The 57541-nt window shown below is 43.5% G+C and carries 64 protein-coding genes (2 of these 64 only partly in view); 34 read left to right on the top strand and 30 right to left on the bottom strand.

What is annotated here, in order from left to right; translation table 11 throughout:
• Both recN and nadK read right to left on the bottom strand, forming a co-directional pair.
• Positions 1-1462, bottom strand: partial view of a DNA repair protein RecN gene (recN, locus tag C5471_RS04895; RefSeq protein ID WP_133815395.1) — the 5' portion only. The gene continues 200 nt to the left of window position 1, outside the view; 1462 of the gene's 1662 nt are visible here — the first part of the coding sequence; the start codon lies at positions 1460-1462; its stop codon lies off the left edge, out of view.
• A gap of 88 nt (positions 1463-1550) precedes the next feature.
• Positions 1551-2429, bottom strand: a complete 879-nt coding sequence (gene nadK, locus C5471_RS04890) for an NAD(+) kinase (protein ID WP_133815356.1) — start codon at positions 2427-2429, stop codon at positions 1551-1553.
• Positions 2430-2552: 123 nt separating this feature from the next.
• On the opposite strand from nadK, the gene grpE reads away from it, so the two are divergent.
• Positions 2553-3134 (top strand): nucleotide exchange factor GrpE, encoded by a 582-nt coding sequence (grpE, locus tag C5471_RS04885; protein WP_133815355.1) that lies wholly within the window; start codon positions 2553-2555, stop codon positions 3132-3134.
• Between the two features lie 49 nt (positions 3135-3183).
• Here grpE and ung read toward each other — a convergent pair whose 3' ends face one another.
• Positions 3184-3864 (bottom strand): uracil-DNA glycosylase, encoded by a 681-nt coding sequence (ung, locus tag C5471_RS04880; RefSeq protein ID WP_133815354.1) that lies wholly within the window; start codon positions 3862-3864, stop codon positions 3184-3186.
• Between the two features lie 434 nt (positions 3865-4298).
• Between ung and C5471_RS04875 the strand changes: the two genes are divergently transcribed.
• Both C5471_RS04875 and C5471_RS04870 read left to right on the top strand, forming a co-directional pair.
• The gene (locus C5471_RS04875) at positions 4299-5312 is read left to right on the top strand and encodes a Tle-like phospholipase domain-containing protein (RefSeq protein WP_133815353.1); all 1014 of its coding nucleotides are present in this window, start codon (positions 4299-4301) and stop codon (positions 5310-5312) included.
• A 15-nt stretch (positions 5313-5327) separates the two neighbouring features.
• Complete coding sequence (locus C5471_RS04870; protein ID WP_133815352.1) at positions 5328-5915, top strand: ankyrin repeat domain-containing protein; 588 nt, start codon at positions 5328-5330, stop codon at positions 5913-5915.
• Positions 5916-5953: 38 nt separating this feature from the next.
• Here the strand turns inward: C5471_RS04870 and srmB are convergent, their stop codons facing one another.
• Positions 5954-7291 (bottom strand): ATP-dependent RNA helicase SrmB, encoded by a 1338-nt coding sequence (gene srmB / locus C5471_RS04865; protein ID WP_133815351.1) that lies wholly within the window; start codon positions 7289-7291, stop codon positions 5954-5956.
• A gap of 139 nt (positions 7292-7430) precedes the next feature.
• Here srmB and trmN point away from each other — a divergent pair, with 139 nt between their 5' ends.
• Positions 7431-8180 (top strand): tRNA(1)(Val) (adenine(37)-N(6))-methyltransferase TrmN, encoded by a 750-nt coding sequence (trmN, locus tag C5471_RS04860; RefSeq protein ID WP_133815394.1) that lies wholly within the window; start codon positions 7431-7433, stop codon positions 8178-8180.
• A 53-nt stretch (positions 8181-8233) separates the two neighbouring features.
• Here the strand turns inward: trmN and nadB are convergent, their stop codons facing one another.
• Positions 8234-9838 (bottom strand): L-aspartate oxidase, encoded by a 1605-nt coding sequence (nadB, locus tag C5471_RS04855; protein ID WP_133815350.1) that lies wholly within the window; start codon positions 9836-9838, stop codon positions 8234-8236.
• A gap of 203 nt (positions 9839-10041) precedes the next feature.
• Between nadB and rpoE the strand changes: the two genes are divergently transcribed.
• The 11 genes from rpoE (at position 10042) to acpS (ending at position 19396) form a co-directional block, all read left to right on the top strand.
• Positions 10042-10611, top strand: a complete 570-nt coding sequence (gene rpoE, locus C5471_RS04850; protein ID WP_133815349.1) for an RNA polymerase sigma factor RpoE — start codon at positions 10042-10044, stop codon at positions 10609-10611.
• A gap of 39 nt (positions 10612-10650) precedes the next feature.
• Positions 10651-11307, top strand: coding sequence for an anti-sigma-E factor RseA (gene rseA / locus C5471_RS04845; protein WP_133815348.1), 657 nt, complete (start codon positions 10651-10653; stop codon positions 11305-11307).
• Positions 11307-12263, top strand: coding sequence for a sigma-E factor regulatory protein RseB (gene rseB, locus C5471_RS04840; protein ID WP_133815347.1), 957 nt, complete (start codon positions 11307-11309; stop codon positions 12261-12263). The genes rseA and rseB overlap by 1 nt, the downstream gene beginning before the upstream one ends.
• Complete coding sequence (gene rseC / locus C5471_RS04835; RefSeq protein ID WP_133815346.1) at positions 12263-12727, top strand: SoxR-reducing system protein RseC; 465 nt, start codon at positions 12263-12265, stop codon at positions 12725-12727. Before rseB ends, rseC begins: the two co-directional genes overlap by 1 nt.
• 191 nt (positions 12728-12918) lie before the next feature.
• Positions 12919-14715, top strand: coding sequence for a translation elongation factor 4 (lepA, locus tag C5471_RS04830; protein ID WP_133815345.1), 1797 nt, complete (start codon positions 12919-12921; stop codon positions 14713-14715).
• 20 nt (positions 14716-14735) lie between these two features.
• On the top strand, positions 14736-15716 hold the full coding sequence (lepB, locus tag C5471_RS04825) for a signal peptidase I (RefSeq protein WP_133815344.1): 981 nt from the start codon (positions 14736-14738) through the stop codon (positions 15714-15716).
• Positions 15717-15893: 177 nt separating this feature from the next.
• Positions 15894-16574, top strand: a complete 681-nt coding sequence (gene rnc, locus C5471_RS04820; RefSeq protein WP_021324758.1) for a ribonuclease III — start codon at positions 15894-15896, stop codon at positions 16572-16574.
• A complete protein-coding gene (era, locus tag C5471_RS04815) occupies positions 16571-17479 on the top strand; it encodes a GTPase Era (protein ID WP_133815343.1) in 909 nt (302 codons plus the stop codon). Before rnc ends, era begins: the two co-directional genes overlap by 4 nt.
• A 10-nt stretch (positions 17480-17489) precedes the next feature.
• Positions 17490-18215 (top strand): DNA repair protein RecO, encoded by a 726-nt coding sequence (gene recO, locus C5471_RS04810; RefSeq protein ID WP_133815342.1) that lies wholly within the window; start codon positions 17490-17492, stop codon positions 18213-18215.
• 69 nt (positions 18216-18284) lie between these two features.
• Positions 18285-19016: a pyridoxine 5'-phosphate synthase gene (gene pdxJ / locus C5471_RS04805; RefSeq protein WP_133815341.1), complete on the top strand. Its 732-nt coding sequence runs from the start codon at positions 18285-18287 to the stop codon at positions 19014-19016.
• A complete protein-coding gene (gene acpS, locus C5471_RS04800; protein WP_133815340.1) occupies positions 19016-19396 on the top strand; it encodes a holo-ACP synthase in 381 nt (126 codons plus the stop codon). Before pdxJ ends, acpS begins: the two co-directional genes overlap by 1 nt.
• Before the next feature lie 2 nt (positions 19397-19398).
• Here the strand turns inward: acpS and C5471_RS04795 are convergent, their stop codons facing one another.
• Both C5471_RS04795 and C5471_RS04790 read right to left on the bottom strand, forming a co-directional pair.
• Entirely contained in the window at positions 19399-19659 is a 261-nt protein-coding gene (locus C5471_RS04795) for a YfhL family 4Fe-4S dicluster ferredoxin (RefSeq protein ID WP_133815339.1), read from the bottom strand.
• A 302-nt stretch (positions 19660-19961) separates the two neighbouring features.
• Entirely contained in the window at positions 19962-21329 is a 1368-nt protein-coding gene (locus C5471_RS04790) for an alanine/glycine:cation symporter family protein (RefSeq protein ID WP_133815338.1), read from the bottom strand.
• A gap of 620 nt (positions 21330-21949) precedes the next feature.
• Between C5471_RS04790 and C5471_RS04785 the strand changes: the two genes are divergently transcribed.
• On the top strand, positions 21950-23539 hold the full coding sequence (locus C5471_RS04785) for an FGGY-family carbohydrate kinase (RefSeq protein WP_133815393.1): 1590 nt from the start codon (positions 21950-21952) through the stop codon (positions 23537-23539).
• A gap of 120 nt (positions 23540-23659) precedes the next feature.
• Here the strand turns inward: C5471_RS04785 and tehB are convergent, their stop codons facing one another.
• The 4 genes from tehB to C5471_RS04765 all read right to left on the bottom strand — a co-directional run bounded on the left by tehB (position 23660) and on the right by C5471_RS04765 (position 28542).
• A complete protein-coding gene (tehB, locus tag C5471_RS04780) occupies positions 23660-24517 on the bottom strand; it encodes an SAM-dependent methyltransferase TehB (RefSeq protein WP_133815337.1) in 858 nt (285 codons plus the stop codon).
• Positions 24518-24755: 238 nt separating this feature from the next.
• Positions 24756-26897, bottom strand: a complete 2142-nt coding sequence (locus C5471_RS04775) for a polysaccharide biosynthesis tyrosine autokinase (RefSeq protein ID WP_133815336.1) — start codon at positions 26895-26897, stop codon at positions 24756-24758.
• 71 nt (positions 26898-26968) lie between these two features.
• Entirely contained in the window at positions 26969-27397 is a 429-nt protein-coding gene (locus tag C5471_RS04770) for an arsenate reductase/protein-tyrosine-phosphatase family protein (RefSeq protein ID WP_133815335.1), read from the bottom strand.
• Complete coding sequence (locus tag C5471_RS04765) at positions 27397-28542, bottom strand: polysaccharide export protein (RefSeq protein ID WP_133815334.1); 1146 nt, start codon at positions 28540-28542, stop codon at positions 27397-27399. The genes C5471_RS04770 and C5471_RS04765 overlap by 1 nt, the downstream gene beginning before the upstream one ends.
• Positions 28543-29265: 723 nt before the next feature.
• Between C5471_RS04765 and C5471_RS04760 the strand changes: the two genes are divergently transcribed.
• The gene (locus C5471_RS04760; RefSeq protein ID WP_133815333.1) at positions 29266-29661 is read left to right on the top strand and encodes a VOC family protein; all 396 of its coding nucleotides are present in this window, start codon (positions 29266-29268) and stop codon (positions 29659-29661) included.
• A 76-nt stretch (positions 29662-29737) separates the two neighbouring features.
• Here C5471_RS04760 and C5471_RS04755 read toward each other — a convergent pair whose 3' ends face one another.
• From C5471_RS04755 to sctW, 19 genes are all read right to left on the bottom strand, one after another.
• Positions 29738-30190 (bottom strand): lysis protein, encoded by a 453-nt coding sequence (locus tag C5471_RS04755; protein WP_242688567.1) that lies wholly within the window; start codon positions 30188-30190, stop codon positions 29738-29740.
• A 6-nt stretch (positions 30191-30196) separates the two neighbouring features.
• A complete protein-coding gene (locus C5471_RS04750) occupies positions 30197-30598 on the bottom strand; it encodes a structural protein (protein WP_133815332.1) in 402 nt (133 codons plus the stop codon).
• Between the two features lie 3 nt (positions 30599-30601).
• On the bottom strand, positions 30602-30934 hold the full coding sequence (locus tag C5471_RS04745; protein WP_046973759.1) for a phage holin, lambda family: 333 nt from the start codon (positions 30932-30934) through the stop codon (positions 30602-30604).
• A gap of 531 nt (positions 30935-31465) precedes the next feature.
• Positions 31466-32500, bottom strand: a complete 1035-nt coding sequence (locus C5471_RS04740) for a glycosyltransferase (RefSeq protein WP_166295669.1) — start codon at positions 32498-32500, stop codon at positions 31466-31468.
• A gap of 803 nt (positions 32501-33303) precedes the next feature.
• Positions 33304-33693: a YscW family type III secretion system pilotin gene (locus C5471_RS04735; protein ID WP_133815330.1), complete on the bottom strand. Its 390-nt coding sequence runs from the start codon at positions 33691-33693 to the stop codon at positions 33304-33306.
• Positions 33690-33923, bottom strand: coding sequence for a T3SS regulon translocated regulator ExsE family protein (locus C5471_RS04730; protein ID WP_133815329.1), 234 nt, complete (start codon positions 33921-33923; stop codon positions 33690-33692). Before C5471_RS04730 ends, C5471_RS04735 begins: the two co-directional genes overlap by 4 nt.
• Positions 33920-34363, bottom strand: coding sequence for a type III secretion system chaperone (locus C5471_RS04725; protein WP_133815328.1), 444 nt, complete (start codon positions 34361-34363; stop codon positions 33920-33922). The genes C5471_RS04730 and C5471_RS04725 overlap by 4 nt, the downstream gene beginning before the upstream one ends.
• Before the next feature lie 408 nt (positions 34364-34771).
• Complete coding sequence (locus tag C5471_RS04720) at positions 34772-35656, bottom strand: YopD family type III secretion system translocon subunit (RefSeq protein ID WP_133815327.1); 885 nt, start codon at positions 35654-35656, stop codon at positions 34772-34774.
• 11 nt (positions 35657-35667) lie between these two features.
• On the bottom strand, positions 35668-36852 hold the full coding sequence (gene sctE, locus C5471_RS04715; RefSeq protein ID WP_133815326.1) for a type III secretion system translocon subunit SseC family protein: 1185 nt from the start codon (positions 36850-36852) through the stop codon (positions 35668-35670).
• A complete protein-coding gene (locus C5471_RS04710; protein ID WP_133815325.1) occupies positions 36833-37342 on the bottom strand; it encodes a SycD/LcrH family type III secretion system chaperone in 510 nt (169 codons plus the stop codon). Before C5471_RS04710 ends, sctE begins: the two co-directional genes overlap by 20 nt.
• Before the next feature lie 9 nt (positions 37343-37351).
• Positions 37352-38290: a virulence-associated V antigen gene (locus C5471_RS04705; protein WP_133815324.1), complete on the bottom strand. Its 939-nt coding sequence runs from the start codon at positions 38288-38290 to the stop codon at positions 37352-37354.
• Between the two features lie 10 nt (positions 38291-38300).
• Entirely contained in the window at positions 38301-38579 is a 279-nt protein-coding gene (locus C5471_RS04700) for an LcrG family type III secretion system chaperone (protein ID WP_133815323.1), read from the bottom strand.
• 46 nt (positions 38580-38625) lie between these two features.
• Entirely contained in the window at positions 38626-39054 is a 429-nt protein-coding gene (locus C5471_RS04695) for an LcrR family type III secretion system chaperone (RefSeq protein ID WP_133815322.1), read from the bottom strand.
• Positions 39051-41168, bottom strand: coding sequence for a type III secretion system export apparatus subunit SctV (sctV, locus tag C5471_RS04690; RefSeq protein ID WP_133815321.1), 2118 nt, complete (start codon positions 41166-41168; stop codon positions 39051-39053). Before sctV ends, C5471_RS04695 begins: the two co-directional genes overlap by 4 nt.
• A complete protein-coding gene (sctY, locus tag C5471_RS04685) occupies positions 41165-41494 on the bottom strand; it encodes a type III secretion system chaperone SctY (RefSeq protein ID WP_133815320.1) in 330 nt (109 codons plus the stop codon). The genes sctV and sctY overlap by 4 nt, the downstream gene beginning before the upstream one ends.
• Positions 41495-41496: 2 nt before the next feature.
• The gene (gene sctX, locus C5471_RS04680; RefSeq protein ID WP_133815319.1) at positions 41497-41862 is read right to left on the bottom strand and encodes a YscX family type III secretion system protein SctX; all 366 of its coding nucleotides are present in this window, start codon (positions 41860-41862) and stop codon (positions 41497-41499) included.
• Positions 41859-42230 (bottom strand): type III secretion chaperone SycN, encoded by a 372-nt coding sequence (sycN, locus tag C5471_RS04675; protein ID WP_133815318.1) that lies wholly within the window; start codon positions 42228-42230, stop codon positions 41859-41861. The genes sctX and sycN overlap by 4 nt, the downstream gene beginning before the upstream one ends.
• Positions 42227-42514, bottom strand: coding sequence for a TyeA family type III secretion system gatekeeper subunit (locus C5471_RS04670; protein WP_133815317.1), 288 nt, complete (start codon positions 42512-42514; stop codon positions 42227-42229). Before C5471_RS04670 ends, sycN begins: the two co-directional genes overlap by 4 nt.
• Entirely contained in the window at positions 42495-43367 is an 873-nt protein-coding gene (gene sctW, locus C5471_RS04665; RefSeq protein WP_133815316.1) for a type III secretion system gatekeeper subunit SctW, read from the bottom strand. The genes C5471_RS04670 and sctW overlap by 20 nt, the downstream gene beginning before the upstream one ends.
• A 323-nt stretch (positions 43368-43690) precedes the next feature.
• On the opposite strand from sctW, the gene sctN reads away from it, so the two are divergent.
• The 17 genes from sctN to C5471_RS04580 all read left to right on the top strand — a co-directional run.
• Positions 43691-45016 carry a type III secretion system ATPase SctN gene (sctN, locus tag C5471_RS04660; RefSeq protein WP_133815315.1) on the top strand — a complete coding sequence of 442 codons (1326 nt, stop codon included), beginning with the start codon at positions 43691-43693 and terminating at the stop codon, positions 45014-45016.
• Positions 45013-45477, top strand: a complete 465-nt coding sequence (locus C5471_RS04655; protein ID WP_133815314.1) for a type III secretion protein — start codon at positions 45013-45015, stop codon at positions 45475-45477. The genes sctN and C5471_RS04655 overlap by 4 nt, the downstream gene beginning before the upstream one ends.
• An 11-nt stretch (positions 45478-45488) precedes the next feature.
• Positions 45489-46862, top strand: a complete 1374-nt coding sequence (locus C5471_RS04650; RefSeq protein ID WP_133815313.1) for a type III secretion system needle length determinant — start codon at positions 45489-45491, stop codon at positions 46860-46862.
• A complete protein-coding gene (sctQ, locus tag C5471_RS04645; protein WP_133815312.1) occupies positions 46859-47785 on the top strand; it encodes a type III secretion system cytoplasmic ring protein SctQ in 927 nt (308 codons plus the stop codon). The genes C5471_RS04650 and sctQ overlap by 4 nt, the downstream gene beginning before the upstream one ends.
• Positions 47782-48435: a type III secretion system export apparatus subunit SctR gene (gene sctR / locus C5471_RS04640; RefSeq protein WP_133815311.1), complete on the top strand. Its 654-nt coding sequence runs from the start codon at positions 47782-47784 to the stop codon at positions 48433-48435. The genes sctQ and sctR overlap by 4 nt, the downstream gene beginning before the upstream one ends.
• Positions 48436-48437: 2 nt before the next feature.
• The gene (gene sctS, locus C5471_RS04635; protein ID WP_021323784.1) at positions 48438-48704 is read left to right on the top strand and encodes a type III secretion system export apparatus subunit SctS; all 267 of its coding nucleotides are present in this window, start codon (positions 48438-48440) and stop codon (positions 48702-48704) included.
• A complete protein-coding gene (sctT, locus tag C5471_RS04630) occupies positions 48701-49489 on the top strand; it encodes a type III secretion system export apparatus subunit SctT (protein WP_133815310.1) in 789 nt (262 codons plus the stop codon). Before sctS ends, sctT begins: the two co-directional genes overlap by 4 nt.
• On the top strand, positions 49486-50541 hold the full coding sequence (gene sctU, locus C5471_RS04625; RefSeq protein WP_133815309.1) for a type III secretion system export apparatus subunit SctU: 1056 nt from the start codon (positions 49486-49488) through the stop codon (positions 50539-50541). Before sctT ends, sctU begins: the two co-directional genes overlap by 4 nt.
• Positions 50542-51321: 780 nt before the next feature.
• Complete coding sequence (locus C5471_RS04620; RefSeq protein WP_133815308.1) at positions 51322-52140, top strand: helix-turn-helix transcriptional regulator; 819 nt, start codon at positions 51322-51324, stop codon at positions 52138-52140.
• 114 nt (positions 52141-52254) lie between these two features.
• A complete protein-coding gene (locus tag C5471_RS04615; protein ID WP_133815307.1) occupies positions 52255-53091 on the top strand; it encodes a T3SS regulon anti-activator ExsD domain-containing protein in 837 nt (278 codons plus the stop codon).
• Between the two features lie 15 nt (positions 53092-53106).
• On the top strand, positions 53107-53529 hold the full coding sequence (locus C5471_RS04610; protein WP_133815306.1) for a YscB family type III secretion system chaperone: 423 nt from the start codon (positions 53107-53109) through the stop codon (positions 53527-53529).
• Positions 53517-55364, top strand: coding sequence for a type III secretion system outer membrane ring subunit SctC (sctC, locus tag C5471_RS04605; RefSeq protein WP_278250143.1), 1848 nt, complete (start codon positions 53517-53519; stop codon positions 55362-55364). The genes C5471_RS04610 and sctC overlap by 13 nt, the downstream gene beginning before the upstream one ends.
• Positions 55361-56632, top strand: a complete 1272-nt coding sequence (gene sctD, locus C5471_RS04600) for a type III secretion system inner membrane ring subunit SctD (RefSeq protein ID WP_133815305.1) — start codon at positions 55361-55363, stop codon at positions 56630-56632. Before sctC ends, sctD begins: the two co-directional genes overlap by 4 nt.
• Positions 56629-56841 carry an EscE/YscE/SsaE family type III secretion system needle protein co-chaperone gene (locus tag C5471_RS04595; protein WP_133815304.1) on the top strand — a complete coding sequence of 71 codons (213 nt, stop codon included), beginning with the start codon at positions 56629-56631 and terminating at the stop codon, positions 56839-56841. Before sctD ends, C5471_RS04595 begins: the two co-directional genes overlap by 4 nt.
• The gene (sctF, locus tag C5471_RS04590; protein WP_133815303.1) at positions 56834-57100 is read left to right on the top strand and encodes a type III secretion system needle filament subunit SctF; all 267 of its coding nucleotides are present in this window, start codon (positions 56834-56836) and stop codon (positions 57098-57100) included. Before C5471_RS04595 ends, sctF begins: the two co-directional genes overlap by 8 nt.
• A 2-nt stretch (positions 57101-57102) precedes the next feature.
• A complete protein-coding gene (locus C5471_RS04585; protein WP_133815302.1) occupies positions 57103-57456 on the top strand; it encodes a YscG family type III secretion system chaperone in 354 nt (117 codons plus the stop codon).
• On the top strand, positions 57449-57541 hold the 5' portion of the coding sequence (locus C5471_RS04580) for a YopR family T3SS polymerization control protein (RefSeq protein WP_133815301.1). It continues 474 nt past the right edge of the window; only the first 93 of its 567 coding nucleotides appear in the window; its start codon is at positions 57449-57451; the stop codon falls past the right edge of the window. Before C5471_RS04585 ends, C5471_RS04580 begins: the two co-directional genes overlap by 8 nt.

The raw sequence follows: 57541 nt of genomic DNA, 5'->3' as shown, positions 1-57541 counted from the left end.
ACATGACCTGTGTAGATTCGCCTAATTCACGTAACAGACGACCGACAATTGCGGCTGTCAGGCCACTGATACCCACATCCACTTCATCGAATATCAGGGCTGAAGTTTCCATTTTCTTGGCCGTTATAACCTGAATTGCCAGTGCAATACGAGAAAGTTCACCACCTGAGGCAACTTTTGCCAGTGATTGGTGTGGCTGACCAGGGTTAGTGGTGACATTAAATTCAACTTTATCTGCGCCATCAGCATTTAAGTATTCAGGCGCAAAAGAGACATCAACGGTCAAGCGACCATGAGGCATGGAAAGCTGATGCATACTGTTGGTGATTAGCTCACTTAACTCTTTAGCGTATTGCTGGCGAACCAGATGCAGCCTTTCTGCTACTTCTAATGCTTGTTTATGGTGTCTGTTAACCTGTTCACTGAGATGAGCACAGTCATCTTCTTGTTGTGCCAGCAGTTGCTGCTCTTCCCGTAGTTGTTGATATAGTGAGGAAAGCTCTTCCGGTACAACATGGTGTTTACGGGCTACTCTGATTTGCTGCGAAATTTTCTGCTCCAGTTCAAACAGACGATTTGGATCCATATCCAGTTGATCACCATAGTGGCGGAGTTCATCGCTGACTTCATTAATTTGGATGGATGCTTCTTCCAGCATAGTCAGCAGGTTACCGAATTTATTATCCATTGTGATGAGTTCTGCCAGTTCGTATTTAGCGTGATTTAGCAGACTGATAATATTTTGCTCATCATTATCACTCAGTAGCAGGAGGGCATTCTGACTGACCGATAATAGCTGACCACGGTTTGCCAGTCGTTTGTATTCATTATCTTGTTCTTGATATTCACCTGGCTGCGGGGATAATTCATTTAGCTCCTTCAGATGATATTCCAGCAACTGTTGACGAGATTGGCGCTCAAGGGCCTGTTGCTGGAATTGAGCCAGATCCTGACAGCTTTGGTGCCATTTTTGATAGACCTGTTTCATCTCATTTTGCAGATTGAACTGATTAGCGTAAGTATCGAGCAGGCGTTTTTGGTGACCACTCTCCAAGAGTAATTGGTGGGCATGTTGACCGTGAATCTGAATAAGGTGAGCGCCCAGTTCACGTAATTGGGAAAGTGGTACAGCCGTTCCATTGATAAAGCCCCTTGAGCGTCCATCTAAAGTTATGGTACGACGCAGCAAGCATTCATTACTGTCATCAAGTTGACGTTCTTCCAACCATTGGCGGGCAGAAGGTGCATCAGAAAGAGAAAAATGGGCGCAAATATCAGCACGAGAAGCACCGTTACGTACCATGTTGGTTTCACCTCGATTACCCAGACATAAACCTAATGCATCAATTGCAATGGATTTACCGGCACCGGTTTCACCTGTGATAGCTGTCATACCTGACCGGAAATCAATTTCAAGCTCACGAACAATGGCAAAGTTGCTAATAGTTAACTGGGTGAGCATCATGCCTCTCCTGTGTATAAAAACACCTCTGTATTTCCATACAGTATAAACTGGTTTTTTATACAGTAAAGTAGTGAGACCTGTTTTTTTAGAACATTTTTTTAGACCAGCTTAGTTTTGTGCTTAATATATTGAAGTAATTATAATCTTTAGGGTGAATGAGATTGAGCTTCTGTTTGCTGCGGCTAATAATTACATCCTCTCCATCCTGTATAGGCAGAACTATCTGGCTATCACAACTGACTTCATAATCGCTGCTGTTTTGGGAAAATTTCAGTCTGATGCTGCTTTCGCTACTGATGACCAATGGGCGAGCAGATAATGTATGCGGGAACATCGGCACCAAGACGATAGCATCCAAGTTAGGTGTCAAAATCGGTCCCCCGGCGGAAAGTGAGTAAGCAGTCGAACCTGTTGGTGTTGCGATAATCAATCCGTCAGAGCGTTGGGAAAAAGCAAAACGTTCATCAATATAAACTTCGAATTCAATCATGTGAGCCACTTTCCCCGGATGGAGAACGACTTCGTTGATTGCGGTACTGATACGGGGTTTCTGCCCGTTTCTTCTGACCTGTGCTTCCAGCAAGAAACGTTGTTCATTCCGGTATTCGCCATCCAGTACTTCAGAAAGTTGTTGCAGAGCATTATCAGGATCTAAGTCTGTCAGAAAACCCAGATTACCTCTGTTAATTCCAATGACTTTAATGTCATAACGGGAAAGAACTCGGGCAGCCCCCAGCATATTGCCGTCGCCACCAACAACGACGGCCAAATCAGCTTGTTTACCAATTTCAGTCAGGCCGCCGGTCTGTGCATCTTTTAAACCAATATCTTTGGCTACCTGGCGATCAACAATGACGCAGTAACCTTTGGACTTTAACCAATGATAAAGCATCTCATGAGTAGCGAGTGCTTCTGGGTGACGAGGATGACCAACAATGCCAATGCATTTGAATTTTTTATTCATCGTTGTAATTTCCTTCAGCAAGAGGTTTTGTCCTCACAATATGACGGGTTCCCTTGAATCCCCAGTTTAGATCCCCATAATAAGCTAAGTAGCGAGATTAATGCCAAATACGCGGAGATATTCATGAGTAGTAAAGAACAAAAAATGCCTGACGAGCAAGTCTCGGAAGATATGGAAGTTGTATCTGAACAGCAAAACAGTGCGGATAAAGCAGAAGCATCAGAGACTGAAAGCGTTGTTGAGCCACGAGTCGCAGAGCTGGAAGAACAGCTCAGACAGGCGCAACAGCGTGAACGTGACGCCATTTTGCGTGCTAAAGCTGAAGTTGAAAACATCCGTCGTCGTACTGAGCAAGATATAGAAAAAGCCCATAAATTCGGGTTGGAAAGATTTGCTAATGAACTGTTGCCGGTGATTGATAATCTTGAGCGTGCTCTGGAGGCAGCGGATCGTACCAATACCGAAATAGCACCCATGCTTGAAGGTATTGAACTAACGTTAAAATCTTTCCTCGGGGCTGTGAGTAAATTTGGTATTGAAGTTGTTGGCGACACAGATGTTCCTTTTAATCCTGAAGTGCATCAGGCCATGACCATGATGGAATCCGATCAGCATGAGCCGAATCATGTCATGATGGTCATGCAGAAAGGGTATACCTTAAATGGGCGCTTATTGCGCCCGGCAATGGTAGCCGTATCAAAGTAATTTTAGCAGTGTAGATAATCAATGCCGCTCCAACCGGGGCGGCATTTTTTTACTGTGGCAACTCAGGTGTCCAGTTAATTGGTGCCATTCCTTGTTTTTCCAGCAATTCATTGGCTTTTGAAAAGTGTTTACAACCAAAGAATCCTCTGTGGGCAGATAGTGGAGAAGGGTGAGGCGCTTTGAGAACATGGTGTTTATTGGTATCAATAAAGTTGCCTTTTTTCTGGGCGTGAGACCCCCAAAGAAGAAAAATTACGCCTGAACGGTTCTCGTTAATCGCGGCAATGACTTTATCAGTGAACGTTTCCCAGCCCAGATTTGCGTGAGAGTGAGCGTTACCACGTTCTACGGTTAATACGGTATTGAGCAGGAGAACCCCTTGTTTGGCCCAACTGATGAGGCAGCCGTGATTTGGGCTTTGGAAACCGGGTATATCGGATACCAGCTCTTTGTACATATTGACCAGTGAAGGTGGCGCAGGAATACCAGGCTGAACTGAGAAAGAGAGGCCATGTGCCTGATTAGGGCCGTGGTAAGGGTCTTGCCCAAGTATCACAACCTTAATATCAGCCAATTCGGTGTAGCGGAATGCATTAAATACATCCTGTTGCGGCGGATAAATGGTCTTACCTGCCTGACGTTCTTTTGCGACATAAGTCAGTGTGTCGAGAAAGTAAGGTTGTTTTTTCTCGTTACCGATCACGTCGTGCCATGTAAGAGATGCGGACATAGCAAATCCTTTTTATATAATTACCAGATGGACGTTAGCTTACCGATTCCAAAATCAGAGGGAAACCTTTAATGAACACTAAAACGGAATTTTTGATAAATATTTCAATGTTGTAAAGTGTTTTTGAAAATTTATCAAAATAATTTCTCTGTAGTTGGCTATAAATATTTATTTAAACCATAAGGTTGCAATATATTTATAGTAACTATATGAAATTAACTGAGCTGAATCAATAGGTATCCTCATTTGTGTTGGTATACAAGCTGCTGATAAATACTAGGTAGAAATTACTCTGATATCAGAGATATAAATCACAATTTATTATTTTTGTTAACAATTTTTAAACATTTATTTAGCTTTATGTTGTCCCCTGCCGATAGATTAATTGCACCAATTAAATAGCTAATTATTTTCAACTATCGTTAGGGAATTTTATGAGTTTATCAATTGGTATCAATCTATCAATAGGTTCAGATTTTCCTATTTTAAATAATCTTCAACTTGTTACATCACCTTCTGTTCCAACCGAGAATATTAAGAAAGCGGCCACTGAAGTCTCTTCCCTCTCAGAAACGACTAAAAAGAACAATAGAATTTATCAATCATTAGTTAATGAACAGAGTATTAACATCAATTTAAAATCAATGACAGGAATTAAAGCTGAACAGATTAATGGTAAGCAATCTCATGAAATTGATTATATGTTAGCGTTGATCTCTGATGATGTCTATATAAAAACCACTATGGGAATTGGTGATTATGTCCGTCTTTCTGATGGCGAGTTATTAAATGCAGGAATAGAACCGGCAAATTTGAGAAATGAAACAACGGGTTTTCAGGCAGGTATTTATCGTAATGGTGATCTCCATATCGTTGCTTTTGCGGGTACTAATGATTTGAAAGATATATTGACTAACTTACGGCAAGGTTTTGGGTTTGATGAAGCGCAATACCATCAGGCTGTTGATTTAGCTCGTACTGCCAGAATAGCGTTTGGGGAAAATATGTTATTTACTGGGCATTCTTTGGGGGGAGGATTAGCCGCAACAGCTGCATTATCAGTTGGCAAGCCTGCGGTGATATTTAATTCAGCCGGTGTTTCCGACAGTATGATGAAAAATCTGGGGCTTTCACCACAAGGGGGCAGAAATATAGCTGAGAATGGGTTGATACGGCATTATGTTGTGGAATATGACTTGCTTGATTCATTACAACAAAAACTGCCAGTATCCCAGCCGATAGGGCATAAAATTTTACTGAAATATAATGGTGATTTGGAAGAATCGAATAAATGGTTTCCCTCTCTGATGCGTGGATTCAATGCACATTCTCTTAAGAAGGTGTTGGAATTATTAACGATATATAAACCTTGGATATCTTTAAATAATGAACAGCAAGAAGAGTCTTTGGTGATGTTTAACGAACCCAATCTGAGCATTTCTGTATGATTGTAAAGGGATATTATGAAAATTTGTGAAGTCGTTGAGTTTGAATCTGAACCGAATTTTCAGCAGGATGAAGAAAATATAAATCCGTTGCAATGGGCTATATTCAATCAGCGAATGAATGATATTAATACTTTGCTGAAAGAGGGGGCTGATCCTGCTCAACCGGGTTTACAACAAGAAAGTGCTTTACATACGGCTGCAAAAATCAGCAATCCTGATTATCTCAAATCTTTATTATCATTCATGCCTGATGTAAATATTACTCATCCTGTCACTTTAGCAACACCTTTACATGCTGCGGTTCAGGTAAGGAGAAAAATTCAGGCTAAATTACTGCTGATGGCAGGAGCTAACCCCAACTTGGCTAATCGGGTTGGGGATACTCCGTTACATATTGCGGCTAAAATTAATTCACCAGAACTGGCGTTAATATTGTTGAAATCAGGTGCTGATCCCACATTACAGAATAAGCAACAGTCAACGTTCCAGATCTATTTCAGTCTTACACCGTTAAAAGTACGCAGCCATGAGATGCAGGCTGAATATGATAAAGTTAATAATTGGCTGAAAGCTCAACAAATCAGCCGATATTATTTGAAATAAAATATAAACGGGCTGATCCAACTGGCCCGTTTAAAGATTTACTTATCACTAACGGTTGGAACTTCAGGTTTTGGATTACCAGAAGGTTTACGGCGTTTACCAATATTTTTGCTATCCCGATGACGAATTTTTTCTTTTTTCTTCGATTCTTCCGCTTTCTTTTTTTCTTTGCGTTTAGCCAATACTTTTTTCGATGGCTTATTGCTGGTTTTCTCACTTGGTGATTTGGTTGTTGGGCGAAGTTCATCAACAATCCGCGACTTCAGTGGTTCGTTCAGATAGCGGCTGATTTTACCCAATAAAACATGATCATGTGCTTCCACTAAGGTAATTGCGGTACCTTTGCGACCAGCGCGAGCCGTCCGGCCGATACGATGCAGGTAAACATCGGCGGTGCGTGGTAAATCGAAGTTGAAAACATGACTGATATCATCAATATCTAATCCGCGGGAAGCAACATCAGTGGCAACCAGAACATTGATACTGCCATCATTCAAACGCTTAACAGCTTCCGTTCTTTTAGCCTGTACCATTTCCCCTTCGAGGAACCAGGCTTTGATACCGGCTTGACGCAGTCCGTCTACAAGCTCATGTACACGTTCACGTTTGCGAACAAAAATAATGGATTTAGTGACATCCGGTTGTTTCAGTAAATGGCAAAGCAGGGCTGTTTTGTGTTCCTGACTGTCTGCACGGTAGTAGAATTGCTGAATTTTTTTGCGTTCACGGCGTGACGGCTCTGCATCAATTTCAACCGGATCTTCCAACAGACGCTCTGCAAAATCACGGATGGCTTCTCCTTCCAGAGTCGCAGAGAACAGCATGGTCTGTTTGCGCCAACGGGTTTCACCCGCGATGGTTTCAATATCATTGGCAAATCCCATATCCAGCATACGATCTGCTTCATCGAGGATGAGTGTTTCAACTGCCCGGCAATCAAAGTTTTCTTCTTTGATATATTGCAGCAGACGGCCGGTGGTGGAGACGACGATATCCTGATTCTCGCTGAAAACTTCTGCGTGGTTCATATAGGCCACACCGCCGGTAATCGTAGCAACATCCAGATTGGTATGTGCCGCCAGTTCTTTTGCCTGGTCTGCCACTTGCATTGCCAGTTCACGGGTTGGTGTCAGGATCAAAATACGTGGCGGACCAGATTTTTTGCGTGGAAAATCGAGTAAGTGTTGCAGAATTGGCAGCAGGTAAGCTGCGGTTTTACCTGTTCCAGTAGGCGCGGAACCCAGAACATCACGTCCATCCATTGCTGCCGGAATAGCAGCAGCCTGAATTGCTGTTGGGCGGGAGTAACCTTTATCATTTAGAGCATCAAGCAGGCGTTCATCAAGATCGAGCTCAGAAAAGTTTGTTGCAGTCATTATATACCTCTGTTTAGGCCGCCGATTATAAACAGGTTGGGCGTATTGTTCATCTATTAAAGCTGTCATTAAGGCAGATAGCTTTTATCGGAACATAATAACCCTTATTCTATGGCAAAATTTTTTTGTGCTAACACAGATGCAGGTTATTAATTTGAAACAGAAACAACCTTGTCGCCGGGGAGGATTCACTTTTAAGCAATTTTTTGTCGGCCATGACCGATGTGCAATGAAAGTAGGGACCGATGGTGTTCTATTGGGCGCGTGGGCTCCGGTTAGTGGCAAAAAAGCAATTTTGGATATCGGTTGCGGCAGCGGGTTAATTGCTTTGATGTTGGCACAGCGTACAGATGAGAATACCAAAATTGACGCAGTAGAACTGGATACCGATGCTGCATTACAGGCTCAAGAGAATATAGAGCAATCTCCGTGGCAGAGAAAAATAAATGTTTATCAGCAGGATATTGGTGATTTCGCTGATCGGTATTCAAAATGTTATGACTTGATTGTCAGTAATCCACCCTATTTTGAACCGGCTGTTGCTTGCCGGAATGAGGCAAGGGAACAGGCTCGTTATACCAGCACTCTAACTCATCAGCGGTTATTACAATATGTAGAGAAGTTGATGACACCTGATGGTCTGTTTTGTGTGGTATTGCCGTATGTTATTGGTGAAGTATTTGAAACAATGGCATGTCAGATGGGGTGGTTTTCTCATCATCGAGTCAATATCCGCGACAGGCAAGGTAAGCCATTACACCGGGTGTTATTGGCATTTTCCCGTAAGGAAGAAACGGGCTTAATCAGTGAATTGGTCATTCGTCAGCCAGATGGTATATATACACGGGAATTTCAGCAATTAGTCACGGATTTCTATCTCTATTATTGAAAGAATCACATTATTGAAAAAACCACGCCGGAGCGTGGTTATGCTGGTAAAAATCAAGGGGTTAAAATTGTTGGCTTCGATTCTGGCAGTAAATCGGGATAATCCAGCGTAAAATGCAGGCCCCGGCTCTCTTTCCTTTCCAGCGCACAACGTACGATTAATTCAGCGACTTGCACCAGATTGCGTAATTCCAGCAAATTATTAGAGATTCTGAAATTGGAATAATAATCATGAATCTCCTGTTGCAGCATATTAATACGACGCAATGCGCGTTCCAGGCGTTTGGTCGTACGCACAATACCAACGTAATCCCACATAAATAGACGTAATTCGTGCCAGTTGTGTTGAATGACGACTTGTTCATCTGAATTGTCAACACGGCTCTCATCCCAGAAAGGGAGTTCTGGCACCTCTTCGATTTTTTCAATTTGTTGTTGGATGTCTTCCGCCGCAGACCAGCCATAAACCAGACACTCCAACAGGGAATTGGATGCCATACGGTTTGCACCGTGCAGGCCAGTATAGCTGACTTCACCGATAGCATATAAGTTGTTGAGGTCAGTGTGGCCCTGATGATCGACGACTATGCCACCACAGGTGTAATGCGCGGCAGGAACGATGGGAATCGGTTCTTTTGTCAGATCAAATCCCAGCGTTAGCAGTTTTTCATAGATCATCGGAAAATGCTGGATAATGAAATCAGTTGGTTTATGGCTGATATCCAGAAACATGCAGTCAGCACCAAGGCGTTTCATTTCATGGTCAATAGCCCGTGCAACAATATCGCGGGGTGCCAGTTCAGCGCGCTCATCAAAATCAGGCATAAAGCGGCTGCCATCCGGTCGTTTCAGATAAGCACCTTCACCTCGCAGGGCTTCTGTTAGCAGGAAATTACGCGCCTGTGGGTGAAAAAGGCAGGTCGGGTGAAACTGGTTAAATTCCAGATTGGCGATACGGCAGCCCACGCGCCATGCCATTGCTATGCCATCACCAGATGAGATATCGGGATTCGTCGTGTACTGATAGACTTTAGCTGCACCACCGGTTGCCAGTACAACAACCTTAGCGCGATAGGTATCCACCTGTTCCTGCTGGCGGTTCCAAATATAAGCGCCAACGACCCGGTTATTACCATCGAATTGGGCTTTATTTGAAGTAATTAAATCAACTGCGTTGCAACGCTCTTTTACTGTGATGTTCGGATGAGACATGGTTTTTTCAACCAGTGTGGTTTCGACTTCTTTGCCGGTTGCATCAGCATGATGCAAAATACGCCGATGACTGTGTCCACCTTCACGGGTCAGATGATATTGCTTTTCGCCATCTTCACGGGTTTCTGTATCAAATAAAACACCCTGATCAATCAGCCATTGCACGCAATGACGAGCGCTGCTGGCGGTAAACTCAACGGCGCTTCTATCACAAAGTCCTGCTCCGGCGATAAGGGTATCTTCAACATGAGATGCGATACTGTCTGTTTTATCGAATACAGCGGCGATACCCCCCTGTGCATAATAGGATGCGCCTTCGCTGAGAATACTCTTACTTAATACAGTGACTTTATATTGTGAGGCCAGCCGTAAAGCTAGAGACAGACCAGCTACACCGCTGCCTATGATAAGGACATCGCTGTAATGTTGCGGGAATAATGATTTCATAATTGATGATGTATGAAGATGACGGGTAAAATCATGTTAACCTATCAGATAGGATAAAGGCTATGATTGCAACAAAATGATGACAGAAATTGAACTTCGCAGAATTTTATTACTCAAAGCCATGCTTGCTTAGAAAAACGGGACATCATGGTTGGTTCAATAAATATAAATGTGGAGCTTTGCTTCGGGAGATTTAACCTCGGATGAGCGAGCAGTTAACGGATCAAATGCTGGTTGAGCGAGTGCAGAAAGGTGATCAAAAGGCGTTTAACCTACTGGTAATCAGATATCAGCATAAAGTGGCGAGTCTTGTATCCCACTATATTCCGCAGGGTGATGTTCCTGACGTTGCGCAGGAGGCATTTATTAAAGCATATCGGGCATTGGCTTCGTTTCGTGGCGATAGTGCTTTTTATACTTGGTTGTATCGTATAGCAGTTAACACTGCGAAGAACTATTTGATTTCTCAAGGGCGGCGTCCGCCATCCAGTGATTTGGATGTCAATGACGTAGAAAATTATGAAGCTTCAAATGCACTAAAAGAAATTTCGAACCCTGAGAATTTAATGTTGTCAGAAGAGTTAAGGCAGGTGGTTTTCCGAACCATTGAGTCTCTTCCTGAAGATTTGCGAATGGCTATAACGCTAAGGGAATTAGATGGGTTAAGCTATGAAGAAATAGCGGCTGTTATGGGGTGTCCGGTAGGTACTGTTCGTTCCCGTATCTTCCGTGCAAGGGAAGCCATTGATGATAAAATTCAACCACTGATTTAAAATTAAAAATAGTGGAACAATACTGAAGGGTACTTTGACATGCAAAGAGAAAAACTTTCCGCACTGATGGATGGCGAAACTCTTGATAGTGAAGTCGTTAGTATTTTATCTAAAGATTCTGCCATGCAGAAACGCTGGGAAAATTACCACTTGATACGTGATGCATTGCGTGGTGATGTGACCGGAGTATTGCATATGGATATTGCGAGCCGGGTCGCATTAGCACTTGAAAAAGAACCTGTGCATTTTAACCCTGGGGCTGTTCCTGAATCTCAGCCGCAGCCAGAGACTTGGCAAAGAATGCCGTTTTGGCAAAAACTTCGCCCTTGGGCAAGTCAAATTACTCAAGTGGGTGTTGCGGCCTGTGTTTCGCTGGCAGTATTGATAGGTGTGCAACAATACAATAGTCATAATGCGGTGGATCTTGAATATCAATCTGATACGCCGGCATTTAACACATTGCCAATGATGGGATCTGCTTCTCCGGTGAGTTTGGGAGTGCCTTCCGGTGATGATATGTTTGGCAATGATCAGCGTATTCAGGTGCAGGAGCGTAATAAACGCATTAATATTATGCTGCAACAATATGAGTTCGACCGCCGTGTGCATTTTGAACAAAATGACAGACGGAGAATTCCATTACCGGTTGCTATTCCGGTTCCCGGAACGCAATCGTTAGGAACGCAACAGCCATAATGAAACATATCTGGTTCTCCGTCTCTTTGCTGGCGGGCAGCCTGTTTACTCCTTTACAAGTCTCGGCGCAATTCAGCAGCGCTGAGGCTTTGTTGCAGGAGATGGGTAATGCTACTCAGTCCCTGACTTACGAGCTTGCTTTTATTAATCTCAGTCAGCAGGCTATTGTCTCAGTTCGTTATCGTCACGCCATTATCAATGGTATTCCAATTGCTCAAATCATGCAGATGGATGGTTCCCGCAGGGAGATTGTCCAGCGTGGTAATGAGATCAGTTATTTTGAACCTGGATTGGATGCTTTCAGTCTTAATGGTGATCATATTATTGATTATTTACCTGCCGTTATTTTTGCTGACTTCACTCAGTTGAAAAAATACTACAATTTCATCGACGTTGGCCGTACTCATATAGGCGACAGACCTTGTCGGGTTGTACGCATCATTTCTAAAGATGAAGTGCGTTATAATTATATTTTACTGATCGATGAAAAAACGCATTTGCCATTACGTATCGATTTACTTGATCGTGATAGTGAAACACTTGAGCAATTTCGGGTTGTTTCCTCCATAATAGGTGGCGATATCGATAATGCAATGAGTGTTATTACCCGTCTGAATATGCCACCCATGCTGGTAATTCCATCGTCAGAAAAAGTGGTATTCAACTGGAAAGTAGGGAAATTGCCGGATGGTTTCACCGAGGTTTCACGTAATCGGCGTAAACTGTCAAATGTTGACTCGCTTGAGTCCATCATGTTCAGCGATGGTTTATTCAGTTTTTCAGTGAATGTGACTAATGCTGATAAAACCGGTAAGTTGGAACATCCTCTCCGACGCGGGCACCGAACGATCTATAGTGTAATACGTGGAGCTAATGAGGTGACAATTATTGGTGAATTACCTCTGGCAACCGCCAAGGGTGTTGCTGCGGGTGTCGCGTTTATAGGAGCTAACTGATGGTCAAAGAGTGGGCGACGGTAATCCGCTGGCAACAGGGGAGGGTATTATTACGTTATGGTTCCTCTTCTGGTTGTAGCAGTTGCCAGGCACGCACGACGTGCGGTTCTTATTTACTGAATAAATTGGGGTCTGATGGCATACATCAGCTCGAACTTGAGATTTTACAGCCGTTACAGCCAGGGCAGAAAGTGGAAGTCGGGATCCCGGAAGGGAACTTATTACGTTCAGCGTTGCTGGTTTATTTGACACCACTTATTGGGTTATTCCTGGGAGGGGCGCTTTTTCAGCTATGGGTAACCAATCAATTATGGGTATTTTGTGGTGGTGTTTTAGGAGGCGCATTAGGGTTCTTCCTTGCCCGCAAAGTTGCCTCTTATTGGGATAATCAGCAGGAATATCAACCCGTCGTTTTACAAATCGGCTTGCCTCCTGATGCAATTCATATTCAGCATCAGGAATAAATCTGTTTTAATCATCCAGAGCTTTTAATGCCTCATATTTAAAGCCACAGGCATGACTAGGTTTTCGTAGATTTGGCATGTAGAATACAGCCTTTCCGGCCGGTGGCCGGCCTATAAACCGTCGCTTTATGTCCCTCTGTGTGTCCATTAGGCGAATGATTCAGAAATATCAAGGCAGAAAAATATTTATAATGAAGCAAATACGAAATTTCTCCATTATTGCTCACATTGACCACGGTAAATCGACGTTATCTGACCGCATTATTCAAATTTGTGGTGGTTTAACAGATCGTGAGATGGCAGAGCAAGTGCTGGATTCTATGGATCTTGAGCGTGAGCGTGGTATCACCATTAAAGCACAAAGTGTCACTCTGGATTACAAGGCGAATGATGGTCAACTCTATCAATTGAACTTTATCGACACCCCGGGGCACGTAGACTTCTCCTATGAAGTTTCTCGCTCGTTGGCTGCCTGTGAAGGGGCGTTGCTGGTGGTTGATGCCGGACAGGGAGTGGAAGCTCAGACACTGGCTAACTGTTATACCGCGCTGGATATGGATCTGGAAGTTGTTCCTGTTCTGAACAAAATCGATTTACCGGCGGCTGAACCTGAGCGTGTGGCGGAAGAGATCGAAGATATCGTCGGTATTGATGCTACCGATGCCGTGCGTTGTTCAGCAAAAACGGGTGTAGGCGTACAGGACGTCATTGAGCGTTTGGTTAAGGAGATTCCAGCACCGGAAGGTGATTCTGATGCGCCGTTACAGGCACTGATTATCGACTCATGGTTTGATAACTACCTTGGTGTTGTCTCCCTGGTTCGGATTAAAAACGGTACCCTGCGTAAAGGCGACAAAATCAAGGTGATGAGTACCGGCCAAGTGTATAACGCTGATCGTCTCGGGATTTTCACTCCTAAGCGTGTTGACCGTGATGTGCTGGGTTGTGGTGAAGTGGGTTGGCTGGTGTGTGCGATTAAAGACATTCTTGGTGCACCCGTGGGGGACACATTGACACTGGCCCGGCAACCAGCGGAAAAACCACTCCCGGGATTTAAGAAAGTCAAGCCACAGGTTTATGCCGGGCTGTTTCCTATCAGCTCTGATGATTATGAAGGATTCCGTGACGCATTGGGTAAGTTGAGTCTGAATGACGCATCTTTGTTCTATGAACCGGAAAGCTCGACTGCACTGGGTTTTGGTTTCCGTTGTGGTTTCCTTGGTCTGCTGCATATGGAGATCATTCAGGAACGTCTGGAGCGTGAATATGATCTTGACCTCATTACCACTGCGCCAACTGTTGTTTATGAAGTGGAAACGACCAGCCATGATATTCTCTATGTGGACAGCCCATCTAAGCTGCCGCCACTGAATAATATTGAAGAGTTGCGTGAGCCGATTGCCGAGTGTCATATGTTGTTGCCCCAGGAATATTTGGGGAATGTCATTACGTTGTGTATTGAGAAACGTGGGGTGCAAACTAACATGGTTTACCATGGTAAACAGGTTGCACTGACTTACGAAATACCGATGGCTGAAGTGGTTTTGGATTTCTTCGACAGATTGAAATCTACATCCCGCGGTTATGCTTCACTGGATTATAATTTCACTCGCTTCCAAGCTTCTGATATGGTTCGTGTGGATGTGTTGATTAATGGTGAGCGAGTTGATGCATTAGCGTTGATTACTCACCGTGACAATGCGCAGTATCGTGGCCGGGAACTGGTGGAGAAGATGAAGGAACTCATTCCTCGTCAGCAATTTGACATCGCAATTCAGGCTGCGATTGGTAATCACATTATTGCTCGCTCAACAGTGAAGCAATTGCGTAAAAACGTCTTAGCGAAGTGTTATGGTGGTGACGTCAGCCGTAAGAAAAAGCTATTGCAGAAACAGAAAGAAGGTAAGAAACGCATGAAACAAGTGGGTAACGTTGAGTTACCACAAGAAGCTTTCTTAGCCATTCTTCATGTTGGAAAAGACCATTAATAAGCTTGTAAGGAGTCTAAATGGCTAACACTTTTGCCCTGATCCTAACGCTGGCAACGTTAGTCACCGGCATTATTTGGTGTATTGATCGTTTCAAATGGGCCCCAGCGCGTAAGAAAAAACTTATCAGATTGCAAGAGCTGACTGAAGGTACAATGGATCAGGAGCATCTGGCTGAGACTATTAACAAACCAACATGGGTGGATACTTGTGCATCTATTTTCCCTGTGTTAGCCGTGGTTCTGATCCTGCGCTCTTTTGTTTATGAGCCATTTCAGATCCCATCGGGTTCTATGATGCCCACTTTATTGATTGGTGATTTCATTCTGGTAGAGAAGTATGCATACGGGTTGAAAGATCCCATCACGCAAACAACACTGATCAAGACCGGTGAACCAAAACGTGGTGATATCGCAGTATTTAAATATCCGTTGGATCCAAGTTTTGACTATATCAAACGGGTAATTGGCTTACCGGGCGATAAAATTATTTATGATCCGATAAAAAAAGAGCTGCGGGTTTTCTCTGGTTGTAGCAAAACAGAAAGTTGTAAGGAAGAATTACCGGTTTCTTACGGTTCACTGTTCCCAAGTGAGTGGACAATGCAGCAGTATGGCGTTAACTCCAAGGGCGAAAACCTGAAAAAGATAGGTGTTTTCCAAATACCGGTTGAAGAAACATTACCACCTTACAGTCGGCGGCAAGGTGAGCGAATTGAGAATTTGGGAACGGCGACACACCATATTCTAGAGATTCCGGGTTTATTGCCGATGCCTAATTTCCGTCAGCCTGGTTTGCCGGAGGGAATGTGGATTGTACCCGAAGGCCACTATTTTATGATGGGTGACAACCGTGATAATAGCGCGGATAGCCGTGAGTGGGGCTTTGTTCCTGAGAAAAATCTGGTTGGCCGCGCTTCAGCGATTTGGATGAGTTTTGAGAAACAGGAAGGAGAATGGCCTACCGGAGTTCGCTTTAGCCGCATTGGTGGAATTAATTAATATTTCTATATTAGCGAAGCATTAATTTTACTCACAGTGTAGAATATCCTTTCAAACTTAATAACTGGCTCCCCTAAGGAGCCAGTGCAAACGCAACAGTTTTGTCAGAATTTCCTGTAACAGGTCTGTTGCGTGTGCGTTTTTATTTGACGAATTCTGACCTATATTTGGTAGCACATGAATCCCATCGTAATTAACAGATTGCAGCGTAAGCTGGGGTACACTTTTGATCAGCATGATCTGCTGGTACAAGCGTTAACTCATCGTAGTGCCAGCAGTAAACATAACGAGCGGCTGGAGTTTCTTGGTGACTCAATTCTGAGCTTTGTCATTGCCAATGCACTGTATCATCGCTTTCCTCGTGTCGATGAGGGGGATATGAGCCGGATGCGCGCCACATTGGTGCGTGGTAATACTTTGGCTGAATTGGCAAGGGAATTTGAATTAGGTGAATGTCTGCGTTTAGGGCCAGGTGAATTGAAAAGCGGCGGCTTCCGTCGTGAATCTATACTGGCTGATACGGTTGAAGCACTGATTGGTGCTATTTTCCTTGATAGCGATATTCAGACCATTGAAAGAATTATTTTGAGCTGGTACGAAACCCGCCTGAATGAAATCAGCCCTGGTGACAAACAAAAAGATCCGAAAACCCGTTTACAGGAATACCTGCAAGGGCATCACCTGCCCCTGCCATCATATCTGGTTGTTATGGTTCGTGGTGAAGCCCATGACCAGGAATTTACTATTCACTGTCAAGTGAGTGGTATCGAACAGCCGGTTAAAGGAACAGGCTCCAGCCGCCGCAAAGCAGAGCAGGCGGCGGCGGAGCAAGCATTAAAACAACTGGAGCTTGAATGAGCGAACAAGAAACCTATTGCGGATTTGTTGCAATAGTCGGACGACCTAATGTAGGTAAATCTACATTGCTGAATCAGCTTTTAGGTCAGAAAGTATCTATCACTTCCCGCAAACCGCAGACTACCCGTCACCGTATTATTGGCATTCACACTGAGGGTGCTTATCAGATCATTTATGTGGATACTCCCGGATTGCATATTGAAGAGAAACGGGCGATTAACCGGTTGATGAACCGTGCGGCCAGTAGCTCTATCGGTGATGTGGAGCTGGTCATTTTTGTTGTTGAAGGGACTCACTGGACCTCCGATGACGAAATGGTCGTGAATAAACTGCGTAGCTTGCATTGTCCGGTTTTACTGGCTATCAATAAAGTGGATAACGTGACGGATAAAGCCACCCTGTTGCCACATATTGGTTTCCTCAGCAAACAGATGAACTTCCTTGATGTTGTACCGATGAGTGCTGAAAAAGGCATGAACGTAGATACGATCGCAAAAATTGTGCGCGGACATATGCCGAAAGCAACTCACCATTTTCCGGAAGATTATATTACTGATCGCTCCCAGCGTTTTATGGCGTCTGAAATTATCCGAGAAAAACTCATGCGTTTTCTCGGTGATGAATTACCCTATTCTGTCACGGTTGAAATTGAGCAGTTCGTGGTGAATGAGCGCGGTGATTACAAGATCCACGGTTTAATTCTGGTTGAGCGTGAAGGCCAGAAGAAAATGGTTATCGGTAATAAAGGCAGTAAAATTAAAACTATTGGTATTGAAGCCCGTCAGGACATGGAAAGACTGTTTGATGTTAAAGTCCATTTGGAACTGTGGGTTAAAGTTAAAGCGGGCTGGGCTGATGACGAGCGGGCACTGCGTAGCCTGGGTTACGTCGATGATTTGAAATAAGGGCTCACCTGTGGACGGTTGGCAGCGTGTTTTTGTTCTTCATGGGCGTCCTTACAGTGAAACTAGTCTGTTACTGGATCTGTTTACTGAAAATGAAGGACGGATCAGTGTATTGGCAAAAGGTGCACGCAGCCGTCGTTCCAATCTTAAAGGCTGCTTGCAGCCATTTACTCCGTTACTGGTTCGTTGGAGTGGTCGGGGGGCAATTAAAACGCTGCGTGATGCAGATCCTATCTCTCTCGCCCTTCCTCTTACCGGCAGCGTGTTGTACAGCGGTTTATATATCAATGAATTGTTGTCAAGAGTGCTTGAACAGGGAACGGCTTATCCCGCTTTATTCTTTGATTATCTCCAGTGTTTGCAGATTCTTGCTGCCAGCGAATATACACCGGAACATGCATTACGCCGGTTTGAGCTGGCGTTGTTGGCAAATCTTGGTTATGGCGTTGATTATCTTCATTGTGCAGGAAGTGGCGAACCTGTGGACGATACAATGACTTACCGTTATAGAGAAGAAAAAGGATTTATCGCCAGTCTGGTTGTTGATCACTACAGTTTTACCGGGCGTGAATTAAAATCACTGGCCGCCCGTGAATTCCCTGATTCAGTAACATTAAAAGCAGCAAAGCGTTTCACCCGTATGGCTTTAAAACCTTATCTAGGTGGCAAGCCTCTAAAAAGTCGTGAGTTATTTCGGCAGTTTGTATGTAAAAAGCCTGAAGAGAAAGAAAACTAATGAATTTGTTTCTCTTCATAATGGAAAGTGTAAACTTGTTACTATTCAATATGACTACAGGAGATAAATATGGCTGAGGTATTGTTAGGTATTAACATCGATCACATTGCGACAGTGCGCAATGCCCGTGGCACAGTTTATCCTGACCCTATTCAGGCTGCTTTTATTGCAGAGCAGGCGGGTGCGGATGGTATTACTATTCATTTACGTGAAGATCGCCGTCATATTACTGATCGGGATGTTGAACTGCTGAATGAAACTATCCAGACCCGGATGAATCTTGAAATGGCCGTGACAGATGAAATGATAGATATCGCCTGTCATATCAAGCCTAAATTTTGCTGTCTGGTGCCTGAGAAACGTCGGGAAGTAACAACAGAAGGGGGTTTAGATGTTATTGGTCAGAAAGATAAAGTGGTTGAGGCGATTAAGCGTTTATCTGACGCGGGTATTCTTGTTTCGTTATTTATCGATGCGGATCACCAGCAGATTGATGCTGCTAGTGAGGTTGGTGCACCGTTTATTGAGATTCACACAGGTGCTTATGCTGATGCAGAAGATGAAATAGAACAGGAAAAAGAGTTCCAGCGTATTAAAGAAGCTGTTACCTATGCTGCTGGCAAGGGGCTGAAAGTTAATGCGGGCCATGGACTAACGTATAATAACGTACAACGTATTGCTGCTCTGCCGGAAATTTATGAACTGAATATTGGTCATGCAATAATTGGGCGGGCGGTATTCAGTGGCTTGGCTGCTGCGGTGGCAGATATGAAAACTGAGATACGGAAAGCTCACCGTTAATGGCTATTATTGGGTTAGGTACAGATATTGTTGAAATTGCCCGTATTGAGGGTGTTGTCGGACGCTCGGGTGAGCGTCTGGCAAAACGCATTCTCAGTGAATCAGAATGGCAGCAATATCAGCAACATGAAAAACCGGTTCGTTTTCTGGCTAAACGTTTTGCAGTAAAAGAAGCCGCGGCAAAAGCGTTGGGAACCGGTATCCGTAATGGGCTGGCATTTAACCAGTTTGAAGTGCTTAATGATTCTCTGGGAAAACCTATTCTGCGGCTCTATGGTGCAGCCGCAGAATTGGCACATAAACTGGGGGTAACCTCTTTGCATGTCACATTGGCTGATGAGCGTCGTTACGCTTGCGCGACAGTTATTCTGGAAAGTTAATTTCAGATTTTATCGGTATGATGCAATAGCACAAATTTATCCCACAATTGTTCTTCTGTTTCCTGGCGGCCGGGATCGGTAATAATCGTATTGTTTATCGGACAGACTGACTGGCAAGTAGGAGCATCATAATGGCCGATGCATTCAGTGCAACGGTCAGAATTGATTTCATAAATTTCATCTCCCATTGATATAGCCTGATTGGGACATTCTGGTTCGCACATATCACAATTGATACAGCTCTTTTTGATTAATAACGACATTTTAATAAATTAACTTATTCTTTGTTTTAAATCAGTGTGTTATTGATAGTTTTTATTCCTTGATATTACACACTTCTTATATTTCTATACAACATAAATTACATTGAAAAACTTTGTTGAGATGGTTTTTAGGTATGAGCGCTTTGAGGGAGAGTTTCAGGCGGAAAGATCTGTCTGAGGGGGGCGTTCTTAACATGACGGCCAGCTCCGTTTGGTGAACGGAGCTTAATTGAAACAAAATGCCGGATGAAAAACCAGCACTTTGTCAGTCATCTGAGCCTTCCAGACTGGAAGGCTTTTATTCAAAATTTTGCTTTAATATCAACGCCATCGGCATTCACATCTTTAATATGTTCTTTTGTCAGCCGGTAAACAACCGGACTTAACAGTGCTATTGCAATCAGATTCGGGATTGCCATCATTGCATTTAATGTATCGGCCAGTAACCAAACGAAATCCAACGATTGAGTAGCACCAACCATTAAAGCAATAATCCATACCACACGGAAAGGTGTGATTGCTTTTTGTCCAAATAGATACTGAATGCATTTTTCACCGTAGAAACTCCAGCCAAGAATCGTAGTAAAGGCAAATATTATCAAAGCGCCTGCTACAATATAGTTTCCACCAGGAATCGTCGCAGAGAAAGAGGCCGCTGTTAGTGTCGCACCAGTCTGACCGGTTAACCAACCACCCGTAATGACGATAGTAAAGCCAGTGATAGAACAAACAATAATAGTGTCAATGAAAGTCCCAAGCATGGCAATCAACCCCTGACGAACTGGGTTTTGGGTTTTCGCTGTTGCATGAGCAATCGGCGCACTTCCCAACCCCGCTTCGTTAGAGAAAATTCCCCGGGCCACACCAAAACGAATTGCTGCCCATACTGCCGCACCAGCAAAGCCACCTTGGGCGGCAACAGGTGTAAATGCAGATTTAACAATCAGAGCAAACGCAGCAGGAATTTCACTGAAATTCACGCCCAGAACAATGATCCCAGCAGCTAAGTAGGCAACCGTCATAAATGGTACTAATTTACCTGCAACATCAGCAATACGTTTAATACCACCGATAAGTACTGCACCAACTAGAATCGCCAGTACTATGGCGGTTACCATGGTAGAAACACCGAAGTTACTTTGCATTACATCAGCAACAGAATTTGCCTGTACGGTATTACCGATCCCAAAACAGGCAATACTGCCAAATACCGCGAACAGCGTTCCCAACCAGGCCCACTTTTTACCCAGGCCATTTTTTATATAATACATAGGGCCACCAACATAGTGACCATTTTTATCAACCTCACGGAAACGGACCGCCAATACAGCCTCTGAATATTTAGTCGCCATGCCAACTAATGCGGTTATCCACATCCAAAACAGGGCACCTGGCCCACCTAATACAACCGCAGTAGCCACACCGGCAATATTACCTGTACCAATGGTGGCAGAAAGTGCAGTCATCAGTGCGTTAAACGGCGATATCTGCCCTTCTCCCCGCTGATGATTACGCTCAAACAGTAATTTAAAGCCCGTGCCCAGTTTACGTATAGGCAGAAAAGAGAGACGGATCTGCATGAAGATCCCAACCCCGAAAAGACCGACCATCATCGGTATTCCCAACACGACCCCGTTAATAGCACTTAGCCATTCTGTGATTAGCCCCATAGATTAGATGCCCTCAGATATTCCATAACAAAATAACAACATATGCGCAGCAATCTAAATAAAAGAATATTTACAGAAAATAAGCGAGGAAAAATTCCGTAAAAAAGGAAAAAGATTTGATACTTGTGAGTGATATCACTCGATAGAATTTTAAGATAGGATACCCCAAATTTGTTATACCAAATCCATCACGAAATTTTCACATCTGCCCCTCTCTCTTGAATATTAATAACTTACTGATACACCTAACTCTTTTAACTAACTAAAATAAATATCAATTTACATACTTAATTTTTCTGTTAATTAATGAGCTTCTTTGTATTATTTTTAAAAAATAATGAGTTAAACAAATAACATCTCAGCATAAATTATCAAAAATTTTTAAGAAAAATCCTTTCTCCATCTATCGTATTTTCCCTCTTAAACAAACCATTATCTGGAATAGGTTTATTACAACAGCCAACAAAACAATAGAAAAATATGTGCAGTATTTTTTATCATCATAAAATTACTAAATCTTTCTCGAGCCACTTCACAATAATTGAATAACCTTATTGTGTTATTGTTCCATTCAACTCATTTTGTCGGCTTAAGTTAACGAATAAGAGGAGGATCACATGATGGAACAACAATATTTCATTGGTATTGATGTTGGTTCAGCCCGTGTCCGTACTGCGGTTTTTGACCAGCACGGCAAACGACATGCATTCTCTGTCCTCCCTATTCAACAATTTCATCCAAAAACCGATTTTATCGAACAATCTTCTGAGAATATTTGGGCACAAGTGTGTGCAACAGTAAAAGAAGCTGTCACATTGGCGAATATTAATCCCCTTGATGTTAAGTCAATCGGTTTCGATGCTACCTGTTCACTAGTCGCTGTAGCGAATGAAGGGCTGCCGCTTTCTGTAGCTGAAAATGGGGATCCTGAACACGACATCATCATGTGGATGGATCATCGGGCAACCAAAGAAACCATCACGATAAATCAGACTAATGATCCGGCACTATGCTATGTGGGTGGTGAAGTCAGCCCTGAAATGGAACTACCGAAGATATTATGGCTAAAAAACCATTTTCCTCAGCGTTATCAGGATGTATGGCGTTTCTTTGATTTAGCCGATTTTTTAGTGTGGAAGGCCACTGCCGCTGATGTAGCCAGTATCTGTACTCTTACCTGTAAATGGAACTATCTGGCTCATCAAAAACAGTTCAGCGAAGATCTACTTCATGTGGTGGGTTTAGAAGATTTAACCGATAAAGTTCCATCTACCATTCTTGAGATTGGCGAGAAAGCCGGTTATCTGACCGCTAAAGTGGCTAAGGATTTTGGGCTACACACAGGAGTTGTTGTCGCCGGTGGTATTATCGATGCACATGCGGGTGGGTTAGCACTGGCCGGTGCATATCCAGAAGGCAGTCTGGTCATTATCAGTGGAACTTCAAACTGCCACATGATTGTCAGTCCCCATCCTGTCATGGTTCCAGGTGTCTGGGGACCTTATTTCGGCGCAATGCTACCCGGTTACTGGCTCAACGAAGGTGGGCAAAGCGCCGCTGGTGCATTGGTTGAATGGTCAATTCGCCAGCATAACAGCTGGCAGGAGCTGGAAGCAGAAGCTAAGGCATCCGGTCATCAATACTACCAGCTACTGAATGAAGCCGTTGCGCGGTTAGAAAAACAAGAAAAATACCCAACTGTTTATTTACATATTTTAGCTGACCATCACGGCAACCGTTCACCAAGGGTAAACCCTAACGCCAAGGGAATGGTAAGTGGGCTCACGCTGGAAAATGATCGTGACGCCTTGGCCCGTCATTACCTGGCAACACTGCAATCTATCGCTTATGGCACTCGTCACATTATTGATGCATTAGTAGAAGCCGGGCACCAGATAAACAGGCTGGCTATATGTGGGGGCGCAACCAAAAACCCATTATGGTTACGTGAATACGCCAACGCCACCGGACGTGAAATTCATCTGCCTCAGGAAGAGGATGCAGTCAATCTTGGTTCTGCTTTGCTTGGTACTGTTGCCTGCGGTTTTTTTGAAGACTTCACTCAGGCAGCAAAATCGATGGTACGTGACGGCAGCGTTATCAAACCGGAAAAAGAGACCTTTTTATTTCATCAGGCTAAATATCAAGTCTATCTGCAAATGTACCGTGACCAACAACAATATAACAAAATTATGCAAACCTGCGGTTAATCTTTAATAATAAAAACCGGAATATAGCAGAATAGAACACATATTCGTGATTGCAACTTATAAAATAAATCAACAGTCGGTTAAACCGACCGTTGATATTAATATGTTCATTTAAATATTTTATCGTTTTCTGGCGATAAGCGTTGCGAAGTTTAATTTTATTCTATTACCATTTTCATCTGTTTTATGAAGATGCCCAGGATTTTCATTATACTTAATCATTTCCCAATCAGCATAATAACTCTCCAATTCTCTTGGTTTTAAGAAACATTTAAATGGTAGTAATGAATATGGTGCAGAATCTGTTTCAATCGGGCAAACAATCAAATTAATCCCACCTTCATTTGTCTGTTTCTGCATATTGTGAATAATATCAGCGATTTTTTCCCGTTGCAGGAACATCAGCACTACAGTTGAAATAATTAAATCGTATTTTTCTACAATATTGTGCAAGTTAATATCATAAACAGCTGTATAGATATTTTTAATCTGTTGTTTCTCTTTAATAGCATTAATTGCATCAATATGTTGCAGACTGATATCCACTGCTGTAACGTCATAACCTATTTCTGCCAGATAGAAAGCATTCCGGCCACGGCCGGATCCCAAATCCAATGTTTTACAAGGAGAAATAATATCTGCCAAATATCTGATCTCTGAGTGAGGCAATGACAAGTTATTTTGCTTATAAAACAGATATTGTGGTTCACATAGGAAAGAGAGCTGGCACTTAATATCATCACTCGCCCATTTTATTTTATGCCAGACCTCTGGCTGAATAATGGGAGGTTGCTTTTGCACATTAAAGTATGCCGTTTTTTCCTGATCACCATCGAAAATTACAAACTCCAGTTCACCTTCAAGGATCTCAAGACAAGCATACGTCCCCTCTTTGGTGTTATGTCTTTCAGTAAACATGTCAGGAATGGTGTTTTTTTGCCAGATTGGCATTCGCTTATAGCAAACAAAATCGCTCATAGGAATTCCCTGATAATAAGATTCATTTTAAATGCATCTTATAGTTGCATTCTGTCACTGTAAAGGCATAAAGTAACGGGAGTAAAATTTCGGCAGGTTCGCCGTAGCTATCCTTACGAAACAAAAGAAAAAATGATTAATTTTCTTTTTATTTGAGCAAACTCATTGATTGTCAGAAAACAGAATATAGTAAGATTTCATTGATAAAACTTCTCCGGCCTAAAGCCGGAGAAAAAGGTCAATCTTTATAACTGTATTGATAATGTCCGCCATAATAGAGGCCGGAGTTTTTTTCTACCGCGTTTAGCAATACGCCCTTAATATGAATGCCGTTTTGCTCAAATCGGCGAATAGCAACGTCAACTTCTTTAACTCGCGTTTTATAATAACGGGCAACTAACAATGAAGTTCCTGCATATCTCCCAATAATCGCAGCATCGGTTACGGCTAAAATAGGTGGGGTATCTATCAAGACATAATCATAATGCTCTTCTGCCCAAGATAACAACTCCTTGAATCTATTATGCATAAGCAACTCTGACGGATTAGGCGGAGTATCGCCCCGACTAACAAAATCAAGCTCAGTAAGATAAGTTCTGGTAATAACCTCTTTTAACTGATTCTGACCAGCCAGATATTCAGAAAGCCCCAAAGATTGAGGGCTTTCCAGCACCTTATGCAAATGGCCTCTTCTCATATCTGCGTCTATTAAAAGAACGCGTTTATTACCTAATGCCAATACTGCCGCAAGGTTCACCGAAATAAAAGATTTTCCCAATTCAGGAGCTGAACCAGAAAGAAGAATAACTTTATTCGCGGATTCCATCATTGAAAAATGCAGGGTTGTTCTAAGACTCCGCAATGCTTCAATAGCCAAATCAGTAGGATCATGAATAGCTAATAACCGCAATTTCTGACGATGAGTTCTCTTTTTCTGTTGCTGTTCAAGTTTAGCCTGGGTATCAGATAGTGGGATAGTTGCATAAACGGAAATCCCTATTTCTTCCAATTGTTCAGGGCTTTCAATCCCTTTACGGAACATTACCCTTAATAAAACGACTCCGACTGATAATATAAGCCCTAACATCGTCATAGCGGCAATGATCAATGACTTTTTCGGTTTTACAGCTGAACTTTCTACAACCGCTTCATCAATAATACGTACATTACCAACCGTCCCCGCTTTCAAAATGTTCAATTCCTGCTGTTTATTGAGTAACTGAACATAAATTTCTTGCCCAACCTGAACATCCCGGGTTAAACGTAAAATTTCTTGCTGTGTTTTAGGTAGCCGTTTGATTGACTGATTCAGCTCCTTTTTGGTGTCAACCAACGCCTTGCGCTTATCAAGCAACGCAACATAAGCAGGATGTTGTTTGGTATACAATTGCTGCAACTCAGCTTCTTTGAAAGTCAATTCATTGAGCTGTTTCTCAACCTGGACCAATGTCTCCAGAGCTGATTTTGCTTCAAGTGATAAATCGACAGATTCATTAGCCTGACGATACTGATTAAGTTCCTCCTCAGAACGATTGAGCGCCATTTTAACTTTAGGTAAATGATTCTTTAAGAAACCAAGACTACTCTCAGCCTCTTCTGTCTTTCTTGTCACATTCTGTTGCAAATAATTTTTACTGACACTATCAAGTATCAATTTGATTCTTTTACGGTCATTACCTTCTATTTCAAGCGAGATAATTCCGGTATTATTTCCTTTCTCCGTCACCCGTAAAGCTTGTTGTAGCGAGCGAATGGCATCCAACCGGGGCCGTTTAACCAATGTAAAACTTTGCCCTGGAGAAGCCAAGATATTTGAGATAAGCAAATTTATACCATCAGCATCAAGTACCTTGTTTACTTGCCCATGAAAAACCTGATCGTTAAACTCCAACCGATAATTTTCTGAATCATCAACATATATTTTTATCGCTTTGCCAATATACTCTGATGATACCGTAAAATTTTTAATAACAATGTCAAGCTTCGGCATACCTCGAAGACGGGCAATCCCCTTGCCTATCACAGGAAAATAGTCGGCTGTAACCAGAATATCCAGACTCAATTCCTTTACTGTCTTCCCTATTATCATTCTGGAAGATAATAGCTCCAATTCTGCTGATGTATCTGACTGTCTTCCAGACAGCATATCCGTCATGTCTCCGACTAAAGATAATGCACCACTTTTCTTTTCAACCTGCAATAAAGCATTCGCTTTGTATACAGGTGTAGCAATCAAGGAATAACCAAGACCAATAACCATGAATAAGAGAGTGATTCCGCCAATAGCCCAGCGATAATCGAATAAGGCACTAAGAAGACGGCCTAAATCAATTTCATCACTATCCGTATGTGTGTGATTTGATTTATCTGATGTAGTCATAAAAAGCCTATAATTACTTTATTAAGAAGTAATGAAAAATAAAAAACCCAGAATCAAAAAATACTTATAAGTTATAATTTACCTAACCAACCATTAGCACTCTTAAATAACAATTGATATACATATTCATAAACCTCAATATCGGATTTATAAGGGTCAGGAATCTCCATTTCACTTAACCAATGACCAAAAAGCATTGTTTTCCCTCTTACCCCTAGGTTTATCCGGTTTACCGCCTCAATATGTTTTTTTTCCATAACCAAAATCAGACTTGATTGCTGACATAATTCACTGGTTAGCTGACGTGCGGTATGCCCTTCCAAAGACAATCCATGTCTGGACGCAACCTTACTTGAAAGCTCATGAGCAGATTTTCCTGTCAAAGCCGATATTCCCGCAGAATAAATCTCTTTCTGGGGAAATAGCTGCCGCAATAAACGCTCCCCTGTTGGAGATCGACAAAGATTACCCACACACACAATCAAAATAGAATTAAACATTAATTAGGCCACGTACGAATCCATCGGGTTGTTTCAGTCAGGTTATTAATGCTTGATATCGTTGGCACCAGTTGACTGATAACCCGGTTCCAGCGAACAATTGGAGCACTAGTAACATAAACAATATCATAAGGTTGCAAATTAAACTCAGTTCCCAGAATTAACGCCGTTGCATCCTTGGCATTGAGCTGATAGACATTAGCTATTTTTCCATTATTATCAGGCACATTGCGCAATGACCGGATAACAAAAATTCCACTTGCATCGCTTGATAATTGATCCATACCTTCAGCGTTACCTAATGCTTCTGTCAAGGTCATACCACTGCGATCCATACGCAAAGTGCTCTGTTTTCTAACTTCCCCCATAACAAATACTTTCAAATCATCATTGCGAGGAATATATAAGATATCGCCAGAATAGAGCAGACGATTTTGCTTCAGATCACCATTTTGCATTAAATCCTGGAGAGAAATAATCGTCTCCTTTCCCTTATGAGTCAAAATAACCCTTTTCCAGTCAGCATTTTCAGTCAAGCCACCAGCATGGTTAATCGCATCAATAATAGTTAAAGGAACATTGGTGATAGGCTGTTGATCAGACTTGGCAACTTCGCCTGTTATATAGGCTTTTTGTGAACGAAAAGCAGCAATATTGACATCAATCTGAGGAGATTCGATATATTTTGATAACTTCTCTGTAATCAAAGTACGCACTTGAGTGACCGTTTTCCCTTTCACATGAAGTTTGCCAATATATGGATAAAAAATCGTTCCGTCAGAATGCACCCAGTTACCCGTATCACTGGCACTACGATACTGCCCCGCTGGTATTGTCAATTCAGGATGATCCCAGACAGTAACCATAATGACATCACCCACACCAATACGGTACTCATATTGCTGTAATTCTTTATCTAATTCAGGATTAGGGCGTGCAATAGCTGAATTTACTCGTAATTTTTCAATTAACCCTGGTGTTACCGGATAAACATTTACCAAATTATTAATATCATAGTTACTATCATTATCATTGATTATTTCTTTATTATAAACAGGAAGACTACTCCCAGGAGTAACAGTACAACCACCTAATAACATAGAGCCGGATGATGCCAGAACTATAATTAATTCCTTAATATTCATCAGAAATTTATCCTTAAAAAATAATAAATAAAAAAAATACATCAATTAGTATTAATTATAATCTCCCTAAGAAAACCAGATTATAATATAATAAGATATAATATAATATAAAAATTTTGCTTAAGTATCACAAGTCTCTATGTTACTGGTCATATCACTTTATAAAAATCAATAGAAATCAACTTAATACTTGAGATAAACTAAAACTATTAAATAAAATATAAACCAAGCAAATAATATTTTTATTAACTATTTAATTATAGAATGTATTTGATAAGGTATTATTGCAAATAGAAAGTAAGAACTACATCCCTCTGATGCAAGATAACAAGAACATTCATCAGAATTTATCGAAATTGAATGCATGATTGAGATTACATTAGAGGGAAAAATACACACCTGCTTGTGTCAAATCAGTGCTCACATAAGTGACCTTGTGATTTTATATGATGATGAAAGACTAAAAAATCAGCAAATAGATTTATCAAACAAGATAAATGATATAACACTAAAATTGGCTCCATCATAAACAATATCTCGGTGATATTGAATATTTTCGGACTAATAATTCAATTATTCACACTTTCAGATTGCTCTAATTTTCAACAGCACCACTTTGTACTTTTCACGATTATCTACTACTATCATTGATAGTTTTATATTAGAGACAGAAAACCTGAAAATTGAATATATTACCTAAAAATTTTATCAACTGAGGCTATCATGCAAAAATCAACCATCCTAAGAATAGCCAGACCAACCGACAATTTAAATCAGATTGCCTACATGTACTGCCAAGGTTTAGGGTTTATTATTTTAGCTCAATTCGAAAATCATGAAAACTTTGATGGCATCATATTAGGACATCCAGATCATCCCTGGCATCTCGAATTTACACATCATCATGGTACAACAGTAGGCAGAGCTCCCACACAAGATAATTTACTGGCCTTCTATATATCAGACCATTCAGCGTGGTTACATCAAATATCGTTAATGGAAACCGCTGGTTTTATCACTGTCCCTTCTTACAATCCATATTGGGATGTTAATGGTAAAACATTTGAAGATATTGATGGTTATCGGGTTGTGTTACAAAACACAGTATCCCCTGTTTAACTTTAAGCATACTTGCCTGATAACCAACCCGCACCTACTCTGCTTTACGTTGTGAAATAACATGATCAAAACTCAGCTATTGACACTGAGTTTTGATGTAGTCCTGCAAATATTTAGTTTGGTTCTCGTTCTCAACAATCATTCTTCGGAGATCGAAATAATCTTGTTCAGCTGCCGGGTTAAATCGTGGGGCTCCTGCATTGCCCATGCTGCCGGAGGAACCGGCTTCGCTTTGATTACAGGTTGCTGCGATACGCAACCGGCGGTGGCCAGCGGCAACATCACCACGAAGAGCATCAATTTCAGATTTGGCATTGGTAAGCTCCTTTATATATTGATCATCCAGTTCAGACAGGCGTTTTATCCTCTCCTGCTGACTGACAATTTCATTTTGTTGCTCCAGCAACTTGCTCTGTAGCTGGACTGTCGTATTAAGCTGTTTGGTGTACTTACCGTAATAATGATGAGCCACCAACGAGACAAGAACCAGGGCAACGAAGGTGTAACCGTGTGAGTTAAACTTCATCATATCGCCCTACAAAAGTGAAAAAGCTTTATCAATAACCTCGTTGTCATAGGGCTGACTCCCATTCTCTACGGTAATAATGGCCTTAATCAGTTTTGTCATAAATGCCTGATTAAACACATCAACAACCTGGTCGCAGGTAACACCGGTGTCTTTACATACACGATTTACATAACCTACGGTATTATTCTCATTAGGGGGAGCCCATCGGGAAATGATCCCTGTCACTGTTTTGAGACCATATTTCCGATGGTAATTATGCAAAATTTTAATCATTGCTCGAATACCATATTCAGGAGTGACAAACTGACAAAAAGCGTTATCGGTACGCTGCGATTCAGGAACCAAACCTTGCCAGTCATCACCCCAACGGATATTGCCGGGGTTATTGTTTCGAATGCCTCTGCTCATCATTTACTCCTTCTGCTTATTGCCTGTTTTGTTATTAACCACTTTTCTTAAGATCTGACCAAAATAGTCAGTGCCCAGATAACCAATAATGACACTACCGATGTAAGCCAAATCCGTGCTCATACCAAAGAAATCCAGCACATCACGAATAAACCAGGCAATCATGGCGCACATGATGGCATCCATAATTGTCGTCCAGAACTTACCTCCGTTATATCTACCCCTGAGATAAGCCATTGCAGCAGCCAGTGCCGCACCTATACCTTGCTCTTTGACTGACAGCAGCCATAACCATAGCTGCATCCAAATGTCAGGCTGTTTATCCATGTATTTCATCCTTTCTCCCATTGATACAATGGGAGTCCACAGGCTGCCGTGTAGCCTTAAATTTGAGTTAATAGGAATACTGCGAAATCAGTAGAATAAGAAAAGGCCACACATAGCGCAGCCTTAAATTTTGTAAGGTGATTACTTACATTTAGTATAATTCCGTGCTCATCAACAAACACCGGTTGTGTATCATTATGTATCAGGGAATAATAACAATTAACAAATATATCACTTATTAACGCATTAACCATTCCAATTAAATAAAACTTTCTCTGACAGCTATCAGAGATTTTTCTATAAAAATAAAAATTTATTTTTTAATTTTTCGACATTTCACCCTTAAATTAAAATTCAAGACTTATTACCACCTTGGATTTTATATTTTTGAGTAGTAATATGTTCACCATACACTTAAAATTCGGAATGTATTTCTAGATTATTATAATAATCTTATTTCTGCCTATCTGGGCCCTGGCATTTTACAATCTCCTAACATGGAAAAATGAATGCTCAGAGGGGAACTTTACATTCATAACATCACAGCCACCAATTTATGAGTTTATTTAATATTAAAATTAACTTACAACGGATAATAAACCATAATTCATGATAATTATGCACACCAGATAATAAATCTCTCAACGCAATTTGATTGACAAACCGTTTAGCTAACAATCTTTTTAAAGCAGGATCTTGTATCTTTTTTCTGTATAAAATAAAAAAACTTCCAACCTCTCTTATTGCATGACGATTAAGTGCTCTTCTTAACGAATTTTTACCTTTAATTTCTTTTGATATTTTAATAATTGAATCAACTACAGTAATATAACTATCAGCTCTATGATACAATTTTTTAATTTCTCTTGATCGAGTTATTGATTTCAGATTATGTCGATAACAATACAATAACTCCTCACAAAAACCGATTCTATTCGCTATAAGTGACAAATTAATTGTCCATAAAATATCCTCATGAAGGGTATTTTCTTTAAATTTTAATTGGTTGTTTATAATCAGCTCTTTTTTAATCAGTTGTAACCAAACAAAATGTGGCCATTCTCTACATTTAACGCAATATTCTATCCACTCTTCACCCATTAACACACGGCCATAAGGCTGTCTACGTGTTATTCTTTTATTTTCTTGTGAGAATGGATCTTCTGTAAAACTCACGCCATTACCAATTAACACATCTAATCTTTGTTCAACAGCTTGATCAAGCCATTTCCTTAATATTTGTGGTTTTAGCCAATCATCACTATCAATAAATAAGATCCACTCTCCTAGGGCATACTTTATGCCATAATTCCTGGCTATTGAAACACCACTATTCTCTTGATTGAAGATTCTTATTCTATTATCTCTTTTTTTATATTCTTTGATTGCCGTCAAGCTATTATCAGTTGAACCATCATTAATAATGATGACTTCAAAATTAATATTTTCTTGCGAAGATATTGAGTCTAGAAAATAGACTATATTATTTTCATCATTAAAAATAGGTATAATAATAGTAATATCAAACTGAAACATATTTAATCCTTCTAATGAGTTAATTACTTTTATTTTCATGATGAAAATGTCCCTTTTCCTCATTACTATTCGAAAACCATACAATATTTTAAGGGCCATTGGTAGATCAGATTAAACAATTTTACTGAAATAGTTAATAGTGAAGTATAATAATGAAAAGAAAAAAATAGAGAATTTACATGTTACTGTTTCATGTAATAATAGCCATAGCAATTCAATTTTATTAATCCAAGATAGATAAACCCGTAAATAAGATAGAGTAAATCTGGAATGATTAAACAGTCATACCTCTATCTGATGGACTCTACGGATCACATCGTTATCCACTATTAACGTTATTATCCTGGTCTTTCAGCATATCGGTTTTAGGTAAGAATATCTTATTTCCAGCCATCACTTTAATATGCATAAATACTCTGACACAAAAGAAATAAAAAATCACCCTCATCGTTTGTAATATAAATATTGGGATAAGAATATAAGAAAGCTGTCATGCTAGTCGGTAAACAATATCGTTCATTAATCGATTTTACAGATATTGCAATGCCAACTATGATATATTTTATTTAGCCGTGACTGGATAAAAAACACATTAATTTGAAGGTAAAAAAGTCAAGTATAGCAAAGCGATAGGAATAATCAGGAAACAACAGCGAAATACATTATCAGAAAGATTATCCAATCTTTAATATAAGAATAGTGATTCATGCAATGTATTATTGCATAGATATTTAAAATCAATTAAATCACATATTAGATAATATAAACAAGAAAATATCCTATAAAATTATTCAACATAAGATAATGTAAATTAAATAGCCCAAGATATTGGCTATTCAGGCTTATAAACATTCTGGATAACAAGGTAAAGGAGACAATTGCATTACAATTCTTTTTCCTGTCATGATTCGTTGTTGACTCTTTGCCTGTACCGCTCGTTTCCCATCCCAGCGCAGGCAGGTTCTTAAAAACAACTCATCATGGGAAAATTGTGGATTTAAACGCATAGAAAAAGTGAGAGGTAACATATCTAAGCGATAATTCATCTCACCCACTGTCAATACTTTTCCTTCAACAGCAGTAAGCAATGACAGCTCAACGTTTGCTGTTCTGGACAGAGAAATTGGCATGGTCACATCCCCTTCAATCAGTGGTGATGCTTCATTCTTGATTACCTCACTGACACACCCGGTAATCAGCAAACACAGCAATACCAGCCCTATTTTGGTCATAACAGACTAATTCTACGTTGTGATAACGGGGTGTACTGCCCATCCAGTAAGCGCTGTAATACTGTCTCATGTTCAGGCTCTATTACAAGGCCTCTACTCAGCACAGCAGAAAGCGGCTCATGAACGTTTTGCGGTACATGCCCAGGTATAACCCGGCGACCACAACAAAGATTATCATTCTCATCAGATACATTTGTTAAACGAATAGGCAATGAATTATCAATTTTCATACTCGCATTCCCAGAGATGTACTCAGTTGAGAGTCAGTTGGAAGTTGAGCCTGCAATAACTCCTGCCAAAACTCGGCATGATCCAACATACTCGAAAGGCTCTCCTCAAAAGTAGCCAGATTCAGCTGACTGGCTGACATTTGCCGATAAAGCTGCACCATCAGAGTTGACTCATCAAAACCAAAGTGAAGATCAAACTGATACCAATGACGATTAAAACTGGCTAATTGACGGAAAATTCCTTCCCCGACAGCAGTGATATCAGCAACATCTACCTGTAAAACGAGTTGGTCACGTTCAGGAATTAAGATTAAAGAGAGGTTAAGATGCTCGTCAAAACAGAGAGCAGCTACACCTTCATGATTTAACGCTAAATGTGGCAAGCCAAATTTGGCAGCAAATTCAGCCAAAACTTGGTTGATGATAACTATCACATCCATGGATTACTCCCGCAGAGAAGGAAATCAGGCAAACTTGAAGCTACCGTGCGGTTAAGCAAACGGGTTACTCCCGTAGAAAAGGGAGTTAGTTTACTACCATCATCTTTTATGCCTCTGTCACTCAGAGGCAGTTCTTTTAATAAAAAGGTCACTCCAGTGAGTGTAAACCAAGTGACAAATCATCAGTGAAGTGCTTTTTCTGTAACGCATTCTGCTCTATAAATTGTCCTGCGAAGATGACTATTTCAAGGAGATACTATCGTGAGATAAGTTCTCTTGGTCATCTTAGTTTTATACTAGTCTTGGTAAATCAAAGCCCTGACCAAAAAACCAAAGCGTTATTAACAAGTTGAGCGCCCTTTTCTGGGCGCTCATGCTTACAATATCAACGTTTATCGGCTACCAGAATTACACCACACCAGCCGCCGCACGCCATGCCTGATTATAGCCCTGAGAGAGTTGTTGCAAAAGTTGCAAGACATCTTTCATGAATTCGATATTCGATGATATCTGATCTTGAATCTTTTGTTTTTCACTCTGGGCAATAGACGCATCGACTTCGTGCTCTTTGGCTTTGGCCTGAGAAAACCCCTGTCTTACCTGCACTGCATTATTAGACATATCTCTTAAACCGTTCATCACCGAACTGGAGATCTGCTGCTTGCTGTTGCGATTATCAAAAACTAAGGTAAGAGATTTCAGAGCATTCTTATCAGCATTTTGCGCTTCATTCCATACTTTACTCATCGCTGCCCGATCCACATCGCTACTCTTACCCGACTGTTGCATCTTGATGTCGACTAATTTGTTACGGCCAGCAATATTACTGTCCAGCACCTTCTGCTGCTTAATCAACTGACTATTTTTAAAAGCAGAGAAGCCCCCCATCAACGCTGAACCAAACGCCATCACACCTGAAACAACAGCCATAGCAATCATCAGCGTGGCACCATGACGCATCTCATCCACTTGTGACTTCTGAGCATCAATAGTCGCTTTATTTTCAGTATCACGCTGCAAAATACCCAATTCACGCATCTTCTTGGCAATCTCAAAAAGTAGCGACAACATATCCAGTGTATTACTCAATTCTTGCTTGACATTACCTAACTGGCTAAGATCAAGGCTCTGCTTCGGTACAATCAAGTCAACTTTATCCATACGCCCAGCTTTTTCCAGCTGTTGGATAGCTGCTTCATGTATTGTTGTCACCGAACTTTTATCAGTCACAACATCAACACTGTTATTGACATTGATCACCTGATGACTACTGATATTATTAATAGTTCCCATCTTTTTACTCCCTAAATTTCATGCGGTCGGCTGGCAAGATTGTTCATCATGTCACCCCTGGCATTGAGCATCTTGAAAACCATTTCCATCACATGTTGGAAAGATTCCACCATCTGGGACAGCTCTTCTTTAAGCTTATCCATAACAGCCTGGAATGCCGTCAACTCACTACGTGAAAGTTGCACATCTGCTTGTCGATTAGTCGATTTAGCCTGGAACGCAGAATTGGCAGTTTGAGCAGCGCCATTTGCTAAATTAACGGCCACTTCACTCACCAGAATACCTACTTTCACGCTACGAGACATAGTATTAGCTGTATTAGCCGCTGTACCGGCAACTTTTGCCGAAAGCTCTGCCGCCTTTACTGCCATTTTAGCCGTCATTTCAGCCACTTTAGTGCCCATCTTAGCGCCCATTTTGGCTATCAAGCCAGCAGTTGAACCACCGAAACTGACTGCCACTGCTACCACCGCCATCGTAACCTCAATCGCAGTTATCACTGGCCCCAGCCACTTCATGGTTTCCTTGCTGATTAAACCGTCTTGAGCCGCTTGTTGCAGCCCCTGAGACACCACGCCCATTACCCCTCCGGCAATCAGCATAGCGCCTGCTACCGCACCGACCCCGGTAGCAACCATGACTGCCCCGATCACAATTGAAGCAATCGCACTGATCCAGCCGAAGATTTTGGAGAACAACCCGGATTTCTGTGCCTCTTTGGCAGCGTTTTCGGCGTCTTTAATCTTCTGCTGGTTTTCATCCATTTTCTGCAAGCTTTCCTGGCGCGCCCGCTGGATATCCTGGATCTTTAGATTCGTTTGAGTACGCTCAATATCGCTGGTCAGCTTACCCAACTCAATTTCGAATTCCGCTGGCGAGGAGAATGCCAGAGAAGCCAACCGCGAAGTTTCTTTCAATTCTACTGTCAGCTTTGTTGTCAGCCCTGCTGCCAACGCAGCTCCTTGCGTAACCGATGCGACCAGACTAGCTATTTTCCCTTGTTGCTGAACATCAAGACGAGTATTACTCACGGCTAATGGTGCCGGTAATGCCACTCCCCGTGTCGTGACTACATTAGGTTGTACATTACCCGCCTGACTAGGCGTAACATGATAATCCTTTTTAAAAGGTGTAGTCGTAGGGATATCACCAACTGGAGAACCGCCCCGTAGTGAATCATTTACGATCAGATTCATCTTCCTGAGTCCTTTTTATTGTGATGGCTTCTAACATTGCGCTAGAACTGGCAGCTAAAGCAGCCCGTTCCGGCAAAGCTGCCGCTAGCTGTTGAGCCGAGTAGAAGCCACTCTCGGCCCCATCAAGCTCTCCTAATTGCAGGAGGCATTCGGCAGCATGAAATGGAAAGCGAGGCTCATTAATATCAAGCATCGCTCCGTAGCTATAACTTTGGATCGCCTGTTCCAATTGTCCCATTGCCTGACGGCACGCACCCAATCCGAGGAAGAACCGGGAGTCATAATGATCCAACATGCATAAGGCTTGGAATATCTTATGCGCATCCTGCCATTTACCTGATTGGTACTGGTTAAACGCTAATGAATAAAGCTGCTCCAGCGTATCACTGGAGACATCCTTCAACATGGCAAGGGTACCGCCGTCATGAAGAAAGGACTCCAACTCTTGTGCATACTGGTCAGAAGTGGCAGATGTTTCTTGGTGCTCCATAATCATTCCTTAAATTGCGCCGAGAATATTGCTCATAACGCTGTCATATTTCTGGATAAAACGGTTTAACGCTTCAATAGAGGCGTTGTAACGAGAACTCACATCATTTAGACGTGTAGTTTTTTCCTGAACAGTATTGTTTAGTGGATTTACGCGATCATTGACCGAAGTAGAAAAGTTGGCCAGTTTGTTATTATCCTTATCATATTCATACGAGGTCGCCAGACCACTCATAGCTCCACTTTGCTTGTTGGGGCTTTCTAAAAAGTCCTTAATGGAGAGGTTCCGTGATCCATTAGATATCTTGATTAGCAACTTATATTCAGCACTCTTCTCAAAAATGGCCGGATCACTAAAACCATATTTCTTATAATCCAGTAAGTCGAAGGAACTAGTCTTATCAATCTCAAGCTTCCCATTAGCTGCTAATTTCGCATTAATCTCCGACTGAATAACACTGTAAACCTTTAGCTCCGCAGTCAATGCAGCCAACTCATCACGCAATTCGAGTCGTTTTTTATCATGACCTAACATGACAGAGGTAAATACTTCAATGACGTCATCATCAAGACGATCCGGCGTTAAATTAAAATGAACAGCAGCCAAGAAATCCCTTAATGCCCAGTCAGTTTTTAATGTCGGATTATTCAAGAAGGATTTAAGATTTTCGATCCCATTTTTTATTTGGCTATCGAAGTGACCACCCTTAACAACCGCATCCGCTGGCAGGAAATAGGCAATCAATTTTTTCAACAGCTCTTCATCGCCAGTAATAACCTTGCTCCCACCCGAATCATATTTCGCTTCAATCTTAATCCCCTTATCGAAAATAAGCTTAACCAAACTATCAAGCTCAGAAGATCCAGAACCTTGTAGTCTATCCAGCGAAACCTTATCCAGATCTGCTAAGAAAAGCTGTGGGTCATTTTGATATGGCCTAATTTCCATCTTTAAATCCTTATACAATAATGCCACGCATACGAGGTGGGCGACGGAGACGCTTTCCCTCTTCCAGAGAGTGAGGATGACTGCTTCGTAAGCGATTAACTTCTGTTAACAGCTCCTGCTCGGCATTCTGAACCAAAGAAGTATCAGCATGACCAAACAGCTCTGCTCCCACATTGGGATTGATGTCCAGAGACTGCCACATCTCTTGCAATAGTTTCAGCCTGTGATCACTGTCCCTAATAGCTGTTTCAGCAGCTTGCAGTACTTTGGCATTGGGTTCCTCTTGCATCAGTGACTCCTATAATAAAGACAGATATTGATTCTTCCTGTCAGAGTTAGACTTTTTTTTGTCGTTTTCTCATTTGATGTAACGATATAACACGATTGGCCTCTAACTCGAACCAGCCAGGGGTTAACTCGCTCGCTCCTGTCCAACGGAGATAAAAGCGTGCCAGACGTTGATCATTAAGGGGTGAATCAGCCAAAGTGTTGACTTGACCATAAAGCCTGCTACCTGGTCCAAGCACTTCCATCGTTGCTGTTGCCAACAGATAAAGGGGAGCAAATGGATTAGCCAGTCCCCGGCGCTGCCGGGAACGACGTAACATGACGATCCAAACTCTCGGTGCATCATAGCGCCAAGCGATTTCACAATCTTCACACCACACGCGCCAGCCAAGAGGAATCGGGCTACTCCCCATACAATGAGGCTGCACCGAATAACCGCGCGCCTCAAACCAAGGAGTCAGTGGATCATGATTCATAGACAAACCCTACCAAGAGGCTGAATATTGATCTGTTGAGTTAACTCCTGATATGAAAGCACCGGCAAGCCGTGGTGATCACCTTCAATTAACTTGCGTACATAGCGACGAATATCCATTGATACGATCAACACCGGCTTATTCTGCATCTGCGTTAAATCACCCACCGTTTTTTTCATCTGTTCAAGGAAACTTTGCGTCACCGCCGGGTCCAGCGCCAAATAACTCCCTGCACTCGTCTGACGAATACCTCCCCGGATCTGTTCTTCTACCTGCTGATCTAACAAATAAGCGGGCAGGATGTTGTTACCATTAGCATACTTGTAGCAGATGTAACGCTTGAGGCTACTACGAATATATTCCGTCAACTGCACCACATCTTTCTCCTTTTGCCCCCATACCACCATAGCTTCGAGGATCGCACGTGTATTGCGAATAGAGATATCTTCTCCCACCAGCCGTTGCAGTATCTCAGTCATCCGTTGCAATGGGATGATGCGCATGGCCTCCTTAACCAACTCACCATAACTGCCCTCCATCTGCTCCAGAAGATAGCGGGTCTCTTGCACACCAATAAAATCTTCAGCGTACTCCCGTAACACATGTGACAAATGCCAAGTGATCACCTGAGACATTGACAGAGCCGCCATCCCGGACTTAGCCAAGCGTTCCTGATGTGCTTCGGCTACCCACAACGTAGGTTGATTAGGTAACAGTGGTTCTCCTTCCTCATAAGGGATAGCCAGCAATTCCAGTTGACTGACTGGTTCCTGTACCAACAGATGTTCTGAACGCAGCCGACCACGGGCAACGGGTACCTCTTGTAGCTGGATTAAGTACTCTCCCGCTTTCATACCCTCATTAAAGCGTAAGTGGATACCAGGAAAGGGGACTCCCAAATCCAAATAGAGGGCGCGTCGTACCCGTATTAATTCATCGTTAAGCGAAATGGCTTCCAACTCAGCCTGTAATCCGGCATCCACATCAATGAGTAAAGGAACCGTCATCGCGAATTCCTCTTTCTCACCGAGCTTCCCGCCTTTGGCTTTACTGCCCATCTTAGGCTTAGATTTGGCTGCCGGGGCACCTGCCCCTTGGGCTAACAGGCTGGGAAGATCAGCTTGCTGACTCACGTTGACTTGCCGCTGACGCTGGAACAAAAAATAACCGCCACCGGTCACCACCAGCGCAAGCATAAAAAAGATTAATGTCGGGAATCCAGGAATAAGGCCAAACAACGCCAATAAAACACCACCAATCAACAACGCTTTTGGTTGAGCAATGATCTGTTCACCAATCTCATTACCCAGATCCGAAGAGTCTTCTGACGAAACACGGGTAACAATGATACCCGCCGTGATGGCAATCAGTAGTGCCGGTACCTGGGAAACCATGCCATCACCCACGGTCAAAATGGCGTAAAGCTGCAATGCATCAGCAGCAGACATCCCTTTCTGAGTGACGCCTATGGTTATCCCACCCAAGATGTTGACAAAGATGATGAGGAGACTGGCAATAGCATCACCTTTAACAAATTTCATCGCACCATCCATCGAACCAAACATCTGGCTCTCTTTCTCGATAGTGCTGCGTCTCTCCCTGGCTTCATTGACGTCGATAACGCCAGCACGCATATCTCCATCAATGCTCATCTGTTTGCCGGGCATAGCATCAAGAGAAAAACGCGCGCTAACCTCAGCCACACGTTCTGAACCTTTGGTGATGACGATAAATTGTACGATGGTGATGATCAAAAAGATCACTATCCCCACGATCAGGTTTCCACCAACTACGAAATTACCAAAGGTATAGACAATCTTCCCGGCGTCAGCCTGCAAGAGGATCATCCGGGTGGTACTGATTGAAAGCGCCAGACGAAACAGGGTTGTCACCAGCAATACCGCGGGGAAGGCAGAAAACTGCAAGGGGGAGTTTATATAAACCGCCATCATCATTAGTACGACAGAGATGGTTATATTAATGGCGATCAAAATGTCCAGCAGAAAAGGAGGAAGTGGCAGAATCATCATGAAGACAACTGCTAACAACAGTATTGCCAGCATAATATCTTTGCGTTCGCCGATCCGACTTAATAACTCAAGCCCGCGATTCATAGTACGGTCCCTTGAGAGAGATAACGCTGATAAGCACTGCGTGCTTCTTCCAGGTTCCCTTCCTGTTGGCAAGCGCGGCTGACACAAAGCCAAAGAGCCTCACTTTGTTCTCCCTGATCCCGTAAGAGAGCACAATGTTCTTTCGCCATGCTCCCTTCTTGCAGTTTAAGTAATGAAACCACCAAAGCACGGCGTCCTTCCTGATGTTCAGGATGCAAAACCAATAATGCATCCAATAAAATACGAGCTCGGTCAGGGTGACCGTACTGGAGTTGAAGCCAGCCGAGTAACAGCAAAGCACTTTGCTGTTTAGAACTTAAAGTCATGGTTATACCTTGTGCAACAGGTGCAGGGCCATTTGCAGCAACTGTTCATCTTGATTCATCTTTTCCAGCAGGGAAACAGCTTGCTGTACCTTGATGTCATCACCTTGTTGCAAAGTTGCACGCAAGCTACTGACAGCCTGACGGAAGTCATGGGGACGTAACAGAGAGTGAAACCCATCTTGTGGACAGGCAAAGGCCAACAAAGCCTGATCAGCTTTATTGGCTGGATAAAGACGCGCAGAGTGAGTCTCAACGGATTGACCATCGGGCAATAACGTATAGCGATCAGGCAAACCAACCCCTATTTCTTCCCGGCTGATCGCCGTTAGTTGCTCAATACCTATATGGGCGGAGGCGATTCTGCTCACGAAGCGAGCACCTCACGCTGTACTCTTAGCAAGGAGCGAAATGCCTGATGCAGCAAAGGCAGAGTTATATGCCGTTCATCCAGTGTCACAAACAACAACAAGCGATCTTCTCCCAACCAACCACAACGCAAGGGCAGTTCTGGCCCCTGACCGCTAAAGGTGAGTAACATTGCCTTAACCATTGCGTCTCTCCCCTGATGCCAGGGAATTTCATGGGCCAGCCAAAGCGTTAATGATCCACCATAACGTTCAATCTGTAACGTACCAGAATATTCAAAATCGATTTGGATCAAGGGACTGGCAGCATCAGACATCTCCATCCCCAAATCCTGACAAAACTGGAGCAATTGTGGTTCTATCCAGTTCATGATGCTCCCTCTCCTGACCACAATTCGTCTTCTTCTCTCTCAATTGCTGTATCAAGCGCCAGTTGACAAGAATTAAGCAAATTTTGCCGCTGTTCTTCATCACTGAACACCTCCACCGGAATCAATCGAATCAATCGCTTCAACTCCCGGTAGAAATGAATTTGCGTTTGGCTATTCTGCAATCCCAAAGCCTGACCGAGCATTTCGACATCCCGCACATTGGCCCAGCGTTTCTCAATCAGAGAAACGACATCACCCATAAGGTCAGAAGGCCCGTATGCCATGATTTTCCCCCTCTACCACGCTTTTCCATAACTGTTCAACCTGAACCGACAAACTGTTAAGCAAACGGAGCTTGTGCATGTCACTCATCACACGTTCCAGCTTAATGGGATCAAGTTGTCGCGGTTGGCTGTCCAGATCAGCGCTCAGGGCTTTCATGATGAACCCGGTCACTTCCATCAGGGAGCTGCTCTTGAAATTGGCCTGGATATCTCGCCAGGCCGCTGACAGCCCTTGATAATCCATAACGGCATCACGATAGATGTTACGCAATGCCTGCAAATTACCAACTCCATCTCTGGCAGCTGCCGTGGCATCAGGAGTAATGCGAGCTCCTAACTCGATAGCAATACCTTGCTCTTGCGCTAAACGTGACAACTCCTGCTCAACCAATGTCAATATGGCACGAGCTTCTGGCCTGCCTGCCAACGCATCACGGGCCTGACTCAGTGCATAGAACTGTTCACTCACCTCGCCAGAGAAACTTTCCAAATAAGCCTGTAACTGAGCGATATTAGTCAATTGGCTACTATTTAAATGAGAGATCAACGCTTTAACCTTTTGTTGACGCTCCAGATCCGGCACTTTCTGCAAGTATTCACCCACCAATGCCTCAATTTCCCGCACCCTAGCATGTCCATCGCTAACTTTACGTCTAGAGAGCGGCATATCCTTGCGTTCCGAAAATGCAAAAGTAAGCTCTTCGGCCGCGTCAGCAAAAGACTGGGATGCAGTAACCAATACCACTTTCTCTCCCTGAAACTGACCGACCCTGGCCTGCTCTTGTTGTGCTGTAATCCCGGCATCAGGTTCTGACAAAGTCATCGAATGAAGATGATTCTGGATAATATCCATAGCCTATCCTGTCATATCAGAGTTAATAATGGACAAATTATAAAGATACCGTCCCGGTGCCTATGCCAAAATCAGCCGTGAATTTTTAGCAAAATCCGCCATAACCTATCGCCAAGGATAGGATTCATCGTTATTTCCTCACTGAGGCTGATATAAGAGGCATCAAGCATAAGCAGCAACCCATGAACCGGGAAGCTTCACTGATCAAAGCTGGGAACAGCTACGCAAACTCCAACCATTTTCTAAAAACTCCCGACTCAGATTGCAATCCCTTCCCCTTTCCCTTCTTTATAGTACTCGCAGCAGAGGTTATATAAACGATCATGAAGCTTTCCCTTGACCATATTCCCGGCCAAATGCGCCATGCTATTAATGAATGTCGACTCATTCAGATTCGCGGCAGGGTTACTCAAGTCACGGGTACATTACTTAAGGCTGTCATCCCCGGTGTGCGGATAGGTGAACTTTGTCATTTACGCAATCCTGACAATACACTATCCCTCCTGGCTGAGGTGATTGGGTTCCAACAACATCAAGCCCTGTTGACACCTCTTGGCGAAATGTTTGGTATCTCTTCAAATACTGAAGTGAGCCCAACCGGAGCCATGCATCAGGTTGGCGTAGGTGATTACCTGTTAGGACAAATCCTTGACGGACTGGGTAATCCTTTTTCCGGCGGACAGTTGCCGGAACCACAAGCTTTGTATCCGGTTTATCGGGATGCTCCGGCACCCATGAGTCGCAAACGGATTGAGCACCCACTCTCACTCGGCGTGCGGGCTATTGACGGCTTGCTAACCTGTGGTGAAGGTCAGCGTATGGGAATTTTTGCCGCTGCGGGCGGTGGCAAAAGTACGCTGTTATCTACGTTGATTCGTAACGCTGAAGTTGATGTTACTGTGCTGGCACTCATTGGTGAACGTGGCCGCGAAGTGCGGGAATTTATCGAATCGGATCTGGGCGAAGAAGGGCTGAAACGTTCAGTGCTGGTAGTCGCTACCTCAGATCGTCCAGCGATGGAGAGGGCTAAGGCAGGATTTGTGGCGACCTCAATCGCTGAATACTTCCGTGATCAAGGTAAACGTGTACTCCTGCTGATGGATTCCGTGACCCGTTTCGCCCGCGCGCAACGAGAAATAGGTCTGGCTGCCGGCGAACCGCCAACCCGACGAGGTTACCCACCGTCAGTCTTCGCGGCGTTACCACGGTTAATGGAACGTGCCGGTCAATCTGACAAAGGCTCAATTACCGCCCTTTACACTGTATTAGTGGAAGGAGATGACATGACAGAACCCGTAGCGGATGAGACCCGTTCGATCCTTGATGGTCACATTATTTTGTCACGCAAGCTGGCTGCGGCTAACCATTATCCAGCTATTGATGTGTTACGTTCCGCCAGCAGGGTGATGAACCAGATTATCACTCCTGAACACCTGGCTCAGGCTGGTTTGTTACGTCATTGGCTGGCTAAGTATGAAGAAGTTGAGCTTTTGTTACAGATCGGAGAATACAAGAAGGGGCAAGATCCCGTTGCCGACAATGCCATTGCACACATTGAAGCAATACGTAGTTGGTTACGCCAAGGCACTCATGAAACAAGTGATTTGCCGCAAACTTTAGCGCTATTGCAGCAGATAACGAAACAATGATTAACCGTTTACAACGTATAAAAGCACTACGTGTTGAACGCGCTGAACGACATTTTTCCTTGCAACAAATGAAACTTCAAACGACGCGTCAACACCATCAACAAGCTTTGCAAGCCTCGCAAGATTACTGTCAATGGCGAATAGAAGAAGAGCAACGGCTTTTTAAACTGTGTCAAGGCCAACCCATTGACCGCAAAGGTCTTGAACGCTGGCAACAACAAGTTGCCCTGTTACGCGAAAATGAAGCGCAGTTAGAAAAGGAAGTCGCTGAAATGGCCGAAAAAGTGGAACTGGAACTGCGTCAACTACAAGAATGCCAACGTGTACTGCACCACGCACGTCAGCAGCAGGAAAAATTTAACGAATTGGGCCGCCAGGAACAAGAGGCGATCCGTGTCCAAAACGAATACCAGGAAGAGCGGGAACAAGAAGAGTTCCATCGCCAACAAGAAAGAGTGTAAAACAGAAAAGCATGAACCCATTGACAGCTATCGGCAAAGGTGTCCCCTTCCTCCCAACGTCCCCCACAGCGGCAGACACAGATTTGCAGCGCCGTTTTGAGCAGGCTATTGCCTCTCATGCCACCAATACGCGCCAGTCAACAACACGGCGGATGGATCAACCATTAACCGACACGACCAGAAATGGCAAAACAGCGGATCTACATTCCACACATGACGCAAATGAGGAACTTTCGCCATTCGACTCCACACACAAGGCAACTGATGATCCACGCAGACACGCCTTACCCCAGCCATACCATAGCACCTCTTCTTTTTCACATAAGAGAGAAGAGAACCAAGCTAACCTAGAGCAAAAAAAAGAGTCCCAAGAACATGATGATATAAGGGCAAACTCTCTGGCGACGCCTGACCTCCCAGTACACACTCCCAATCTTGAGCCGGCCAACATGACACCTGCGGTTGTGCCTCATCCATTACCAAGCCAAGATGTACCCGCACTACCTCAAAATCAGAAGAAAAGCTTATTGCCCTCTGTTGATCGTCTCGATGAGATCGCTATCGAGATAAAAAAGTCTCTGTCAGCACCCGCTATCCTTGCGTGCCAGCCAGACCTGAACACCCCAGCCCCTAACCTAAAACCGGTTGATATCATGTCCTCTGTTGCGGTCTATCCTGACACAACAGCTATTCCTGCACAGAAAGACGCAAACGATGAACCGGTATATGATGAACCGGTATATTATGCAGTGGCGCAAACAACGCCCGGCATATCCAGATTTCAGCAAAATACACAAGAACAAAACATCCTTCCTCGCCAGCAGGCAGGTCTGGTTTTCCCTGTTCCCCATGTTAATGAAATCAGCATCACGGAAAAAAAGATCCTTACTGAAATCGAGACATTCCATTTATTGGCATCAAAGCCAAAAGAGTCTGACATTCAGCCCTCCTATCCTGGTGAATTAGACGGGAAAATGCCCTTCTTTCCACAAACACAGCTCCTCCCAGGCGAGCGCATACTCGCTACAATGCAAGCAACTTCAACCATTTCCCCACTTTTGGAGGCGCTGATCGATAAATTGAGTGTGGAGATCAGTATCGAACTAACACGGCAGCAACGTCCGCCAACATTACATCTGACACTCCCTAACCTAGGTGCTCTTGAGATTCAACTAACCAATGAGAATGGCAAACTTCAAATAGAGATTTTGGCGAACCCGGCAGCCCAACAACAACTGAAGCAGGCACGCTTTGAGCTGCTTGAACGTCTACAGCTTCTTTATCCAACACAAACTGTCGAACTCTCTCTCCCATCTCAAACGGATAGCGAGCACGGATCACGCCAGCGTCGCAGCGTATATGAAGAATGGAAAAATGATGCATGAATAGCCTGACCCTACCCAAAGTCTCATTGGCAGAATTGACTCTGCGTCAAACCCTGAGCCGTCATCAGCAACAATTTAGCTGGGCTAATGGTCATCTCACTCTGGATATCGTTTCTCCTCCCCAAACGCTGGACAAGGTGCTGATCGCCCACTGGAAGGGACATACTTTCTCTTTTTACTGCCATGCAACCGAGCTGGCTCTGTGGCTCGCCCCTGATCTACAACAAGCAGATCTGGCCTCACTCCCTCAGGATCTGTTGCTGGCACTGATGGAATACCAAAGCAAAACACTACCAAATCTGTCATGGTCCGCGCTGAGAACCATATCAGAACTCTCTTTATCGGCCTGCTTATTACTACGCCTTGAGCGGCCAGGTGCCACATTACCACTCTGGTTACCAGAATCCTCGCCCTTATTTGCCATATTGCCAAAACGTCAACCAAACGAGTACTTGCCCATTCCATTACAACTGTCTCTGCAATGGGGAGCAATAAACCTGACTTTAGACGAGTTTCATACCCTGGAACCAGGGGATGTACTGCTACTGTCCCCACAGCAACAGCCAGATGCTTCTCTGTTAGCACATCTGGAAGGGCGACCTTGGGCCTACTTTAAATACCATGAACAGAAACTGGAGTTAATCACTATGCACACACTCTCTCCTGACACTCCTGACAGTACACCGGTAACGGACTTAAACAGCCTGGAGGTTCATGTCAGTTTCGAGGTTGGTCGTCAGACCTTGGATTTACATACGCTTACCAGTCTGCAACCCGGTTCATTACTCGATCTTGGTGTTCCACCAGACGGTGAAGTACGTATTCTCGTCAATCAGAAATGCCTTGGTTCAGGGCGGTTGGTAGATATTCAGGGGCGTCTGGGTGTAAAAGTTGAACATCTCTTTACGGAGAAACAATCATGATCCAACTACCAAACGAGTTGGATCTTATCATCGGGCTGGCCTTACTGGCTCTGCTCCCCTTTATTGCGGTGATGGCCACCTCTTTCCTCAAATTGGCAGTGGTATTTTCTTTGCTGCGTAACGCCTTGGGAGTACAACAAATCCCACCTAACATGGCTATGTATGGATTGGCGATTATCCTCACTATCTATGTCATGGCCCCAGTGGGTTTCGCTACTCAAGATTATCTGCGCCAGAATGAAGTTTCATTCAGTAACGCTAAATCGGTAGAAAAATTTATGGAAGAAGGTATAGCACCTTACCGGAACTTTCTTAAACAACATATTAAGCCCAGTGAGCGCACTTTCTTTATCGATAGCACCCGACAGATTTGGCCAAGCCAATATGCGGACCGACTGGAACCAGATAGCCTGCTGATCCTGCTGCCAGCCTTTACAGTCAGTGAATTAACCCGAGCTTTTGAAATTGGGTTTCTTCTTTATCTGCCGTTTATTGCGATCGATCTCATTATTTCTAACATCCTGCTCGCAATGGGGATGATGATGGTTTCCCCTATGACCATCTCTCTTCCTTTCAAGTTACTGCTATTTGTCCTGCTTGATGGCTGGACACGCCTGACACACGGCCTTGTCATCAGTTATGGAGCCTGAATATGAGTAATGCTGATATTCTGCATTTCACCAGCCAATCGCTCTGGCTAGTGTTAATTCTTTCCCTGCCACCGGTATTGATGGCCGCCGCAGTGGGAACATTGGTCTCATTGATCCAGGCACTTACCCAAATACAAGAACAAACGCTGGGTTTTGTCATTAAATTAATTGCTGTCATTATCACCCTGTTCGCTACGGCTACCTGGCTTGGCAACGAGCTCTACAGCTTCGCCAACATGGCCTTTCTCAAGGTGCCACTGATCAAATGACCCTACCAGAGCTCCAGCAACAAATCCTTGCTTATACCCTGCTGTTACCCCGCATTATGAGCTGTTTTGTGATATTTCCTGTACTCAGCAAACAGATGCTGGGCGGTGGACTGATCCGTAACGGTGTGGCTTGCTCACTGGCACTCTATGCTTACCCAACAGTAGCAGGTAACCCGTTGCCAACATTTGGTAGCCTGGAATTGACGCTGCTGCTCGGTAAGGAAGTCTTGCTTGGTCTGCTAATCGGCTTTATCGCTTCTATTCCATTTTGGGCAATGGAAGCCACTGGCTTTATTATCGATAACCAACGGGGAGCAACAATGGCTTCGGTACTTAACCCCTCTCTGGGAAGCCAAACTTCACCCACAGGTCTGCTATTGACTCAAACTCTGATCACGCTTTTTTTCTCCGGCGGCGCTTTTCTTAGTCTGCTTGGTGCCCTATACCAGAGTTATAACAGTTGGCCGGTAGCGCAATTGTTTCCCCATATTACCAGCCAGTGGATCAGTTTTTTCTATGGTCAGTTCAGCTATCTACTGCAACTTTGTATCCTGATGGCAGCCCCTTTATTAATCGCCATGTTCCTGGCCGAGTTCGGGCTGGCACTGATTAGCCGTTTCGCTCCATCTCTCAACGTTTTCGTATTGGCGATGCCGATCAAGAGCGCAATTGCCAGCCTGTTACTGGTTATCTATATCCGATTACTGATGCATCATGCTTATGATAAGGTGTTGTTAACGCTTTCTCCTGTACGCATGTTAATTCCTGTCCTGGAGGCACCATGAGTGGAGAAAAGACGGAACAGCCTACACCCAAGAAACTCCGAGATGCTCGAAAAAAGGGACAGGTAACCAAAAGCAACGAAGTAGTATCGACCTCTTTAATCCTGGGGCTGATCGGTATGATCATGGTCATGTCCGAATACTATTTGGAACATCTGAGTAAATTGATGCTGATCCCGGCTAGTCTGCTGGAGAAACCCTTTCCCCAAGCCTTCAATCATGTCGTTGAAAACCTGATGCAGGAGCTGGTCTACCTCTGCCTACCAATTCTGAGCGTTTCCGCTTTGTTATCGTTAGCATCACACCTTGCCCAATACGGCTTCCTGTTGAGTGGAAATTCTATCAAGCCTGATATCAAAAAGATCAATCCTGTTGAAGGGGCCAAAAGAATCTTCTCTATCAAGAGCTTGGTGGAATTCATCAAATCAATACTCAAAGTGACGCTGCTCTGTATCCTAGTCTGGGTTACCCTAGAAGGTAATCTACAGGCGCTACTGTACCTGCCGGAGTGTGGGACAAGATGTATTATCCCTGTGCTCGGTATGATGTTAACTCAGCTAATGACCGTATGTGGTATCGGGTTTATCGTCATTTCTATTGCCGATTATGCCTTCGAACACTACCAACATATCAAGCAGCTCAGAATGAGCAAAGACGAGATCAAGCGCGAATATAAAGAGAGTGAAGGCAGCCCGGAGATCAAAAGCAAGCGACGCCAATTTCACCAGGAATTACAATCAGGCAATATGCGCGCCAGCGTCAAGAATTCATCAGTGATCGTTGCCAACCCAACTCATATTGCCGTCGGTATCCGCTACAAGAAAGGAGAAACACCTTTACCTCTTATTACGCTCAAGTTCACTGAGGCGCAGGCCCTGCAAGTCCGGCGTATTGCCGAAGAGGAAGGTATTCCAGTATTACAGCGAATCCCTCTCGCACGGGCACTTTATCAGGATGGCCTCATCGATAACTATATCCCTGCTGATCTCATTCAAGCCACCGCAGAAGTTTTACGCTGGCTAGAACAGTGGCAAGATCGCTCTCCTGAATCGTAACCTGCTCTCAACAAATAGACGTTTCTCAGGTGTAAAATGCGATTTGTTGGCAATACCATAAGTCAATGTTTGCTATATTTCGATTATTGCCGATGGCTTCGTTTCTTAATTTCATTACGACCAAATCACATAATTGTAACAAATTTAAGATAAATAAAGATGACTGCTAATAGCTAATCATTCCTTAAACGATATTATAATAAACAATCCAATTCGGTTAGGTTGATTCTTTCTTGTTATCGATTGATAAAATCGTTCAAACCAGATTTGAATTTCTTATCAAGTGATCTACTATTATGCGTGTATGCGGTGGGTCATTTGAGCTATTAGATTTTAACACACACTGACTTCTGAGCCTTTTAATCAATTAATACTCAGATGACCATGACAATAATTGACGTATTCTGAATCATCTATACATTATCTGAATAAAAAGGAGAAAACTAATAATCAAGACAGAATACAAAGCCCAACTTATGACTCAGAATGAGGAATCTACAGGCAATCTTTACTATGTAAAAAGAATTGATCGCTTTTCATCTGTTGTTTATAAAATGTGAGAATAATACTATTATTCAGATTGAGAACATTAATATGCCACCAGAAGAAAAACCGTTTTAATTAAAAGACCTTATAACTCGCTATCCCGTTAAACACATAAAACTATTCTTCCTGTCTATTGCAGGTAGTAAAAACCAAAGAAAACATATATTTAATATCAATAAAAATAACGTAATTTATATTTTTTTAAGACAACACCAATAGATCCAGGACAATAAAATGAATGGCATCACAACATCAGGGAAGGGAATGGATATCACTCTATTCCAGCGTAGCATGCCTGCCTTCAACGTTATAGAACATCATCAGGAAGGGATATATATCCTGCTCGAAGGTGAGATGACATGGCAGGACAGTACCAATACCTACGATCTCTCTCATAATGAACTGCTTTTTGTTCGTCGTGGCAGTTACGCAGCAAAAACGCGTAGTAATACCTGCAAGCTACTCTGGTTACCGTTGAGTACAACTTTCCTTCATAGTTTTCTGCAACGTTTTGGTACTCTGCTCAGTGAAGTCGAGCGACACAATGTGCCAGCACCCGAATTGATTGCATTTACCTCATCTCCTCTGTTATCTCAAAGTGTTAATGGGCTGGTCGATCTATTGGCTCATGATTACCCCCCAGCCTTGGGTCAATTAAGAACGGAAGAATTGCTGTTGTTGATGTCTTTTGGGGAGCAAGGGATTTTGCTCATGTCAGTATTACGACAACTAAGCAATCGCCAGGTAGAACGTTTACAGAGCTTTATGGAAAATCACTACCTCAAAGAATGGAAACTCAGCGAATTCGCTAAAGAATTCGGCATGGGATTAACCACTTTCAAGGAGCTATTCCGCTCCGTATACGGCATATCACCACGAGCCTGGATCAGCGAGCGCCGTATTCTTTATGCACATCAGCTACTACTCAATAGTGAGATGAGTATTGTTGATATCTCAATGGAAGCCGGATTCTCCAGCCAATCCTACTTTACTCAAAGCTATCGGAGACGCTTTGATTGCACCCCCAGTCGTGCCAGGTATGGCAAAGAGTAACGATTGGCTAAAATAATCTGACGTTTTTTACAAGTTAACCATTGGCCTGACAGATAAAATAAGGCCATTCCTAATCTAATCGACAAGAGTGACTAGCAGCAAGATGAGCATAGCATGAGCCAGCAAGACCATAATCAGACTCGAACCAGCATGTTTCTCGGCCGCAAGATCTCTGTCATGCAGTCTGGGATCCCGCGCCGAGAACAGTTGCTCGGAAAATCGCCGTCTATTCAGTACCAGAATAGAGACATTATCAATAACCAACAGTTTGTTCTGTTACAACGTCTTTTGCCCAGACATCTTCTGGAAAGCTTAATGAAATCTGTTTGGTTTCGCAGACGGCTAAATTGTGGGCAAGCGTTGAAGCGTAATGACTTGCAACAGCTAATCAGAGCGGCGGCAAAGTCAGAATGTGACTGGGACACGGTACTGGGTAACCACATTAACCTTGCCGACAGACATCTTTTACAGTATTGGGTACTACAGCCACTATTTGATTGGTGGCTCCGCCTGCTAGAACCAGAGATAGAACTCTGGTTCATCGAACTTGATCAGTTGCAGATTCAAGAACGGCAACTGCGTGCTAAGGCGCATTTTTGGCAACAGGTTGAAAACCTGTCATCTCAATGCCGGGAACAACACTATCAAGAGGTTATATCCTTGCAAACAGCGCTCAACCAACGCAAGAAACTATTAGAAAAACTGCTGTTGACAGCGGAAAACCAGGCCTATGAAGCATGGCCCAACTGGTTTACCGGTCTGGATGTACTCCAGACCGACGACAATCTGGCGGTTTTCACCCCGGTTCCTGAAGTGCTGTCTCCCTGCTGGACATGGTTGACCACCTTAAAATATGACAGGGCGGCGGCTATCCACTTACAACAATGGCTCTGCGCTCGTGCCCTGTGCCTGCCACAGGACAGTTTTTATTGGCAATCGACGACGACCTAAATCATTAGAGGAAATATGCAAACTCTACTCAATCATCTGGCCAGTCGCTTGGGCCAGAAGCCTTTTGTTTCCGATGGGCAAGGGCATTACCATTTGCACATTGATAACTACAACCTGTTTCTTCGCCAACAAGGAACTGCACTTGTATTATCCAGCCCTCTAAACTGGCGCCATAACCCAAAAGATTTATCAGCCACCGAACTATTGAAGACACTGCTGCAACAGGTCACTCGTTGGGGACGTCATACTCCCCACGCACTGACCTTGGATGAATCAGAAAATCTTATTCTGGAAGCTCGCCTTGATCCTGACAGTCTGGATATTCAAATCCTAGAACAAATGCTAGCTATGCATGTCGATTTACTGGAGCAAACCATGAACTTATTATCGGAAACGCAATCTTCCCCTCAATGGAAACAAGTTATATGGCAGCCATGAAACAGTTCCAACGGCTGTGCCGCTCCTTACTGTTATCGTTGAGCATCAGTAGTGTGATGCTCTCTTCGGCTTTTAGCCAAGATCTGGATTGGCTGCCCATGCCTTATGACTATCTGGCAAAAGGAGAAAGCTTGCGGGATGTGCTGGTTAATTTCGGTGCTAACTATGACGCATCAGTGATTGTCAGTGATAAGGTGACCGATCAGGTTAACGGTCATTTTGAACAAGATGGCCCTCAGGAATTCCTGCAACATTTATCCTCTCTCTATAACCTAGTCTGGTACTACGATGGGAGTGTACTTTACGTATTTAAAAACAGCGAAATACAATCACGTCTCCTTAAACTTGAGCAAACCAACGCAACAGAGCTACAGCAAGCCCTGAAACGTTCCGGTATTTGGGAACCCCGTTTTGGCTGGCGTCCTGATCCAGGCAACCAACTGGTTTACGTATCAGGCCCTCCCCGTTATCTTGAACTGGTCGATCAGACTGCATCTGCACTGGAACAGCAATCACTGCTGCGTAGCGAAAAAACCGGGGCGTTAACTGTGGAGATTTTCCCACTCAAATATGCCTCAGTTACAGATCGCCAGATCCAGTATCGTGATAGCAATATTGAAGCACCTGGTATCGCCACTATTCTCTCCCGCTTGCTGAGTGATGCCAATGTGGCGGCTGTCACTGGTGAAACAACATCATCTATGGGAGGAAACCATTCAAGCCGGGCTGTTGTACAGGCGGAACCGTCTCTAAACGCAATCATTGTACGAGACAACCCGGAAAGGATGTCCATGTACGCACATTTAATCAACGCACTGGACAAACCCTCTGCCCGCATTGAAGTCGCACTTTCCATCGTCGATATCAACGCTGACAACCTTTCAGAGCTGGGTGTTGACTGGCAGGTAGGCATCAACACCGGGCCGCGCCATCTTATCGATATCACCACCACCCGGGAAAAAAATGAGAAAAAGGAAAAAGTGGAAAGCATCGGTTCAGCAGCATTGGGTAGCTTAGTTGATCGCCGAGGCCTGGATTACCTGCTGGCAAAAATAACCCTGTTAGAGAGCAAAGGCAGCGCTCAGGTGGTTTCCCGCCCAACGCTTCTTACTCAGGAGAACACCCAAGCGGTTATTGACCATAATGAAACCTATTACGTAAAAGTTAATGGTGAACGGGTCGCCGAACTTAAGAGCCTCACCTATGGCACTATGCTACGTATGACCCCCAGAGTTATCCAAATAGGGGATTCTCCTGAAATCAGCCTGAGTCTGCACATTGAAGACGGTAACCAGAAGCCCAACAGCTCAGGCCCAGATGGCATTCCTACCATCAGCCGAACCATTGTCGATACCGTTGCCAGAGTTGGGCATGGGCAAAGCCTACTGATCGGCGGCATTTACCGTGACGAAATGTATGAAAGCCTACGCAAAGTGCCATTTTTAGGCGATATCCCCTACCTGGGTGTTTTGTTCCGCAGTACCACTGAGCAGGTACGGCGTTCAGTACGATTGTTCATTATTGAACCACGGCTCATTGATAGTGGGATAGCTCATTATCTGGCATTGGGTAATGGACAAGATCTACGCCATCGGTTACTGGCAACACAAGATATCTCTAATCAGAGCGTTTCTCTGAGTAAAGTACTGAGCGGTTCACAATGCCAATCTTTATCCCCGGCCCGCCAAGTACAAGAAACGCTACGGCAAGCAGGTAAAAGCTCATTTTTAGCCTCATGCCGAATGGGCAAAACTTACGGATGGCGAGTCATTGAACAACAATGTTCACTTAAGGAAACCTGGTGTGTTCGTGCGCAAAATAAGGCGAGCAGATGAGTTGGAAAATTCGCTTCTACCGCGGACTGAATAAAAGTATTGAGGTCAATTTAGCTGAAGGGCGTTTAGCCATCGGCTCGGACCCCTTACAGGCAGATATCGTTCTGGTGGATGAAGATGTTGCCCCTATGCATCTCATTTTAGAAGTAGAATCAGATTCAATCCGCCTGTTGGAATGGGCCGGTGAAACAGCACCAAGTCAGAATGGCGAACCCCTGTCACCGGGGGCTTCCCTGCAAGCGCTGGCTCGTCAAGAGGTAGGGCCGTTATTGTGGGCTTTCTGCGATCAACAACAGGCATTCCCGAACCAACTTGCCGAGCCTGCAATCACACTACACCAGCGTCCCATCCGGAAAAATCGCAGCCGAGTTGCCGGCGGGATGTTGATACTCTGTCTGGTACTGGCACTGGGCTTCTTGGCACTGCTTGGGCATGAAGGGTGGCAACGGCACAATCCATCCCATGGTATGGCTGAACAGGAACTACGCCGTTTTCTCCATGACGATTCAGCCTATCGTCAGGTTAGTGCGCAAATGATGCCTGATAACGGGCCTCTGCTGCTAAAAGGTTATGTGGACCACAACTACCAACGTCTAGCATTGCAAGAATATCTTGATACTCATTCTCTCAGTTATCGACTGGAGTTACGTACTATGGAGGAATTACGTCAGGGGGTAGATTTCATTTTACAAAAATTAGGTTATACCCAGATCAAAAGCAGCAATGGCAAACAACCCGGCTGGATCCGCCTTGCAGGAGAATTAACTGACCCTGACCAACAGTGGAACGACATTGAATCATTGCTCAAACGCGACGTTCCGGGCCTACTTGGTATAGAAAACCAGACAATGCTAACCGGTGGTCATCTCAAGCGTCTGGATATGCTATTGGCTAAACATGATTTACCCAACACGCTGACCTACAAGGACAAAAGCGATCGTATTGAGTTCACAGGTCAACTGGATGAGCTCCAGACTCACAATTTCTACCGCTTACAGCAGGTATTTAAACAAGAATTTGGCAACCGACCAATCCTTGTACTACTAAATAATAACCGACTCTCCCTCAATGATGAGCTCAATTTCGATGTCCGGGCGGTTTCTCTGGGACGTGTGCCTTATGTAGTACTCAAAAATAACTTGCGTTATCCCGTTGGAGCAACAACAGAAAATGGTTTTAGGATCGAAGCTATCCGTCGAGATGCCATTGTTATTACCAAAGGTGAACGGCAATTTATCGTCAAACTTAACAGGAGCCCAACTTTATGATGACATCCCTGGAGGCACGACTGTTCGGTGCTGATCCCGCTTATGTCAACGAAATTCAACACCGCCTCTCTCAGGCGCTGAACGATATCAAACAACGCCTGAGACGTGGAGGTTCGGTACAAGAATACCAACAATGGCAGCAAGAGGCTGACGCCATCCAAGCTGCAATCACAATACTTAACACAACAGAAGGAGGCCATCATGGCTAGCACTAGCACTACACTTTTTACTTCCGCAGAAACAGTGAACACACTTGATGCAGTTGCTGGCCAGTTGAAGGATCAAGCCAACGCAGCCAACAAAGGCGTCAATGATGCCATTGCCGCCCTTAACGACGGTCCTGATAACCCCGCTCTGCTCGCTGAGTTACAACACAAGATTAACAAGTGGTCAGTCATCTACAACATTAACTCCACTGTCACCCGGTCCATGAAAGACCTGATGCAAGGCATATTACAGAAGATCTAATCATGACACGTTCATTCAAAGGGCTACTGGCAGATATCGCTCTGGTTGGAAGCGGCCACCACTGCCATGACGAAGCCAATGCTATTGCCGACTGGCTAATGTTAAATGAGGAAGGGCAAGAAGCCGCAAATCTAATTCGGCTCTCTTCTCTAACGAACCAAAGTAAATATCAACAGGCTCTGGATCTTGGCCGGGATCTTCCCTGGCCCAGTCTGGAACCTTGGCTGGCTTTATGTGAATGGCGTCTGGGGCTGGCCTCAGCCCTAGAGCAGAGACTAACGCGAATGGCTGATAGTGACGATCCACAATTGTTGTCTTTTGTTGATGGTATGCGAGAGCAACTGACTCATGAATAGGATCGAAGGGCCATCTTATAATGTGCTGTCACAACCAACAGTACAGCCTTCAATCACTGCCAAGAACAAGCAAGACTTTGATCAA

The sequence above is a fragment of the Photorhabdus tasmaniensis genome (assembly GCF_011189505.1).
Taxonomy (GTDB): Bacteria; Pseudomonadota; Gammaproteobacteria; order Enterobacterales; family Enterobacteriaceae; genus Photorhabdus; species Photorhabdus tasmaniensis.
Note: the sequence above shows the minus strand (reverse complement) of the source record. Positions and strands in the feature narration are given on the sequence as shown.

Coding starts and splice junctions, on each gene's coding strand:
- C5471_RS04770 (WP_133815335.1), bottom strand. CDS start 27,397: ATGTTTAATTCTATTTTGATTGTGTGTGTGGGTAATCTTTGTCGATCT.
- rnc (WP_021324758.1), top strand. CDS start 15,894: ATGAATCCCATCGTAATTAACAGATTGCAGCGTAAGCTGGGGTACACT.
- C5471_RS04650 (WP_133815313.1), top strand. CDS start 45,489: ATGAACCCATTGACAGCTATCGGCAAAGGTGTCCCCTTCCTCCCAACG.
- C5471_RS04870 (WP_133815352.1), top strand. CDS start 5,328: ATGAAAATTTGTGAAGTCGTTGAGTTTGAATCTGAACCGAATTTTCAG.
- trmN (WP_133815394.1), top strand. CDS start 7,431: ATGCAGGTTATTAATTTGAAACAGAAACAACCTTGTCGCCGGGGAGGA.
- sctF (WP_133815303.1), top strand. CDS start 56,834: ATGGCTAGCACTAGCACTACACTTTTTACTTCCGCAGAAACAGTGAAC.
- sctE (WP_133815326.1), bottom strand. CDS start 36,852: ATGAATCTGATCGTAAATGATTCACTACGGGGCGGTTCTCCAGTTGGT.
- C5471_RS04705 (WP_133815324.1), bottom strand. CDS start 38,290: ATGGAAATTAGGCCATATCAAAATGACCCACAGCTTTTCTTAGCAGAT.
- C5471_RS04595 (WP_133815304.1), top strand. CDS start 56,629: ATGATGACATCCCTGGAGGCACGACTGTTCGGTGCTGATCCCGCTTAT.
- ung (WP_133815354.1), bottom strand. CDS start 3,864: ATGTCCGCATCTCTTACATGGCACGACGTGATCGGTAACGAGAAAAAA.
- sctT (WP_133815310.1), top strand. CDS start 48,701: ATGACCCTACCAGAGCTCCAGCAACAAATCCTTGCTTATACCCTGCTG.
- sctS (WP_021323784.1), top strand. CDS start 48,438: ATGAGTAATGCTGATATTCTGCATTTCACCAGCCAATCGCTCTGGCTA.
- C5471_RS04655 (WP_133815314.1), top strand. CDS start 45,013: ATGATTAACCGTTTACAACGTATAAAAGCACTACGTGTTGAACGCGCT.
- C5471_RS04740 (WP_166295669.1), bottom strand. CDS start 32,500: ATGAAAATAAAAGTAATTAACTCATTAGAAGGATTAAATATGTTTCAG.
- C5471_RS04785 (WP_133815393.1), top strand. CDS start 21,950: ATGGAACAACAATATTTCATTGGTATTGATGTTGGTTCAGCCCGTGTC.
- C5471_RS04720 (WP_133815327.1), bottom strand. CDS start 35,656: ATGGGAACTATTAATAATATCAGTAGTCATCAGGTGATCAATGTCAAT.
- sctC (WP_278250143.1), top strand. CDS start 53,517: ATGGCAGCCATGAAACAGTTCCAACGGCTGTGCCGCTCCTTACTGTTA.
- C5471_RS04790 (WP_133815338.1), bottom strand. CDS start 21,329: ATGGGGCTAATCACAGAATGGCTAAGTGCTATTAACGGGGTCGTGTTG.
- sctU (WP_133815309.1), top strand. CDS start 49,486: ATGAGTGGAGAAAAGACGGAACAGCCTACACCCAAGAAACTCCGAGAT.
- pdxJ (WP_133815341.1), top strand. CDS start 18,285: ATGGCTGAGGTATTGTTAGGTATTAACATCGATCACATTGCGACAGTG.
- lepA (WP_133815345.1), top strand. CDS start 12,919: ATGAAGCAAATACGAAATTTCTCCATTATTGCTCACATTGACCACGGT.
- rpoE (WP_133815349.1), top strand. CDS start 10,042: ATGAGCGAGCAGTTAACGGATCAAATGCTGGTTGAGCGAGTGCAGAAA.
- C5471_RS04610 (WP_133815306.1), top strand. CDS start 53,107: ATGCAAACTCTACTCAATCATCTGGCCAGTCGCTTGGGCCAGAAGCCT.
- sctY (WP_133815320.1), bottom strand. CDS start 41,494: ATGACTTTAAGTTCTAAACAGCAAAGTGCTTTGCTGTTACTCGGCTGG.
- C5471_RS04795 (WP_133815339.1), bottom strand. CDS start 19,659: ATGTCGTTATTAATCAAAAAGAGCTGTATCAATTGTGATATGTGCGAA.
- C5471_RS04745 (WP_046973759.1), bottom strand. CDS start 30,934: ATGAAATACATGGATAAACAGCCTGACATTTGGATGCAGCTATGGTTA.
- sctN (WP_133815315.1), top strand. CDS start 43,691: ATGAAGCTTTCCCTTGACCATATTCCCGGCCAAATGCGCCATGCTATT.
- lepB (WP_133815344.1), top strand. CDS start 14,736: ATGGCTAACACTTTTGCCCTGATCCTAACGCTGGCAACGTTAGTCACC.
- rseB (WP_133815347.1), top strand. CDS start 11,307: ATGAAACATATCTGGTTCTCCGTCTCTTTGCTGGCGGGCAGCCTGTTT.
- C5471_RS04755 (WP_242688567.1), bottom strand. CDS start 30,190: ATGATGAAGTTTAACTCACACGGTTACACCTTCGTTGCCCTGGTTCTT.
- era (WP_133815343.1), top strand. CDS start 16,571: ATGAGCGAACAAGAAACCTATTGCGGATTTGTTGCAATAGTCGGACGA.
- acpS (WP_133815340.1), top strand. CDS start 19,016: ATGGCTATTATTGGGTTAGGTACAGATATTGTTGAAATTGCCCGTATT.
- srmB (WP_133815351.1), bottom strand. CDS start 7,291: ATGACTGCAACAAACTTTTCTGAGCTCGATCTTGATGAACGCCTGCTT.
- C5471_RS04775 (WP_133815336.1), bottom strand. CDS start 26,897: ATGACTACATCAGATAAATCAAATCACACACATACGGATAGTGATGAA.
- sctW (WP_133815316.1), bottom strand. CDS start 43,367: ATGGATATTATCCAGAATCATCTTCATTCGATGACTTTGTCAGAACCT.
- rseA (WP_133815348.1), top strand. CDS start 10,651: ATGCAAAGAGAAAAACTTTCCGCACTGATGGATGGCGAAACTCTTGAT.
- C5471_RS04735 (WP_133815330.1), bottom strand. CDS start 33,693: ATGACCAAAATAGGGCTGGTATTGCTGTGTTTGCTGATTACCGGGTGT.
- sctR (WP_133815311.1), top strand. CDS start 47,782: ATGATCCAACTACCAAACGAGTTGGATCTTATCATCGGGCTGGCCTTA.
- C5471_RS04620 (WP_133815308.1), top strand. CDS start 51,322: ATGAATGGCATCACAACATCAGGGAAGGGAATGGATATCACTCTATTC.
- sycN (WP_133815318.1), bottom strand. CDS start 42,230: ATGAACTGGATAGAACCACAATTGCTCCAGTTTTGTCAGGATTTGGGG.
- tehB (WP_133815337.1), bottom strand. CDS start 24,517: ATGAGCGATTTTGTTTGCTATAAGCGAATGCCAATCTGGCAAAAAAAC.
- sctQ (WP_133815312.1), top strand. CDS start 46,859: ATGAATAGCCTGACCCTACCCAAAGTCTCATTGGCAGAATTGACTCTG.
- sctD (WP_133815305.1), top strand. CDS start 55,361: ATGAGTTGGAAAATTCGCTTCTACCGCGGACTGAATAAAAGTATTGAG.
- C5471_RS04670 (WP_133815317.1), bottom strand. CDS start 42,514: ATGGCATACGGGCCTTCTGACCTTATGGGTGATGTCGTTTCTCTGATT.
- C5471_RS04710 (WP_133815325.1), bottom strand. CDS start 37,342: ATGGAGCACCAAGAAACATCTGCCACTTCTGACCAGTATGCACAAGAG.
- C5471_RS04725 (WP_133815328.1), bottom strand. CDS start 34,363: ATGGATGTGATAGTTATCATCAACCAAGTTTTGGCTGAATTTGCTGCC.
- rseC (WP_133815346.1), top strand. CDS start 12,263: ATGGTCAAAGAGTGGGCGACGGTAATCCGCTGGCAACAGGGGAGGGTA.
- C5471_RS04765 (WP_133815334.1), bottom strand. CDS start 28,542: ATGAATATTAAGGAATTAATTATAGTTCTGGCATCATCCGGCTCTATG.
- C5471_RS04700 (WP_133815323.1), bottom strand. CDS start 38,579: ATGCAAGAGGAACCCAATGCCAAAGTACTGCAAGCTGCTGAAACAGCT.
- C5471_RS04730 (WP_133815329.1), bottom strand. CDS start 33,923: ATGAAAATTGATAATTCATTGCCTATTCGTTTAACAAATGTATCTGAT.
- C5471_RS04760 (WP_133815333.1), top strand. CDS start 29,266: ATGCAAAAATCAACCATCCTAAGAATAGCCAGACCAACCGACAATTTA.
- grpE (WP_133815355.1), top strand. CDS start 2,553: ATGAGTAGTAAAGAACAAAAAATGCCTGACGAGCAAGTCTCGGAAGAT.
- C5471_RS04615 (WP_133815307.1), top strand. CDS start 52,255: ATGAGCCAGCAAGACCATAATCAGACTCGAACCAGCATGTTTCTCGGC.
- C5471_RS04585 (WP_133815302.1), top strand. CDS start 57,103: ATGACACGTTCATTCAAAGGGCTACTGGCAGATATCGCTCTGGTTGGA.
- nadK (WP_133815356.1), bottom strand. CDS start 2,429: ATGAATAAAAAATTCAAATGCATTGGCATTGTTGGTCATCCTCGTCAC.
- C5471_RS04695 (WP_133815322.1), bottom strand. CDS start 39,054: ATGAATCATGATCCACTGACTCCTTGGTTTGAGGCGCGCGGTTATTCG.
- nadB (WP_133815350.1), bottom strand. CDS start 9,838: ATGAAATCATTATTCCCGCAACATTACAGCGATGTCCTTATCATAGGC.
- sctV (WP_133815321.1), bottom strand. CDS start 41,168: ATGAATCGCGGGCTTGAGTTATTAAGTCGGATCGGCGAACGCAAAGAT.
- C5471_RS04875 (WP_133815353.1), top strand. CDS start 4,299: ATGAGTTTATCAATTGGTATCAATCTATCAATAGGTTCAGATTTTCCT.
- C5471_RS04750 (WP_133815332.1), bottom strand. CDS start 30,598: ATGAGCAGAGGCATTCGAAACAATAACCCCGGCAATATCCGTTGGGGT.